The sequence below is a fragment of the Streptomyces sp. NPDC096013 genome (assembly GCF_044763565.1).
Lineage (GTDB): Bacteria > Actinomycetota > Actinomycetes > Streptomycetales > Streptomycetaceae > Streptomyces.
Map to the genome: position 1 here is coordinate 226,712 of NZ_JBIWGK010000006.1, position 57,671 is coordinate 284,382.

Consider the following 57,671-nt stretch of genomic DNA (forward strand, 5'->3'; position numbering starts at 1 on the left):
GCGACGCCCTCGGGCGGGGGCGGCCCCCCCCCCGCCCCCCCCGCCCCGGGGCCCCCCCCCCCCGGCCCGCCCCCCCCGGGGGGGCCGGGCCCCCCCCCCCCCCCCCCCCCCACGGCGATGTTTCACGTGGAACGGCCTCGGTGTTTCACGTGGAACAACCGCCGACGACCGCCAACTCCCTTGATTTACACAGGTTGTCCGCTGATTTACGCAGGCTGTCCGCGATGACGTTTGCAACGGCCCAGGTGTACAAGCGCCGCACAGGCTCCCTTAACGGACCGCACATCCCCGATTACACGTCCGCATTCGCACCAGCTCACACACCTCCCGCACACGCGGGCACATCGTCCCCACACTGCGGAGATCACCGGTCGACGCCGCGCGCATCCCGTCCGGCACGGAATTTGCGCAAACAACTGCAACGAAGATCCACCCTTTAAGTGACGCACGTCACCTGCCGGCGGCACAGAAAAACCGGCCGGGCGCCACTGAGGGCGACCGGCCGGTGCGGAATGTGGAGCCTAGGGGAGTCGAACCCCTGACATCTGCCATGCAAAGACAGCGCTCTACCAACTGAGCTAAGGCCCCGCTAGAGAAGCGTCCGACGGCAGAACCACACACCGGCGGGCTTCGGGGACAAGCGTACCGGGTCATCCCGGGGATCTCGCAAAAAGTTGGGGCTCCCGGTGAACGACCACTCTCCGTAAGATGCTCGTCGTGGTTCGCTAGAGCGAACCGCGGTTTTGGGGAAGCGATGGGGAGACGCAATGGACGCCGCACAGCAGGAAGCCACCGCCAGAGCGCGGGAGCTGCAGCGGAATTGGTACGGGGAGCCTTTGGGGGCGCTCTTCCGTAAGCTCATCGACGATCTTGGGCTCAACCAGGCTCGTCTCGCGGGGGTGTTGGGACTGTCCGCGCCGATGTTGTCCCAGCTGATGAGCGGTCAGCGGGCGAAAATCGGCAATCCCGCGGTGGTGCAGCGGGTGCAGTTGTTGCAGGACCTGGCGGGACAGGTCGCGGACGGCAGCGTGAGCGCGGCCGAGGCCACCGAGCGCATGGACGAGATCAAGAAGTCCCAGGGGGGCTCGGTGCTCAGCAACACCACGACCACGACCAGCAGTTCGGGGGCGCCCACGGTCAAGCGGGTGGTCCGGGAGATCCAGTCGCTGTTGCGCTCGGTGGCCGCCGCGGGCGACATCATCGACGCGGCCGACACCCTCGCCCCGACCCACCCCGAACTGGCAGAGTTCCTCCGGGTCTACGGCGCGGGCCGCACCTCGGACGCGGTCGCGCACTACCAGTCCCACCAGAGCTGAGCCCCACCGCCCGGCAGCCGATCGGGGGTTCGGCAGCCGGGCACGCGGTCGGAGCGCGACACGAGGGGGTCGTGTCGCTCACCGGCAGCACGTGCGGAACCGCCGCGAGGGAGTGCGATGAGGAACTGCCGTCAGGGGGAGTCGTATCGCTCGTCTCGGGGGAAGCAACGGGGGTAGCCGAAGGGGGAGGAGCGACGCACAGCCATGGGTGAGGTCTTCGCCGGCCGGTACGAACTGGTCGACCCGATCGGACGCGGCGGTGTCGGCGCGGTCTGGCGCGCCTGGGACCACCGGCGGCGCCGCTATGTGGCCGCGAAGGTCCTCCAGCAGAGCGACGCCCACTCGCTGCTGCGCTTCGTACGGGAACAGGCCCTGCGGATCGACCACCCCCATGTACTGGCCCCGGCCAGCTGGGCCGCCGACGACGACAAGGTCCTGTTCACCATGGATCTGGTGGCCGGAGGCTCGCTCGTCCATCTCATCGGGGACTACGGTCCACTGCCCCCCGCCTTCGTCTGCACGCTTCTCGACCAACTCCTCTCCGGTCTCGCCGCTGTGCACGCGGAAGGTGTCGTGCACCGGGACATCAAGCCCGCGAACCTGCTCCTCGAAGCCACCGGCACCGGCCGCCCACGTCTGCGTCTCTCCGACTTCGGCATCGCGATGCGGCTGGGCGAGGCACGCCTGACGGAGACCAACCTCGTGGTGGGCACGCCGGGTTATCTCGCGCCCGAGCAGATGATGGGCGCCGAACCGGACTTCCCCGCCGACCTGTTCGCCGTAGGACTCGTGGCCCTGTATCTGCTGGAGGGGGCCAAGCCGGACTCCAAGGCGCTGGTGCAGTACTTCGCGGAGCACGGGACCCCGGGGGCGCCCAAGGGCATACCCGAGGCGCTGTGGCAGGTCGTGGCGATGCTGCTGCAGCCCGACCCGCAGGCCCGCTTCCGCACCGCCACGGGCGCACGCAAGGCGCTTGCCGCGGCCGCGGAGCTGCTGCCTGAGCCGGGCCCCGACGACGAGTTGATCGAGATCTTCGACCAAATCGGTCCGCTTCCCTCGGGGTTCGCGCCCGAGGGTCCGCTGAAACGGGCGTCGGGGGTGGACACGGGGGCGACGACGGCTGCGGTGCCGGCGGCGTCCGAGGGCGGGGATGGCGGGGATGAGCCGGGCGACAGGGCTGATGTCGGCGTCAGCGGCGTCAGCGGGGAGTCGGCGTGGCCAGGCACGGACTCCGTACCCGTGGACCCCAGGCAGGGCATCACCTCCCAGCCGACCCCGATCCCAATCCCAGCCCCAACCCACGCCCCTATAGCGGCTCCGCCCCCGCCGCCCTCCCCGATGTCGGACACCGGCAGCTTCCATCTACCGCCGCCGCGGGCCTCGTACGGGCAACAGGTCGACCAGGAAAGGCAGTTGGAGCAGCGGGGGCAGGCACATCAGGACGGCCAGTACAAGGCCGGCCAGAGCCCGTACCAAGTCGGCCAGGACCAGTACCAGCCCGCGCACTCCTCCCCGTACTCCTCCCCATACCCCTCTCCCCATGGCCTGGCCTCCCCCCAGCCGCGCGCTGAGCCCTCCACTGCGTCCTACACCGCTGAGGTCCCGCAGGCTCCACCGTCCGCGCCGCCGGTTCCGCAGCACCGCGGCAGGCGGGCACGGCGGCGACCCAGACCGCCCGCGAAGGTGGCGATCCCGGTCCTGCTGCTCGCGCTGGCCTGCTATGCGGTGGGGTTCTGGGCACTGACCCGCATCTGAACGGGACCACAAAGCCGCCTGAACCGGACTACAAGGCCGCCGTCGAAGCCCGGTCCCGACCCCGGCCCCTATCCCTATCGCGGCCCCCGTCCCGCCGCCGGGCCGACACCGTCCACACGCCGAGGGTCGCCAGCAGCACGCTGCCCGCACCGATCCCGGCCACCGCGAGGACCTTCATCGAGCGGTCGCCACCTCCCCCGACGCCCCCCGTCGCAGCTGCCGCAGTCGCCGCGCGGTCCTGCGCGGTCACCTCGAAGATGTTCGCGGGCTCGGGCTTCGCCGCGTACCCCGGACCCGCGTGTGCCGACCCGCCGACCCGTACCCGCAGCGTCACCGGCAACGGTCCCTGGCCGAAGATGTCGGCCAGCTCCGTGGAGAGGTGCACGACGAGGTAGTACGACCCGGCGAAGCGCATCCCGTTCACGTGGTCGACGACGGAGTAGCGGTTGCGGTACTCGACGGGCGGCAACGGTTCCAGCGCCACCGACCGCTCGCTGCCCCGGTACCCGAGGCCCGCCTCGTCGACGGAGCCGCGCACGGGGTTGTAGAGCGCCAGGTCGAGCGCGCGGGTCACATAGCCGCTGCCGCCGTCCGAGCCGCCCAGTCCGGCGGTGACGGACAGCTGCTGGCCCCAGTCGACCGGCACCTTGTAGAAGACGGTCCCGCCGGGCCGGACGTCGTCCCGCCACACGCCCTGCCCGACGGCGGTCGCCCCGGCGAAGCCCGAGCCCCCCGCACGGCGCCGGGCCTCCCCCGTGACCGCCTCGGGCGACGCCGAGTCCCAGACCTGGGGAGCCTCGGTCGTACCGGCCTGGGCCGGCGGAGGTTCCGACACCGCGGTCAGTTCCAGCCCCCAGGTGTCCGACGACGAACCCGACGCGTCGACGCGCTCGACGACCACGTAGTACGTGCCGCCCCCCTTGCACAGCGCCTTCCCCGCCTCCCGCGCGGCCCAGGCGGCCACGGGGTGGGGGCTTCGGCTCGCCCCGAAGGTGGCGCTCCGGTGAGTGCAGGCGGTGCCCGACGCATTCTGCATCGACACCCTGATCCCGTCGGTGGCGGCGACCGTGGTGCCCGCCGGGGGCACGGCGGTCACGGACACATAGGCGTTCGACGTGGCGTCGAGATCGATGCCGTAGTAGACCTTGGCGCCCTTCGGAAGCGAACTCCGGTACGCCCCACCGGCTTTCAGCGCTACGGCGTCCCCGGTGCCGGTCGCTCCGTCGACGACCCGGTCGCCCTGGCCGTAGCCGTAGGCCCCCGGCGAGCCGGCCGCGATGGCGGGCCGCCCTGTGAGGGCGACCGTCGCGCACAGCGCCGCTGTGAGGACCACGACACGTCGTCGTACGACTCCGCCCACGGCGACGGGCCTACGGCCGCCCTGTGCCCGCGTCCACGTCCGCGTCCGCGTCCGCCACCACGCCGTACGCCGCCGCCCCATGACGCGCCACCCCTCACCGTTGCTCCGGACGTGGCCCATCCTGCCCCGCACGCGCGCGTGACATCCCGGCAATGCGTACGAGCGTCCGAAACAGCGGGGTCCTGGTGGCCGTAGCCGCAGCCGGGCGGGGGCGCAACACAAAGCCCCGACCGCTCGGGCGGCCGGGGCTTGCTCAGAACTGGATCTCTGTACTCACGAACCCGTGGGCACGGAGTCGGTCGCCTCCGTCCACAGATCCTGCTCGGCGCGATCCGCCTGGATCTGGCGGTACACGAGGAGCCCGCCGATGGCGGCCAGTGCGACCAGGAGAAGCTTCTTCACCGCGGACCTCGTCTTTCCTTGACGTTGGGGACCTCTGTCGCCCGACTATACACACCGAGCGATACCGATCGGTGACCTGCGTCCGGGGCCAACTCCCGCCCGGGAGAGCGCAGTAGAAGCGGACCGAGCCGCTCCGATCGGAGGGTGATCACACCCCCACGGAGGGTTACTTCGCCCTCATTTCGCGCAGATTCGACCCTATTCTTCCTCCTTGCGCCCATTCGAGTGGTGTTCATCAGAACATCGACGCGCCACGGGCGTCGGTCCACCACTTCGCGAGCCCCATACACATCATGAGGAAAGTACGCAAATCGCCCAACCTGAAAGTGAGGGGCCATGGCCCAGATCAAGGTCATGAAGTTGTGGAACGCCTTCGTCACCGGCTTCCTGGCACTGTGCACGGCGCTCGGACTCATCACGGTCACCGCGACGGCCGCCGCCGCGACGACGCGGGTCGAGGCCACGAGCACCAGCCCGGTCGCCGCGGCGACGACACCGGCGGTCTCCCCCTGGACCTTCACCAGGTCCCTGCCCCCCACGATGAAGCAGCGCATCCGCGCCGAGGCCCACGGCAAGTCCCCCAGCTGCCGCCACCGCCCGCCGACGGACACGGACGAGACGACGGAGCACGCGGACTCGCTGGAGCCGGCCCACACCGACCAGGCGGCACCGCTCCAGCGCTGACCCGGGCGCGGCCCCCTCGGCACAGCGCGACACGGCACGGCACGAAACATCCCGCCGGCCTTGACCGAACTGCTCGACTCGCTCGACCTGCTCAACCCGCTCGACTGCTCGACCTGCTGAATCCGCAGAATCTGCTCGACCCGCAGGACCTGCCCGCCCACCCGCCCTCTCTGACCCAGCGGCGAACTTGCGTACAACGCTCCAGAGACAACACAAAGGACCCCGAAAACCCCTGGCCACCACGGCCGGGGGTCTTCTGGCGTGCCTCGGAGATCTGCTGACGCGCATCGGGCATCTGCTGACGCGCCCCGAGGGCTCCTCGCGTGCCCATGCCTGACGGCCTCAACTGGACCAGAGGCACAGCCCGTTGGCCCGGACAACCGGCTCAGCCAACCGAACCTTCCGCGTCGCTCCGCGGATCTTCGCCGGGTTGTGGCTGTGATCGCCTGGCCGAGCGGAAGCCGATCACGTACCCGAGGACGTAGACGCAGAACATCAGCAGAACGACGAGCACCACCAACGCGACCTTGTCGCCTGCGCTGATCGCGGCACGCACCATCATGGCCATCAAAAAGATCAGTAGCCCTACCTGGAACCAATGCCGTGTGCGCAGGCCGTGTCGCTCCGTCATGACAACCCCCTCCCGCTCACAGCCTATGGCGCGGGCCCTCTTTCGGATCTCGGGCCGTTCTGAACGTGCGGTGCACGGTCACGTTTCGTGCTTCAGACACACGAACTCATGAGTGGGGATGACGGGCTCTCCGGGTGTGGGATCGACGGCGCCGATCCTGATGGCCACTGTCGCCACGGTGATGGGGGTGTTCGCTGCCTTCGGGTGCATCAAACGCCAACGGTGCCCGGGAGGGACCTTCTTCGCGGGCAACTCGAACGTGGCCAGCTCCACCCAACGGTCATAGTTCGTGGGGTAGCAACGCACCGGTGCATGGCACTGCCGGCAGGTGCGGGGCTCGATCCATGTCACGTCATCCGGGTCGAACTCGGGGTCCGGTGTCGCTGTGGCGCCCTCGCACACGGCAAGCTCGTTGGCGACCTTGTTCCAGCACCTGTCGCAGAGTTCGGCTGACAGGGGAATGATCCGTCCGCGCTCACGAACGTCGGGCCCGTTCGAGGTACATAACAGGCACTCAGGCTGGCTGACACCGTGATGAACCGCCATTTTCTGAGTGTGAGTGCCCGATGCACCATGCAAACAGGGCGTCTTTCGGCCTTATTCGCCAAAGTCGCACTTCAGCAGCCTGAGCAACGCACAGGCGGAACTACCGCCTCAAACCACGCCAGGGACTCGTCTGCTCGACTCTGCCCGGGATGATGGCATCAGGGATAGGACACACCACCACGCGTCCCCTGCGAGCCCGCACCCGGCGCCCCTGTCCCTCATCCCGGCGCCGGCCGATCCCCCGCCGAAAGCTTGCTGCGGCAGCGAGATCAAAATGACGCTCGCCATCTACACCCAGATCGTCGGGGACGCGGAGCGGGAGGCGACGGACATGCTCTCCGAGGTGCTGGAAGATCCAGTCGTCGGCTGACCGTGGCCGTTGGTGTCAACCGGTGGTGTCAAAAGACCCCCAGCCTGATCGGCTGGGGGTCTTCTGGCTGGTGGGGCTAACAGGATTTGAACCTGTGGCCTCATCCTTATCAGGGATGCGCTCTAACCAACTGAGCTATAGCCCCGCCGCGCTTTGCGGAGTGTGTCCCGCGCGCTGACTCCTGAAGATTAGCGCACGACATGGGCAGTCCCAAAATCGATAGTCACAGGACCGTCGAGAGGGGTTTCAACCCGCGTTCACTCGACTTCGCGCAGGTCTTCTCACTCGTCCTCGGCGAGCGTCAGCTCGATGCCGCCGACGAAGCCGGCGGAGAGGTTGTAGATGAAGGCGGCGAGCGTCGCGAGGGCCGTGGCCAGGACGATGTCGATGACCGCGATGATCCCCGAGAACGTCAGGACGTGCGGGAGGGACAGGAACGACTGGAGGTCGAAGCCGTTCGACTCGTTCGAGCCGGTCGCCTCCGAGATCGTGCCGCCGACCGTGGAGAAGACCCCCATCGCGTCCATGACCATCCACAGCACCGCGGACGCCACGACCGTGCAGATGCCCAGCGCGATGGAGAGCAGGAAGCTGACCTTCATCACCGACCACGGGTCGGCCTTGGCCACCCGCAGCCGCGCCTTACGGGTACGGGGCGCGGTGCGCGCACCCGTACGAGGACGCCGTACGGCACCGCTCTGGGCGGCGGCGGGCGACTGCGTGGGGTACGCCTGCGGCGGGTGGTACGGCCCCGCCGCCTGCTGCGGCTGACGCTCCCCCGGGAGGGGCGAACCCGGCAGCGGGGACCCCGCGGGCGCGGCCGGTGCGGCCTGCTGGGCCGCCGCGTGCGCCTGGCCCGGGGCCTGGGCGCCCGGCGCGGCCTGACCCGCCCCAGCCGACTGCTGCTGGGTCTGCGGACCTCGGGTGTCCGTCACAGTTCCCCCCTGGGATCCATGCGTGTCGGGCGAGTGCGCGTCGCTCTTCTTCACGTCGATCGCCCGCAGCTGGGTCGTGTGCGGATCTGTCGCGTTCGCGGCGGAGCCACGGCCGCCGCCGTCCGTGTCCGTACCGGTCGATCCGGCGCCCGTGGCTCCGCTCACGATGACTCTCTCCTCGTGCTACTCGTCCGAGGGTGCGTCACCCTCGTCCGTGCCGGTGGTCGCGGCACCCTCGGTGGTCTCGTCGTCGGCTTCGTCGCCGACGACCTCCTCCGCCTCGGGTCCCGCCTCGGCGTTACGAGCGATACCGACGACGGCATCGCGCTTGCCCAGGTTGATCAGTTGGACGCCCATGGTGTCACGGCCCGTCTCCCTGACCTCGTTGACTCGCGTACGAATCACACCGCCGGACAACGTGATGGCGAGGATCTCGTCGGTCTCCTCGACCACCAGCGCGCCGACGAGAGAACCGCGGTCCTCGACGATCTTGGCGGCCTTGATACCCAGGCCGCCGCGACCCTGGACGCGGTACTCGTCGACGGCGGTGCGCTTCGCGTACCCGCCGTCTGTGGCAGTGAACACGAACGTACCGGGTCGAACAACATTCATCGAGAGAAGCTGGTCGCCCTCGCGGAAACTCATGCCCTTGACACCGGAGGTCGCACGCCCCATGGGGCGCAGTGCGTCGTCCGTGGCGGTGAACCTGATCGACTGTGCCTTCTTGCTGATCAGCAGCAGATCGTCCTCGGACGAGACGAGTTCGGCGCCGATCAGTTCGTCGTCGGAACCGTCCTCCGTCTCACGGAGGTTGATCGCGATGACACCGCCGGAGCGGGGCGAATCGTAATCCTTAAGAGGCGTCTTCTTGACCAGACCGCCCTTGGTGGCGAGCACCAGGTAGGGCGCCGCCTCGTAGTCGCGGATCGCGAGGATCTCCGCGATGGCCTCGTCCGGCTGGAAGGCGAGCAGGTTCGCGACGTGCTGCCCGCGCGCGTCCCGGCCGGCGTCCGGGAGTTCGTAGGCCTTGGCGCGGTAGACGCGGCCCTTGTTGGTGAAGAACAGCAGCCAGTGGTGGGTCGTGGACACGAAGAAGTGGTCGACGATGTCGTCTTCCTTGAGCTTCGTGCCGCGGACGCCCTTGCCGCCGCGCTTCTGGGAGCGGTAGTCGTCCGCCTTGGTGCGCTTGACGTAGCCGCCGCGCGAGATGGTGACGACGATGTCCTCTTCGGCGATGAGGTCCTCGATGGACATGTCACCGTCGAAGGGCACCAGCATCGTCTTGCGGTCGTCGCCGTACTTCTCGACGATCGCGGCGAGTTCCTCGCTGACGATGCCGCGCTGGCGGACCGGGGAGGCCAGGATCGCGTTGTACTCGGTGATCTTCGCCTGGAGTTCGTCGTGCTCCTGGATGATCTTCTGGCGCTCCAGGGCGGCCAGCCGGCGGAGCTGCATCTCCAGGATGGCGTTCGCCTGGATCTCGTCGATCGTCAGGAGCTCCATCAGGCCGGTGCGCGCGATCTCGACGGTGTCGCTGCGCCGGATCAGCGCGATGACCTCGTCGATGGCGTCCAGGGCCTTCAGGAGGCCGCGCAGGATGTGCGCCCGCTCCTCGGCCTTGCGCAGCCGGAACTTCGTCCGGCGGACGATGACCTCGATCTGGTGCGCCACCCAGTGCCGGATGAACGCGTCCAGGGAGAGGGTCCTCGGCACACCGTCGACCAGGGCCAGCATGTTGGCGCTGAAGTTCGACTGCAAGTCGGTGTGCTTGTAGAGGTTGTTCAGTACGACCTTGGCGACCGCGTCCCTCTTGAGGACGATGACGAGGCGCTGGCCGGTACGGGACGACGTCTCGTCGCGGACGTCGGCGATGCCGCCGACCTTGCCGTCCTTCACCAGGTCGGCGATCTTCTGCGCGAGGTTGTCGGGGTTGGTCTGGTAGGGGAGTTCGGTGACCACCAGGCACTGGCGGTTCTGGATCTCCTCGACCTCGACGACCGCGCGCATGGTGATCGAGCCACGGCCCGTGCGGTACGCCTCCTCGATGCCCTTGCGGCCGACGACGAGCGCGCCGGTCGGGAAGTCGGGGCCCTTGATGCGCTCGATCAGCGCGTCCAGCAGCTCCTCGTGCGAGGCCTCGGGGTTCTCCAGGCACCACTGGGCGCCCGCCGCGACCTCGCGGAGGTTGTGCGGCGGGATGTTGGTGGCCATGCCGACCGCGATGCCCGCCGAGCCGTTGATCAGCAGGTTCGGGAAGCGGGCCGGCAGGACGGTCGGCTCCTGGGAGCGGCCGTCGTAGTTGTCCGTGAAGTCGACGGTCTCCTCGTCGATGTCACGGACCATCTCCATGGACAGCGGCGCCAGCTTGCACTCGGTGTAGCGCATGGCGGCGGCGGGGTCGTTGCCCGGGGAGCCGAAGTTGCCGTTCGAGTCCACCAGCGGCATCCGCATCGACCACGGCTGCGCGAGGCGGACCAGCGCGTCGTAGATCGAGGAGTCGCCGTGCGGGTGGTAGTTGCCCATGACGTCGCCGACGACACGGGCGCACTTGTAGAAGCCCTTCTCAGGCCGGTAGCCGCCGTCGTACATGGCGTACAGGACGCGGCGGTGGACGGGCTTGAGGCCGTCACGGACGTCGGGCAGGGCTCGCGACACGATGACGGACATCGCGTAGTCGAGGTACGAGCGCTGCATCTCCGTCTCGAGCCCGACGGGCTCGACGCGCTGGGCGATGATGGCGCCCTCTTCAGGCGCAGTGGGGGTGTTCTCGTCGGCCATTGCTGGTGGGGATCCTTCCTGGTGCGGTCAGCTGAGACCGACTCAGATGTCGAGGAAGCGGACGTCCTTGGCGTTGCGCTGGATGAACTGGCGGCGCGCCTCGACGTCCTCGCCCATGAGGACCGAGAACAGGTCGTCGGCCTGCGCGGCGTCGTCCAGGGTGACCTGGCCGAGGACGCGGTGCTCCTGGTCCATCGTGGTGATGCGCAGCTCCTCGGCGTTCATCTCGCCGAGACCCTTGAAGCGCTGGATCGAGTCTTCCTTGATGCGCTTGCCGTTCTGCCGGCCCAGCTCGATCAGGGCGTCGCGCTCGCGGTCCGAGTACGCGTACTCGAAGTCGTCGCGGCCCCACTTGATCTTGTACAGCGGCGGGCGGGACAGGAACACGTGCCCGGCCTCGACCAGGGGCCGCATGAAGCGGAACAGGAAGGTCAGCAGCAGGGTGGAGATGTGCTGGCCGTCGACGTCGGCGTCCGCCATCAGGATGATCTTGTGATAGCGGAGCCTGGCGATGTCGAAGTCCTCGTGGACCCCGGTGCCGAAGGCGGAGATCAGTGCCTGGATCTCCTGGTTCTGGAGGATCTTGTCGATCCTGGCCTTCTCGACGTTGAGGATCTTTCCTCGGATCGGGAGGATCGCCTGGTACTGCGGGTTCCGGCCGGACTTGGCCGAGCCGCCGGCGGAGTCGCCCTCGACGATGAAGATCTCGCACTTGGTGGGGTCGTTCGACTGGCAGTCGGACAGCTTGCCCGGGAGGGACGCCGTCTCCAGGAGGCCCTTGCGACGGGTGAGGTCGCGGGCCTTGCGGGCCGCCACGCGCGCGGTGGCCGCCTGGATGCCCTTCCGGATGATGTCCGACGCCTCGTTCGGGTTGCGGTCGAGCCAGTCGTTCAGGTGCTCGTAGACCGCCTTCTGTACGAAGGTCTTCGCCTCGGTGTTGCCGAGCTTGGTCTTCGTCTGGCCCTCGAACTGCGGCTCGGCCAGCTTCACCGAGATGATCGCTGTCAGACCCTCGCGGATGTCGTCGCCCGTGAGGTTGTCGTCCTTCTCACGGAGCAGCTTCTTGTCGCGCGCGTACTTGTTGATCAGCGACGTCAGCGCGGCCCGGAAGCCCTCTTCGTGCGTGCCGCCCTCATGCGTGTGGATGATGTTGGCGAAGGAGTAGACGCCCTCGCTGTAACCGCTGTTCCACTGCATCGCGACCTCGAGGGACAGGCTCTTGTCCTTGTCCTCCGCCTCCAGGTCGATGACGGTCGGGTGCACCACGTCTCCCTTGCGGGAGTTGAGGTACGTCACGTAGTCGACGATGCCGCCCTCGTAGTGGTACGTGACGGACTTGACCTCGTCCTTCTCGTCCGCACCCGCCTCGTCGGCACCGGCCGTGGCCTTGGCCAGCTCGCGCTCGTCAGTGAGTTTGATCGTCAAACCCTTGTTGAGGAACGCCATCTCCTGGAAGCGCCGCGACAGCGTCTCGAAGGAGTACTCGGTCGTCTCGAAGACATCCGGGTCGGCCCAGAAGGTGACCGACGTGCCGGTCTCGTCCGTGGCCTCGTGCCGTGCGAGCGGGGCGGTCGGCACGCCCAGCTTGTAGTCCTGCGTCCAGCGGTAGCCGTCGGTCCTGACCTCGACGGCGACCTTGCTGGACAGCGCGTTCACCACGGACACGCCCACGCCGTGCAGACCGCCGGAGACCGCGTAACCGCCGCCCCCGAACTTGCCGCCCGCGTGTAGCACCGTCAGCACGACCTCGACGGCGGGCTTGCCCTCGGAGGGGACGATGCCCACCGGGATGCCTCGGCCGTTGTCGATGACCCGTACGCCGCCGTCGGGCAGGATCGTGACGTCGATCGTGTCCGCGTGACCGGCCAGCGCCTCGTCGACGGAGTTGTCGACGACCTCCTGCACGAGGTGGTGCAGGCCGCGCTCGCCGGTCGAGCCGATGTACATACCGGGTCGCTTGCGGACCGCGTCCAGACCCTCGAGGACGGTGATGGCGCTGGCGTCGTACGAGGCGGTGACCTCGCCGTTCGAGGCGTGGGCCTCGCCGGTGGCGCCGGCGTCGGTGGACGGGATGTTCTCGTTGGGGTTGCCGGAATCGGCCACGAAGCGCCCTTTCTGGCACAGCACAAGCCAGGCACCCGGCTGATGGCCGGAGCGGCTGCGGCGTGTTGCGTTGGTAAGCCTTAGTCAGCGTTGCTCGGTGTGTGTCCCACAAGTGGGGCGGGATTGCTTCCAGTCTACCGGTAGCGCCGACATGGATGGGGGTTTGCCGGTACCTGAGTCCTCATGTGCCGCCCTCAACCGGTCTCTCCCGACTCCCCATATGCGGAACAGGGCTCAAAGAGGCTCACGGCGGCACTCAGCGCTTCCGGGTGTCAACCCTTTGCTACTCAAGGGTCAGGTCTGTATTCGCAACCGCGTCGGGTCACCCGCCGGAGCCCTCGCTGTGATGTCAGTCACCCATAGGTGTCGCCGGGACCCGTGCTGCCGGGAGCGCGCAGGGGACCGTAGCGACGGGGCGGCCCACCGGGGCCGTTGACCTTGAGGAAGCGGACCGTGCCGTGCCCCAGGTCCTCGTTCAGCCGGGCCACCAGTTGCGGGGCGAGCAGCCTCAGGTTCGTCGCCCAGGCCGTGGAGTCGCAGCGCACGATCAGGACCCGCTCGTCCTCGTCGTACTTCTCCGGGACGCAGTGGTTGGCCAGGTCCTCGCCGACGATCTGCGGCCAGCGGCCCATCACACCGCCCACCGCGGCGGGCGTCTCCCAGCCGCGCTCGGTCAGCAGCCGGTTGATCGCGGCGCCGAGCGCCATGGGGTCACGGCCGTCGGCGCGCGCGCCCGAGCGCAGGCCGCCGCGCCGCGCCTGCTTCTTCTGCTGCGCCGCGTCCCCACGCGCGCGTGCCTGTTCCTTCGCGGCGCGCAACGCCACGCGCGCGAGGTCGACGCCGGAGGGCTCGGCGCCCTTCTTGGCCGCGGGCTCCTCGGGGCGCTCGGCGGCCTCGTCGGCGCTCATACGCGCTCCACCGCCCCCTCCGCCACGCTGTACCGCGTCCCCGCCAGCACATGCGGTACGTCGTCGTCGACCGCGGCCGTCACCAGCACCTGCTCGCCGGGCGCCACCAGCTCGGCCAGCCGCTCCCGGCGTCGCGTGTCCAGCTCCGCGAACACGTCGTCGAGCACCAGCACCGGCTCGTTCCCCTCGGCCCTGAGCAGGTCGTACGACGCGAGCCGCAACGCCAGCGCGTACGACCAGGACTCGCCGTGCGACGCGTACCCCTTGGCAGGCAGCTGACCGAGTTTGAGAATCACATCGTCCCGATGCGGCCCTACGAGGGTGACGCCCCGCTCGATCTCCTGCTTGCGCGCCTCCGCGATCGCCGCCATCAGCTGCTCGTAGAGACCTTCACGCGTGTGTGCCTCACCGGGCGCCGACGGCTTGTACTCCAGGGCCACCGGGCCGCCGCCGGGCGCCAGTTGCTCGTACGCCTTGTCGGCGAGGGGCTGCACCGCGGCGATCAGATCGAGGCGCTGCGCCAGCAACTCGGCACCCACGCGCGCGAGATGCTGGTCCCACACGTCGAGCGTGGACAGGTCCATCGACCGCCCGCCGTGCCGCCGCGCCAACGCGGCCGACTTCAGCAGGGTGTTGCGCTGCTTGAGAACCCGCTCGTAGTCGGACCGGACCCCGGCCATGCGCGGCGACCGCGCGGTGATCAGCTCGTCCAGGAACCGCCGCCGCTCCCCGGGGTCCCCCTTCACCAGCGCGAGATCCTCGGGCGCGAACAGCACGGTCCGTACGATGCCCAGCACGTCACGGGGCCTGACCTGCGAGGACCGGTTGATGCGGGCGCGGTTGGCGCGGCCGGGGTTCAGCTCGAGCTCGACCAGCTGCTGCCGGTCGCCCTGCCTGACCTGCGCGCGGATGATCGCGCGCTCGGCGCCCATCCGGACCAGGGGGGCGTCGGAGGAGACGCGGTGACTGCCCAGGGTGGCGAGATAGCCGATCGCCTCGACCAGGTTGGTCTTGCCCTGCCCGTTGGGCCCCACGAACGCGGTGACGCCGGGGTCGAGCGGGACGTCGACCCCGGCGTACGAGCGGAAGTCGGCCAGCGACAGATGCGTGACGTGCATGGTCGTTCGCCGACCTCCCCCAGGTTGTGGATCCACCGGCAGGGCCTGTGGATCGCGGATCTGTGGACTGCTTCGTCCTTGTGGACTACTTCGTCTCTACGGCGTGGCCGCCGAACTGGTTGCGCAGCGCGGCGACCATCTTCATCTGCGGCGAGTCGTCCTGGCGCGAGGCGAACCGCGCGAACAGGGAGGCCGTGATCGCGGGCAGCGGTACGGCGTTGTCGATGGCCGCCTCGACGGTCCAGCGGCCCTCGCCGGAGTCCTCCGCGTAGCCCTTGAGCTTGTCCAGGTGCTCGTCGCCGTCCAGGGCGTTGACCGCGAGGTCCAGCAGCCAGGAACGGATGACGGTGCCCTCCTGCCAGGAGCGGAAGACCTCACGGACGTCCGTGACGGAGTCGACCTTCTCCAGCAGCTCCCAGCCCTCGGCGTAGGCCTGCATCATGGCGTACTCGATGCCGTTGTGAACCATCTTCGAGAAGTGGCCCGCACCGACCTTGCCCGCGTGGACGAAGCCGAAGTCGCCCTCGGGCTTGAGGGCGTCGAAGACCGGCTGGACCTTCGCGATGTTCTCGGCGTCGCCGCCGACCATCAGCGCATAGCCGTTCTGAAGGCCCCACACACCGCCCGAGACGCCCGCGTCGACGAAGCCGATGCCCTTGGCGCCCAGCTCCTCCGCGTGCTTCTCGTCGTCCGTCCAGCGCGAGTTGCCGCCGTCCACGACGACGTCGCCGGGCTGGAGCAGCTCGCCCAGCTCGTCGACGGTGGCCTGGGTCGGGGCGCCGGCCGGGACCATCACCCACACCACGCGCGGGCCCTTGAGCTTGTCCACAAGCTCTCCCAGGCTGTGGACATCGGCGAGGTCCGGGTTGCGGTCGTATCCGATGACGGTGTGGCCTGCGCGGCGGATGCGCTCGCGCATGTTGCCGCCCATCTTGCCGAGGCCGACGAGACCGAGCTCCATCAGTTGTTCCTTAGGGTGCGACGTGGCATGAAGGCACTTGAGTACCTGTGTCCGAGCCTAGACCCGGACGGTCATGCACACCTGTGGGCATACGCGCTCAGAAGTACCGAGCCGTATGCCCCGACCTGCGGTGTTCTCGTCGACGCCGACCAGCCGCTCAGGCGGACCGGCATACTGCGATCTTGTGGGGGACGACCCCCACACCCCCAGCGGACCGATACGGCGAGCCGACTCAGCCGCTGAGGCGGACCGGCATGATCAGGTACTTGTAGGCCTCGTCCGCCTCAGCGTCCAGGGCCGGCTTGCCGCTGAGCAGCGCGGGCTTGGTGGAGGTCGTGAAGGAGAGCTGGGCCACCGGGGAGTCGATGGCGCTCAGGCCGTCCAGCAGGAACGTCGGGTTGAAGGCGATCGACACGTCGTCACCCTCGAGGTTCGCGTCGACGCGCTCCACAGCCTGTGCGTCGTCGCTGGAACCGGCCTCCAGGATCAGCACGCCCTGCTCGAAGCTCAGCCGCACCGGGGTGTTGCGCTCGGCGACCAGGGCGACGCGCTTGACGGCCTCCACGAAGGGGGCGGTCTCGATCACGGCGATGGAGTTGAACTCCGTCGGGAACAGCGAGCGGTACTTCGGGAGGTCACCCTCCAGGAGACGCGTCGTCGTACGGCGACCGGCGCCCTCGAAGCCGATGAGGCCTTCTCCCGCGCCCGAGCCGGACAGCGCCAGGATCACGCTGTCGCCGCTCGTGAGGGCCTTGGCGGTGTCCAGGAGCGTCTTGGCGGGCACCAGGGCGACCGCGGACGCCTCCGGGTTCTCCGGCTTCCACAGGAACTCGCGGACCGCGAAGCGGTAGCGGTCGGTGGACGCCAGCGTCACCGTGTCGCCCTCGATCTCGATGCGCACACCGGTGAGGACGGGCAGCGTGTCGTCACGGCCGGCGGCGATGGCCACCTGGGCGGCCGCCGAGGCGAACACCTCACCGGGGACGGTGCCGGTCGCGGTGGGCATCTGCGGCAGCGCCGGGTACTCCTCCACAGGCAGGGTGTGCAGGGTGAAGCGGGAGGAGCCGCAGACAACGGTCGCCCGTACACCGTCTGTGGAAATCTCCACCGGGCGGTTGGGAAGAGCGCGGCAGATGTCGGCGAGCAGCCGGCCGGAGACGAGGACCGTGCCCTCCTCCTCGACCTCCGCGTCGACCGACACGCGCGCGGAGACCTCGTAGTCGAAGCTGGACAGGCTCAGCTGTCCCTCCTCGGACTTCAGCAGGAGGCCGGCGAGGACCGGCGCCGGCGGACGGGCCGGGAGGCTGCGTGCCGCCCAGGCCACTGCCTCCGCGAGTACGTCGCGTTCCACCCGGATCTTCACTCTTGCCGCCTCCTGCTGTTGCCGGCGCTTCTCGGCCTGCCTGGCTTCGTCGTCTGTCTCGGTGTCGTCGGTCCCTGTGAGGGGAAGGACATCCGGGGAACAGTCTGACGCACAGCACTGACAGTAGGTGCCCGTCGGGGTCAAGTCGTGACGAGCGGCTGCCGGACGACGAAGAGCAAGTTGTGCACAGGCCCCGCTTCGAAACGGATTCCTAGCTCTCTCTAGTTGCTAGTAGTAGTAGGGGCTGTGGATACCGTGGATAACCGCGTTTTCGCAGCTCAGGGCAGGAATTTTGTCCACCGACCCTGTGGGCGACGCCCGTGGACAACCTAGGGTTTCTGTGGAGAACGGAAAGTTCTGCACACCCCATGCACAGCCGAGGGCCACTTCTCCCCAGCGCCGTCCCCAGCTTTACCCGCCTTTCCCACAGCCCAACCCGGCACCTTCGTGTGACGCCTTTCACTCGACACGGTGAGGTGGCGCGTTGCGTTGCCGAACAGTGGACAGCGGTGTGGAGAAGCTGGAGATCGCTGGGGACAACCGGCCCCAGCCTGTGGGTTGTCGGTGGACAAGTTCGTCCCCAGCCTGTGGATCACGGATTCGTCCCCAGCCTGTGGATATCTTTCGTCCACGAATCCACAACCACCTGACCTGGTCCGATGATCTCGCAGCCACGGCGCCTGTGGACACAGTCTGGACAACTTCGCGGTCCCCAGGATGTGGACGGAAGAAAGTCCCCAAATCTGTGGAGGGCGGCCGTAACCCCGGCGGTATTCGAACAGCGGGGGTTGGGTTCGGGGGTTTGAAACGGTGGCCGCCGCCTGCCGGATCGGCTCGGGAAGGGCTCCCGAGGGGCTCAGGAGGGCGTGCGGAGGGGCTTCAGAGCGGGTCCAGGACGGCTTGGAAGCGGGTCGAGGAGCGGCTGCGGATCGTCTCGCGACGCCTGCCGAGGGGGCTTCCGCCATCCCCAGGCGCCCTCCCGACCGCCTTCGGCACGACGAAGGGCGCCCCGGAGAGATCCCGGGGCGCCCTCGGTGCCGTAGCGCTGGTGTTTTGGCGCTGGTGTCGTAGCCCTGCGGCCGTCAGCCGTTCTTGATGCGGTTGGTCAGTTCGGTGACCTGGTTGTAGATCGAGCGGCGCTCGGCCATCAGGGCGCGGATCTTGCGGTCGGCGTGCATGACCGTGGTGTGGTCGCGGCCGCCGAACTGCGCGCCGATCTTCGGCAGGGAGAGGTCGGTCAGTTCGCGGCACACGTACATGGCGATCTGGCGGGCCGTCACCAGCTGGCGGCCGCGTGAACTGCCGCACAGGTCCTCGACGGTGATGCCGAAGTAGTCGGCGGTCGCTCCCATGATCGCCGTCGCGGTGATCTCCGGTGTGGAGTCCTCTCCGCCGGGGATGAGGTCCTTGAGGACGATCTCGGTGAGACCGAGGTCGACCGGCTGCCGGTTGAGCGACGCGAACGCCGTCACCCGGATCAGCGCCCCCTCCAGCTCGCGGATGTTGCGCGAGATGCGGGAGGCGATGAACTCCAGGACCTCCGGCGGGGCGTTGAGCTGCTCCTGCACGGCCTTCTTGCGAAGGATGGCGATACGGGTCTCCAGCTCGGGCGGCTGGACGTCGGTGATCAGTCCCCACTCGAAACGGTTCCGCAGCCGGTCCTCCAGCGTGACCAGCTGTTTGGGCGGCCGGTCGCTGGAGAGCACGATCTGCTTGTTCGCGTTGTGGAGCGTGTTGAAGGTGTGGAAGAACTCCTCCTGCGTCGACTCCTTGTCCGCGAGGAACTGGATGTCGTCGACAAGAAGGATGTCCATCTCGCGGTACCGCTTGCGGAAGCTGTCGCCCTTGCCGTCGCGGATCGAGTTGATGAACTCGTTGGTGAACTCCTCGGAGCTGACGTACCGCACGCGCGTGCCGGGGTACAGGCTCCGCGCGTAGTGCCCGATCGCGTGCAGCAGGTGCGTCTTGCCAAGCCCCGACTCCCCATAGATGAAAAGGGGGTTGTACGCCTTCGCGGGCGCCTCGGCGACGGCGACCGCCGCCGCGTGCGCGAAGCGGTTCGAGGCACCGATGACGAACGTGTCGAAGAGGTACTTGGGGTTCAGGCGCGCGGTCGGCTCCCCCGGACCGGCCGCGGGTGCCGGCTTCGAGCCCAGCGGTCCCGGCGAACCCGGACCGCCGCGGTGCACATGCCCGGAGCCGGAGGGCGCGTGCGAGTCCGACAGGTCGCGGCGCGCGTCGCGCTGGTTGTACTCCGCGCGGGACTGCTCGTACTCGGCCCGCGACTGCTCGTACTCCGCGCGCTGCTGCTCGTACGACGGACGCTCCATCGACTGCGGGCGGTACTCCTGCCCGGGCGGCGCGTACTGGTCCTGCTGCGGCTGGTACGAGTCCTGGGGCGGGCCGTACTTGTCCTTCGCCTGCGACCCGTACTGGTCCTTCGGCGGTGCCCCGTACTGGTCACGGTCACGGTCGCGGTCCCGGTCCTGGGACGGCGAGCCGTACTGGTCCCGGTCCTGGGGCCCGTACTGGTCCTGCGGCGGCGACGCGTACGGGTCCCGCTCGGGGAAGCCGAGGCGCTGCTGCTGCCAGCCGTAGTCGTCCTGCGTCGGCCGCGGCCAGGCGCCCGGCTCGGGGCGCTGGTACTCCGACGGGTAGGCGGGACGCGCGGTGGGCAGCTGGTCGCCCGGGCCGCCCGGGAGCGGGTCGGCGCGGTGGCGGCCGTAGCCCTCATAGGGGTCGCGGCTCTGTTCGGGCTCTTCGTAGCGCCGCTGGGGCGGCGCGGGGGGTGCCGACGGGCCGGAGGGTTCGCCGGCGGAGTCGTCGACGGTGATCGCGATCCGGATCGGCCGGCCGCACTCGCGGCTCAGCGTCTCGCTGACGATCGGGGCGAGGCGGCCCTCGAGCACGCCTTTCGCAAACTCGTTCGGTACGGCGAGCAAGGCTGTGTCGGCGACGAGTGCCAGGGGCTGGCAGCGCCGGATCCAGTGCTCGTCCTTGGTCTCGACACCCTGCCCACGCCCCTCACCGAGAAGTTGCTCCAGCACTCGTGGCCACACTGCGGCAAGATCGGCAGGTACGTCAGCCACAGGGCACGCTCTCTCACAGGTCCCACGAACGTGTGGTTCGCGGACGGGACGGGATGTAAATCGGGTGGGACGCTGGGGAAAAAGGTGTCGGGGCGGGGGACAAAGGAACGAATCGGAGTCCAGCCACGGTAGTCAGGGCGACGGGTGCGGTTCAAGTTGTTGTCCCCAGCCTGTGGATAGTGTCTCCTCGCGGCCGCTGGTTTGACCGGATGGCGTAGCCCCGCGTACCGTGACCAGGTCGAGTTGTCGATGGCTGCTGCCGCCTGCCTCCGATGGGCACAGATCGCATGTGGGTGATCGGTCAGCGGTGCACTCGGGCGTAACTGCGAGCTTTCGTGGGCGCACGGTGACAGCCAGGACGGCACCCGCAACCACCGATTTATTTCTGGAGCCCCCTCGTGAGCAAGCGCACCTTCCAGCCGAACAACCGTCGTCGGGCCAAGACCCACGGCTTCCGCCTGCGGATGCGTACCCGTGCCGGTCGCGCGATTCTCGCGAACCGTCGTGGCAAGGGTCGCGCAAGCCTGTCCGCCTGATCCCGATCAGGTCATGACGTCGTGCTGCCTACCGAGCATCGGCTGAGGCGGCGCGAAGACTTCGCGACCGCGGTACGACGGGGTCGCCGGGCCGGCCGCCCGCTTCTCGTCGTCCACTTTCGTAGCGGTGCCACGGACCCGCACGCGCCAGGGGAGAGCGCTCCCCCGACGCGTGCGGGTTTCGTCGTCAGCAAGGCGGTGGGCGGCGCCGTGGTACGCAACAAGGTGAAGCGCAGACTTCGCCATCTGATGCGCGAGCGAGTCGCCCTGTTTCCCCCCGGTAGCCTGGTAGTCGTACGAGCGCTGCCCGGAGCGGGCGACGCCGACCATGCACAGCTGGCCCGAGACCTGGATGCCGCCGTTCAGCGGCTGCTGGGAGGGGGCGCGCGATGAAGTACCCGCTACTGGCACTGATCAAGCTCTACCAGTGGACGATCAGTCCACTGCTGGGGCCGGTGTGCAAGTACTACCCGTCGTGCTCCCACTACGGCTACACGGCCATAGACCGGCACGGCGCGATCAAGGGCACCGCGCTCACGGCCTGGCGCATCCTGCGGTGCAATCCGTGGTCGCTCGGCGGTGTGGACCATGTCCCACCGCGCAAGCGTCCCCGGTGGCACGAGATGCTGCGCGGCGCACGGCGCGCAGACAAGGGCGGGACCTCCGCCGCCGAAACGGCCACTGAAGGGCTGAGTCCTTCGAGCCCGGCCGCAGAGACACCGTCCCATGCCCAAGGAGCATGATTAGTGGACACGATTGCCAGTCTTTTCAGCTTCATCACGACACCCGTTTCTTGGGTCATCGTCCAGTTCCACTCGGTGTACGGGAAGGTTTTCGGTCCCGACACGGGCTGGGCCTGGGGCCTGTCCATCGTGTCCCTGGTGATCCTGATCCGCATCTGTCTGATCCCGCTCTTCGTGAAGCAGATCAAGGCGACCCGGGCCATGCAGACCCTGCAGCCCGAGATGAAGAAGATCCAGGAACGCTACAAGAACGACAAGCAGCGTCAGTCCGAAGAGATGATGAAGCTGTACAAGGAGTCGGGTACCAACCCGCTCTCCTCGTGCCTTCCCATCCTGGCGCAGTCCCCGTTCTTCTTCGCCCTGTACCACGTGCTCAACGGCATCGCGACGGGCTCGACGATCGGCGTCATCAACGACTCGCTGCTCGCCAGCGCGCGTAAGGCGCACATCTTCGGCGCTCCGCTCGCCGCGAAGTTCACGGACGGCAGCAGCAAGGTCGAGGCGCTCGGCGCCACGCTGACCGACGTCCGGGTCGTCACCGCGATCATGATCGTGATGATGTCGGCGTCGCAGTTCTACACGCAGCGCCAGCTGATGACGAAGAACGTCGACACCACGGTGAAGACCCCGTTCATGCAGCAGCAGAAGATGCTGATGTACGTCTTCCCGGTCATGTTCGCCATCTTCGGCATCAACTTCCCCGTCGGTGTCCTCGTCTACTGGCTGACCACCAACGTGTGGACCATGGGCCAGCAGATGTACGTCATCCGCAACAACCCGACCCCGGGTTCCAAGGCTCAGGCCGCCTACCTGGAGCGCCTCACCAAGCACGTCACGCACCACGAGAAGACCCGCAGCCGTGGCGAGCGTGCCATCGTCAAGGCGATCGTCGCCAAGGGCCGTGACCGCAACGAGTTCGAGCGCAAGTTCATCAACAGCCTGACCAAGGCGGGCCTGGTCGCCCAGGCCGACGGCAACGTGGCGAAGGGCGAGGCCACGGCGGTGGAGACCGAGGACGGTACGCCGACCACGGCCACCCCCAGGCGCCAGCAGCCCAAGCGGCAGACCAAGGCCCAGCGCCAGTCCGCCGCCGCGAAGGCCGCCGACGACAGTGCTGAGAACGCGGCCGACGACGCCGACGAGCCGAAGACCTCGCTGAGCAAGTCGGACGAGCCCGAGGACGCCAAGCCCGCCACCGCTGCGAAGAAGCCCACGCCGAAGCCGGCCGGCGGTACCCGCAGCAAGGCCCAGTCCGGACAGCGCAAGGGTCCGCAGCGGCCCAAGTCCCCGTCCAAGAAGTAAGAAGGAGTCCATCCCGTGACGGAAGGCACCACCTCCGCCGCTGCCGAGGGTGCAGACACCCTGTCCCGCCTGGAGCAGGAGGGCGAGATCGCGGCGGACTACCTCGAGGGTCTGCTGGATATCGCCGATCTCGACGGCGATATCGACATGGACGTCGAGGCCGACCGCGCCGCTGTCTCGATCATCAGCGACAGCGGCGGCCGAGACCTGCAGAAGCTCGTCGGCCGTGACGGTGAGGTGCTGGAGGCACTTCAGGAGCTCACCCGCCTGGCCGTGCACCGGGAGACCGGGGACCGCAGCCGCCTGATGCTGGACATCGCGGGCTACCGCGCCAAGAAGCGCACCGAGCTCTCCGAGCTGGGCGCCAAGGCCGCGGCCGACGTGAAGAACAGCGGCGAGCCGGTGAAGCTGAACCCGATGACCCCGTTCGAGCGCAAGGTCGTGCACGACGCGGTCAAGGCCGCGGGACTGCGCAGTGAGTCGGAGGGCGAGGAGCCGCAGCGCTTCGTCGTCGTGCTTCCCGCCTGATCGGTCCCCGCGTAGTACCGGCCCCGTCTGTTGAGCAGACGGGGCCGAACTTTGTCAGCCTGATAGTCCTGTAGTTCTGGTGGTCCTGATGGTCAGCGCCCAATGCGCTTTTGCGGTACGGAAGGAAGGTCCCCCGTGACGGAGGCAGCGGAGCTTCCCCCCGCGCCCGAGCAGGCGCGTGAGGTGTTCGGCGATCGCTTCGAGGATGCGGTCCGGTACGCCGAGTTGCTCGCCGACGCGGGTGTGCAGCGCGGCCTGATCGGCCCACGTGAGGTGCCCCGCCTGTGGGAACGGCACCTGCTGAACTGCGCGGTCCTCTCGGAGGTCGTGCCCGACGGAGTGACGGTCTGCGACGTCGGCTCCGGCGCCGGCCTTCCGGGCATTCCCCTGGCCTTGGTCCGCGAGGACATCAAGATCACCCTGCTCGAACCGCTGCTCCGCCGCACGAACTTCCTCACCGAGGTCGTCGAACTCCTCGGCCTCGACCACGTCACCGTCGTGCGTGGCCGTGCCGAGGAGGTCATGGGCAAGCTGCACCCGGTCCACGTGGTGACGGCCCGGGCCGTGGCTCCCCTGGAGCGACTGGCCACGTGGGGCATCCCCTTGCTGCGTCCCTACGGCGAGATGCTCGCCCTCAAAGGGGACACGGCCGAGGAGGAGCTCAAGAGCGCGGCGACCGTGCTCAGCAAGCTCGGCGCCGTGGAGACGTCCATCCTGCAGGTCGGCGAGGGCATCGTCGATCCGCTGTCCACGGTGGTCCGTGTCGAGGTCGGGGAGAGCCCCGGAGGAGTGCGTTTCGCGGCCAAGCGGGCCAAGGCTGCTCGCACGGGGCGTACGCGTCGGCGTCGTTGAGGATGTCTCAGCGCCTGGGGCGGGTCGGTCTCAGAGCTTGCGGCATGTGGGTCTCAGCGTTTGGGGCGGGTCGGTCTCAGCGCTGAGGCATCTCGCCGATCCGTCCTGACGACGAGACTTACTCCACACAAGCTGCCAAAACTACGCATGCCGGAGTGTCGCGACAGTTCGGCCTCGGTGGCTGTGCATCGTGTTTCACGTGAAACGTCGCTCACTGCTGCACGGCATCATCGGTCGCACCCGTGCTGCGGCCGAACCCCGCGACCGGAAGCCTCTCGGATCACTCGGAGAGGGCACGGAGTTGTCCACAGAGGTGGAATTCTCCACAGAACCCCAGGCCTCACTGGTTCACGACCCTGAAGACATGGGAGGCTCTGTTCATTGCGAGCCTGAAGTCGAGGAGAGTGAATCCTTGCGGTCCGACGCCAACATCGCGGGACCGATGACCGATCCGGTCCCCGGTCCCCGTACCGAGTCGATGGGGGAGGATGTTTCACGTGAAACACCGCCCCCTATGGACGACACTCCCATCGGTCGTGCTGCCCAACTGGCGGTGGAAGCCCTAGGTCGTGCCGGCGAGGGCCTGCCACGTCCTGAGCAGACCCGCATCATGGTCGTCGCCAACCAGAAGGGCGGGGTGGGCAAGACGACGACGACCGTCAATCTTGCTGCTTCGCTGGCACTCCACGGCGCCCGTGTTCTGGTGGTCGACCTCGACCCTCAGGGCAATGCGTCCACGGCACTGGGGATCGACCACCACGCGGAAGTCCCTTCCATCTATGACGTGTTGGTCGACAGCAGACCTCTCTCCGAGGTTGTGCAGCCGGTCCCCGATGTCGAGGGTCTCTTCTGTGCCCCCGCCACGATCGATCTCGCCGGTGCGGAGATCGAGCTGGTGTCTCTGGTGGCCCGGGAGAGCAGACTCCAGCGGGCAATTCAGGCCTACGAACAGCCGCTGGACTACATCCTCATCGACTGTCCGCCCTCGCTCGGCCTGCTGACGGTCAATGCGTTGGTCGCCGGCGCGGAAGTTCTCATCCCGATCCAGTGCGAGTACTACGCGCTGGAAGGCCTCGGACAGTTGCTCCGCAACGTCGACCTGGTCCGGGGGCACCTCAACCCCAACCTGCATGTGTCGACCATCCTGCTCACCATGTACGACGGCCGGACGCGTCTGGCGTCCCAGGTCGCGGACGAGGTGCGCAGTCACTTCGGCGACGAGGTGCTGCGGACGAGCATTCCCCGCTCGGTCCGTATCTCCGAGGCGCCGAGTTATGGGCAGACGGTACTGACCTACGATCCCGGATCGAGCGGTGCCCTCTCCTACTTTGAGGCAGCAAGGGAAATCGCACTGAAGGGTGTGGGCGTCAGCTACGACGCGACACACGCGCACATCGGCGCTCAGAGCGACCAGAGCATGGTGGAGGGCATCCAGTGAGCGAGCGACGGAGGGGTTTGGGCCGTGGGCTCGGCGCACTGATCCCCGCAGCCCCGACCGGGGAGAAGACGGTGGCTCCGGCTGCCATGGGTTCCGCGTCCCCGACGGCGGTTCCGGTCATCACCGGCGACCGAGGGGTGGCCGCAGCGAAGGTCACCACGCTGCCGCCGGTTTCCTACGACATGGAGGAGCCGTCGACGAACGGCGCCGTGGAGACGTTCTCGCCTCCCATCGGTGCCCACTTCGCCGAGCTGCCCCTCGACTCCATCACACCGAACTCACGCCAGCCGCGTGAGGTCTTCGACGAGGACGCGCTCCAGGAGCTCGTCACCTCCATCAAGGAGGTCGGCCTTCTCCAGCCCGTCGTCGTGCGGCAGATCGGCCCGGCCAGCTACGAGCTCATCATGGGCGAGCGGCGTTGGCGGGCGTGCCGTGAGGCGGGCCTGGAGGCGATCCCTGCGATCGTGCGGGCCACGGACGACGAGAAGCTTCTCCTGGACGCCCTCCTGGAGAACCTCCACCGCGCCCAGCTGAACCCGCTCGAAGAGGCGGCTGCCTACGACCAGTTGCTGAAGGACTTCAACTGCACGCACGACCAGTTGGCGGACCGCATCGGTCGTTCCCGCCCGCAGGTCTCCAACACCCTGCGTCTGCTGAAGCTCTCGCCGGCGGTCCAGCGCCGTGTCGCCGCCGGAGTCCTCTCCGCCGGCCACGCCCGGGCCCTGCTCTCCGTCGACGACTCCGAGGAGCAGGACCGGCTGGCTCACCGGATCGTGGCCGAGGGGCTGTCGGTGCGTGCCGTCGAGGAGATCGTGACCCTCATGGGTTCGCGGCCCCAGACGGCTCAGCGTTCCAAGGGACCGCGGGCCGGTGCCCTGGTCTCCCCGGCGCTGTCAGATCTCGCCACGCGCCTCTCCGATCGCTTCGAGACCCGGGTGAAGGTGGACCTGGGCCAGAAGAAGGGCAAGATCACTGTCGAGTTCGCCTCGATGGAGGACCTGGAACGCATCCTCGGTTCATTGGCTCCGGGCGAGGGGCCGGTCCTCCAGCGGAGCCTGCTGGACGACGAGACGGAGGACGAGGCCTGAGCCCTCTTGCCTACGGCAGGGGTTCTGTCCGTCCGAGCAGAAGAGCGGGCCGTGTCCGGTGTGTACCGGAACGCGGCCCGCTCTTTGCTTTCTGTCGGTATCGATGGAATCGCATCATGGATACGATGCGATTCGGGTATGGCGCATCCACCTGGCAGCACCTTTTAGGGGAGGCGGGGGCCATGCGAACGGTGAGCCGCACCGGACTGGTGAGCGCGGGTCTGGGCCTGGGGGCGGTCGGCGGGTTCGTCGGCAGTCTGCTCAGGCAACGTAGCGCTATGACAGCCGCCCGCGACGCTGCGGGCGAAGGAAGCGAGGATCAGCCTTCATGGGGCGTCGGCTCGTACCGCTCACGCTGGACAACCTCCCGGACATTCCCAACCGTTGTCGGTCGTGTGTCTTCTGGGAGCTGGACCCCGTCCGCGGCCAAGCCGCGGTAAAGGCAGACACGGCAGCGCTGGAGAAGGAAGGCTGGATCTCCGCGGTCCTCCTGGACTGGGGCTCCTGCGGTCGGATCGTCTACGTCGACGACGTACCGGTGGGCTTCGTTCTCTACGCGCCCCCCGCCTACGTCCCCCGCTCGACGGCGTTTCCCACGAGCCCCGTGTCACCGGACGCCGTGCAGCTGATGACGTCGTTCATCATGCCGGGATACCAGGGGCAGGGACTGGGACGGGTCATGGTCCAGACGGTCGCCAAGGATCTGCTGCGGCGGGGCTTCAAGGCGATAGAGGCCTTCGGGGATGCCCACGGGAAAGAGACCGCCTGCGTACTGCCGGCCGACCATCTGCTCGCCGTGGGCTTCAAGACGGTTCGCCAGCACCCCGCCTACCCACGGCTGCGGCTGGAGCTGCGTACGACGCTCTCCTGGAAGGAAGACGTGGAGCTGGCGCTCGACCGGCTGCTGGGGGCCGTACAGAAGGAACCAGCGCTTCGACCGCTCTAAAGCAAATGGGCCGACTCAGGGGAGTCGGCCCATTTATGTTTCACGTGAAACACGGACACGGTTTCACGTGAAACATCACTCGGAGATGAAGTCCTCAAGGTCACGAACGATCGCGGCCTTCGGCTTGGCGCCGACGATGGTCTTGGCGACCTCGCCACCCTGGTAGACGTTCAGCGTCGGGATGGACATGACGCCGTACCGGGCAGCCGTTTCCGGGTTCTCGTCGATGTTGAGCTTGACGATCTCGATCTTGTCGCCATGCTCGGCGGCGATGGCTTCGAGGGACGGAGCGATCTGGCGGCACGGACCGCACCAGGAAGCCCAGAAGTCCACCAGGACGGGCTTGTCGCTCTTGAGGACGTCCTCGTCGAAGGAAGCGTCGGTCACATTCTTCAGAGTGCCGGCCACGGCGGGCTCCTTAACTTGATCGTGCGGTGGGGAGGATGGGGGTCAGACGGGGGTCAGACGGTGGTCTTCGCGGGCTCTGCATTCGCCTCGTCCGCGAGGGCGGCGAGGAAACGCTCGGCGTCCAGAGCGGCGGAGCAGCCCGTGCCGGCAGCGGTGATCGCCTGGCGGTAGGTGTGGTCGACGACGTCACCGGCGCCGAAGACACCGGTCAGGTTGGTGCGGGTCGAGGGTGCCTCGACCTTGAGGTAGCCCTCTCCGTCCAACTCCAGCTGGCCCTTGAAGAGTTCCGTGCGGGGGTCGTGGCCGATCGCGATGAACAGGCCTGTCACCGCCAGGTCGGAGATTTCCCCGGTCTTCAGGTTGCGCAGCTTGAGGCCGGCGAGCTTCGGGTCGCCCTCGATCTCGGCGACTTCGCTGTCCCAGACGAACTTGATCTTCGGGTCGGCGAAGGCGCGTTCCTGCATCGCCTTGGAGGCGCGCAGGCTGTCCCGGCGGTGGACGATCGTCACGGACTTGGCGAAGCGGGAGAGGAAGGTCGCCTCCTCCATGGCCGTGTCACCGCCACCGATGACGGCGATGTCCTGGTCCTTGAAGAAGAACCCGTCACAGGTCGCACACCAGGACACACCCCGGCCGGAGAGCGCGTCCTCGTTCGGCAGGCCCAGCTTGCGGTGCTGGGAGCCGGTGGTGACGATGACCGCCTTCGCCTGGTGCACGGTGCCCGAGGTGTCCGTGACGGTCTTGATCTCACCGGTCAGGTCGACGGAGACCACGTCGTCCGGGATCAGCTCGGCGCCGAAGCGCTCGGCCTGGGCGCGCATGTTGTCCATGAGCTCGGGGCCCATGATGCCGTCCTGGAAGCCCGGGAAGTTCTCGACCTCGGTGGTGTTGATCAGCGCGCCACCAGCGGTGACGGCACCTTCGAACACCAGCGGCTTCAGCGACGCGCGCGCGGTGTAGAGCGCCGCCGTGTAGCCGGCGGGCCCGGAGCCGATGATGATCACGTTTCGGACGTCGCTCACGGCTTGGTTCCTCGTCTCTGGACTGCGTCAGTACGACCGGTGGGAGCCCCTCTCAGAGCCTCCACCCCACCCAACGGATCCTACGGGGCCCGCATTCCCGCTGTGTCCGGGCACACGGAGAGGGCACATGGAGAGGACGTACGCCAAGGAGGTACCACGCAGGCCGGAGACGAGACGTCCGGAATCAGGAACGTGGGTACGACTGCGTCAGAAGGACCTTGCCAGGAGTCGACGTGTGGTGGCTCACGCAGGTCGCGTCCACGACGTATGCCGTGACCCGGTTGCTGTCAGAGGCGTCGGGCAGCACCGCGAGGTAGGCGGCGAAGCCGTTGTAGGTGCCTTCCTTGAAGCCGAGGACATCTGCGTTGCCACGATTGATGCCTTGCCGGATGCAGTCCGGGACGGAGGTGGAGGGCTCGATCAGGGTTTTGGGAGTCTTGCTGGACGGCTCCGTGTTGGTCCCCGGGTCGGACGCGGCGTTCCAGGGCTTCATGCTGCCCGTGCTTCCGGTGCCCTGGTTCGTGGCTGCCTTGGTGGCGAGGAGATCCGATACCACCGTCTCCAGCTTCCCCTTGGAGAAGGTGTCCGCGGAACTGGTCGCGTTCCCCTGAGCCGTGTCCGATGACTTGTGGTCACCCAGGGACTGGATGAAGAGAGAGCCGGCTCCCAGAACGGCCGCGGTGAACACGGCTCCCAGAACGATTCGCCCACGACGTCCACTGCGGCTCCGGTCCTTGCGGTCCTTCCGCTCCTTGCGTCCGGGGCCGGTCGTCGCGCGTGAGTGTCCGGACGGACGGGCGGCCGCCGTCGTAGGCGATGTTTCACGTGAAACATGCGTCTCGGTGTGCTCGCCGTCCCCGCCGATCTCGTCCGACGTGTCTTGAGACCCGCCCACCAACGTCGGAGTGGCAAGGGACTCGGGGGCGGTGGCACCCAGCAGTGCCTCGGCGGCGAGGGCCGCGTCGATACGACCCGCGATCTCGACGGGCATACGCGGTGGGCCGGGCAGACTGCCCAGCAGACCCCGGATCTCCTCCAGTGAGTCGTGGACGTCCGCGCAGAGTTCGCACGCATCCAGGTGCCGTCGTACCTCTGCCGTCCTGGACGGGGAGAGAAGGCCTTCGGTGAGGTCGGAGATCTCTGTGACATCCGGGTGCTCGGTCGTGTCTGTCGTGGATGTCACGCTCGCCCACCTCCGCCCTTCACAGCAGCTGAATCGCTCGGCCCTGCATCCTTGGCACCCGCTTCTCGGGGTCCCGCTGCCGGTGGGACGGATGTCCCCTGCGCCCGGTTCCGTCCCGCGCCCGGTTCCTTGCCGTCACCGGCTCTTTCCGGCCGGAGATGGGTGAGGAGGGGCAGCAGTCTGGCTCTTCCGCGTGCGCAGCGGCTCTTCACCGTGCCGGTCGGCACGTCGAGGATGCGGGCGGCTTCCGCGACGGGGTAGCCCTGCATGTCCACGAGGACGAGTGCGGCGCGCTGGTCGGGCGGGAGAGTGCCCAGAGCTTCCAGCAATTGGCGGTGCAGGTCGTTGCGTTCCGCGGGAGCCGACGCCGACTCGTGCGGTTCCAGGAGCTGTTCCAGGCGTTCGGTGTCGTCGACCGGGGAGGTCTTCCTGGAGGCGGCCTTGCGGGCGCGGTCCAGGCATGCGTTCACCGTGATCCGGTGCAACCACGTTGTGACGGCCGACTGGCCGCGGAAGGTGTGGGCGGCCCGGTAGGCGGAGACGAGGGCGTCCTGGACGGCGTCAGCGGCCTCCTCGCGGTCCCCCAGGGTGCGCAGGGCCACGGCCCAGAGCCGGTCCCGGTGTCGCCGGACGATCTCACCGAAGGCGTCGGGGTCGCCTTCGACATGGCGGGCGAGCAGATCCTGATCGCTCGTCCCGTCGTACCCGGCGCCCTCCGCCATCGGACCCCCTCCCCCTCCGGTGAGCGTCAGCCCGTGAACTTCACGTCGGTGATGGCCTGCTTGTAGCCGGCGTCGCTGTACTGGTCGCTCGCCGCGTGCGGCAGAGCGGTGAGCCAGACGAGAACGTACCGGCTCTTCACCTGCTTGGTGACCTTCACCGAGGCGCTGGTCCCGGTCGTCGTGGCGCTGCCGATTTGCGTCATGGAGTCCAGCGAGGAGGGCGACAGCGAGTCGGCCGCGTAGAGATTCACCGTGGTGTGATCGCCGCTGTAGTAGAGCCCTATGGTCGCCGCGGAGACGGTCTGGGACGAACCGAGGTCATAGACGATGCCCACGCCCGGCTTGTACGGCGCGAGCACCGGGCCTCCTATGAAGCTGGAGGTCCGCCAGTACGTCGACGTGTTGCCGTCGTAGGTCTTGTCGACGTCGTTCGGGTGCTGGGCGCCGCCCTTGGCCACGAACTCCTGGGCGCCCTGGATCGCGAGTGTCCTGACCGGCTTGGTCTTGTCGCCGGTCTTGTCGTTCCCGTCCGTCGTCTGGGTCTGCTTCGTGTCCTCGGACTTGTTGCCCTGGTCCATGAGCGCGTCGGCGAGCTGCCAACTGCCCAGGCCCAGTGCGGCGATCAGCAGCGCGGACACGGCCCACTTGAGGGCCTTGCCGGTGCGGCTCTGCAACGGGGGCGGCGGGGACGGCACGGGCTGGGCGGCACCGGGATGCGTTGACGGGCGCCCGTACGCGCCCTGCTGGTACGTCGTGCGCTGGTAGTCGGGCGGTGCGGCGAACGTGGGCTCCGGCGGGCGGATGCGGGGCATCTCGCCGATCGCCTTCACCAGTTCCTCCGGCGTGGTGCACGCCGCCTCGTGCCGGGAGGCCGTGGCGCCGTCGTTGGCGAGCGCGCGCATGGCGAGCTCCGACAGACCGCGGTGGACACCCGCACGCACCTGGTCGGGGGCGATCAGACCGACACCCTTGGGCAGCCCGGAGAGGCCGTAGGCGTCGCTCTCGTACGGCCAGCGCTGGGTGAGCGCGGCGTACAGCAGGGCGCCGATCGCCTCGGTGTCGGTGCGCTGCGGGGTGTCCGAACTGATGCCTCGCAGCGCGGCGTTGACGGCCAGTCCGCGAATGCGCCACTGGCCGGACGAGGTGCGCAGCACGGCGTTCGGGTTCAGCCGGAGATGGGCGAGGCCCTCGCGGTGCGCGGCGGCCATGGCCGAGGCGATCTGGCTGACCATCTGGTAGGCGTCATGCACCTCCAGCGGGCCCGGCGCCAGAAGCGTCGTCAGTTCCGTGGCGTCGGGCAGCCATTCGTGGACGACGTAGACGAGATCGTTCTCCTCCACCGCGTCCAGGACCTGGACGAAGCGGGGGTCGCCCAGCAGCGCCGAGGAACGGGCCGCGGCCAGCACGGAACGGGCTCGCGCGTGGTCCGCGGGCAGGATGTGGACGCCGACGGCACGGCGGAGTTTTTCGTCCACCGCGCGCCAACTGCTGAAGCCGTCCAGACGGGTGACGCACTCTTCGAGGCGATAGCGTCTGGCGAGCTTGTGACCGCTGTGCAATTCGGGAGGCGAGGCCTTCACGGTTTCCTCGATCCCGCCGCTCCCCTGTGCCTGATCGCTTTCCGTGTCCCGCTCCGGGTTCTGGGCCACCCCGTCGGCCGTGGACTGGTCCGCCTTGGCGGTCAGCGGCTTGTCGCCGCTGTTGTCTGCCACGTCGACGGCAGCCGTGCTCCGTTCCGCCACCGTCGCTCCTGCCTCCCCATCCGTTGCACGCTGTTCGACGCCGAAACCAATTGTGCCCACAGTCTGCCGCTATGCACGACACGCAGCGACAGACGATGGTTGTGCGAGTGCCCCCGCCTCAACGTCCCAAGCGCCCGCGCACCATGCCGACGAGGGAGTTGAGTTCCTCGATGCGCATGCGGCGGGCCGCGACGTAGAAGATTCCGAGCAGTACGGCCCCACCCACCACGAGCGACGCGAACGAGCCGACGACGCCTTGGCCGAGCGTATGGCCGATTCCGTAGCAGGCCGCACCACTGAGCAGTGCGGCCGGCACGGAGGCGATGCTGAGCCGTGCGTACGTCCGCAGCACCCGAGCGCCGTCCAGGTCGCCGTTCAGCCGCTTGCGCAGCCGGTTCCAGGCGACACCGACACCGATCGCGTACGCGAGGCCGTACGAGGCGGCCATGCCCACCACGGCCCAGCGGGCCGGGAGGACGAAGTAACAGACCGCAGAGGCGCCCGCGTTGACCCCGGCCACGATGACGGTGTTGTAGAAGGGCGTCCGGGTGTCCTCGTAGGCGTAGAAGGCACGCAGGACGACGTACTGCACGGAGTACGGGATCAGGCCGAGGGCGAAGGCCATCAGCATGAAGCCCATGTTGGTCGCCGAACTCGTACCCGAGGAGCCGAAGATCAGGGTGCACATCGGGATGCCGAGGGCGAGCAGGCCGAAGGCGATCGGCACGATCGCCACGGCGGTCGTGCGCAGTCCCTGGGAGATGTCGTCGCGGACGGCGCCTCCGTCGTTCTCCGCCGCCGAGCGCGAGATGCGCGGCAGCAGGGCGGCCATCAGGGAGACGGTGATGATCGCCTGCGGGAGGCCCCAGATGAGCTGCGCGTTGGCGTAGGCGGCGAAGCCGGTGCCGTCGACGGGCGAGGCCTTGCCCGCGGCGGTGGAGAGTTGGGACACGACGATCGCGCCGGCCTGGTTGGCGAGGACGAAGAGGACGGTCCACTTGGCGAGTGTCGCGGCCTTGCCGAGGCCATGGCCGCGCCAGTCGAAGCGCAGCCGCAGCCGGAACCCGGTCTCCCGCAGATACGGGATCATCGCGAGCGCCTGGACGACGAGGCCGAGCAGCACACCGATGCCGAGCAGCCGCTGACCCTCCGGCGGGATGTTCGTGACCTTCATCCCGGAGTTCGCGGAGGTGCCGTACACCCAGATGAACATGCCGAGCGTCACGATGATGACGATGTTGTTGAGGACCGGGGTCCACATCATCGCGCCGAACTTGCCGCGGGCGTTCAGGATCTGGCCCATCACGACGTGGACGCCCATGAAGAAGATCGAGGGCAGGAAGTAGCGGACGAAGGTGACGGCCACCTCGTTGGCCGCCGGGTCGCTGGCCACCGAGTCGGACAGCAGCCGGATCAGGAAGGGTGCCGCGAAGACCGCGAGCGCGGTGAGCGCGCCCAACGAGACCATGACGAGGGTCAGCAGCCGGTTGGCGAACGCCTCACCGCCGTCGTCGTCCTCCTTCATGGCGCGCACGAGCTGCGGCACGAAGACGGAGTTCAGACCGCCGCCCACGGTCAGGATGTAGATCATCGTCGGCAGCTGATAGGCGACCTGGAAGGTGTCGCCGAGCATGCCGACACCCAGCGCCGAGACGATCAGCGCGGAGCGGACGAAGCCGGTCAGGCGGGAGACCATCGTGCCCGCCGCCATCACGGCGCTCGACTTCAGCAGGCCGGTGGCCTTCCCGCCCTTGGTGGGAGCGGCCGCGGGCGCCGGCGCCGTAGGGGTGAGCTGCATCGTGGCGTCGGACATCGCGGGCGGGGGCGTCTGGCCCGAGGGAGGTGCCGGGGACGGGCCGGGGACCCCCGGGGGGTCCATCTGCGGTCGTCCACCGCCCTGGCCCTGGTCCCGGAAGAGGTGAGCGAACGCGTCCGGCTCGTGGTACTCCTCGCTGGCTCCGGTCACCAGGTCGTCCACCCCCACGAACTGGGTCGTACGGGCGTCGTCGCCGTACGGCAGGTACTGGGTGGGGCCCTCCGGCTCGGGCGCCGGGGTCTGCGCCCACACGCGGGGGTCGGGAGCGTACGGGGACTGGGGCGGCTGGGCGTAGAGCGGGGGCTGCGGCTGGTAGGTGCCCGAAGGCGGCGGGGGGTGTGCGGCACGGTCGTAGAGCGCCTCGGCGACCGGGTCCTGGGCGGAGAGGTCCTGCGCCCGGTAGGGGTCCTGGTCGTAGGCATCCTGGAGGTACATGTCCGCGGGGGGCTGCGGCGGCACCTGGCCGTGTTCGGGGGGCGGACCCTCGGGGTAGCCCGAGCTGCCCGCGCCCTGACCGCGGTCACCGTCGTACGGCGCGTTCATGGTTACCCCACCTCATCGTCCCCGGGCCCACCGGCCACGACATCGCTCAACGGTCCACTCTCTCACCCGTGCCGGACGGGTCGGCGCTTTCCGGTGCGGTGTCCGGTGTCGGGTCACTCGGGTGCTCCGGGTCGTCTGCCCGGGACGGAGTGCCGGACTCCTCCTGGAGACGGTCCTGGGGGCCTTCGGGGTTCTCCGGGCCGTCGGGTTCCGGGTCCGTGCCGTCCTCGGGCCCGTCGGGGCCCTCCTGGTCGGCCTGGCGGGCCACGGCGCGCTTGCGGTGCGTGTACATCCGGAAGCCGGCGAGAACGAGGAGCAGGACGCCGCCGCCGATGACCAGCATGACGGTGGCCGTGACCTCGGTGACCTTCACGTCGAACCTGACGGCCTGTCCGTACTCCTGGCCGTCCTCCGTGTACAGCTGGGCGATCACCTCCACCTTGCCGTTGGCGTTGGCCGACGTGGTGAACTTCACCGACTGGCTGTGCCCGCCGTTGACCGTGACCCGCTGCTCCGTGTACGCCTTGCCGCCGATGTTCAGGCGCGTGGGGCTCGTCGAGGTGAGCCGCAGGACCAGGTGGTCGACGCCCTGCACCAGGTTGTTCTGCACGGTCACGGGGATCGTGGCGCTACGGCCCGAGAGCTTGGTCTCGGACTTGTCGATCAGTTTCACCTGATCGGTGAGGTCGTCGAGATAGCCCAGCACGCCCTGGCGGAAGTTCGACGCCTCGCCCGCCTGACCACGCCACGACGTGGACATCTCACGGTTCATGGCCCGCCCGAAGGGGGTCACCACCCGCGACTCGTCGGTGAGGATCACCCGGAAGTTGTCGAGCTTGTCCTGGGTGGTCGCGATCTCCTCGAACGCCGACTTCGGCAGCTCCTGCCGGCGCAGCGAGGAGGGGTACGAGGAGGACGAGGGGATTCTCGTGGTGGCGCTCGGGTCGGGCTTGGCCTTGGCCGTCGCGGCGAGGTCCTGCGACTCGCTCCAGTTGCTGCTCTGGAGGGTCGTCAGCGCCTCGGCCATCGTCTGGGCCTGGCTCGCGGTCGGCATGCGCTGCGGGGCGACGACGATGCTGCGCTGCTTGTCCGTCTGGAGGTCGAGGGCCAGGCTCTGGGCGAGGAACTGCTGCTCGGCGAGCGTGGCGGCTCCGGCCTTCGTCAGGTCGCCCTCGAAGGCCGTCGAGAGCCGGGCATCGGCGACCACCGCCGTCGTACCGCCGCCGACGGGGCGGGGGGCCGAGGGCGTGTACGACAGGCCGCCGGTCTCCTGGAGGCTGTCGCTGCGGGCGATCACCTTGTCGGCGCCCGCCGAGGTGGCGACCTTGATGATCGACGGGTCAACGGCTCCGCTCACCGGCCATGCGAAGTCCGTGTTCGGCGTCACGTGCAGCACCGTCTCCACGGTGCTCGCGGCGACGTCGGTGGCGTCCTTGAGGTGGCTCAGCGAGCCGGTGACGCTCGTGCCGTTGTGGGCGAGGGAGGCCAGGTCCGGGTCGGCGAAGGGGAGGGCGACGACCTCCTTGTCCGCCACGGCCGACTGCAACTCGGCGAGCCACGTCTTGGCGGCCGCCTGGTGCGTGCCCGTCGTGGTGGTGCCGCCGTCTCCCTGGATCTTGTAGCTGTGAGTCATCGCGTCGACCGAGGCCAGCAGGTCCGGGTCGATCACCCAGGTGACGTCGAGATCCTTGCCGAGCGACAGCATCTGGTCGAGGCGTCCGCCCGGGGAGATCTCCTTGGCGAGGTCGCCGTTGAGGAAGACCGGCGTCTGCTGCTCGTTGGAACCCGTCTGCGCCGTCATGTGGACACCGGAGATGAGCGGCCACAGATAGGTCGTCTTCGTCTTCGTGCCGGCGTCGTCGGGCTGCCACGGCAGGAACGTGCGCTGGATGCCCAGCACCTGCTCCCAGGGCTGCGCGGAGGTCTGGCCGGAGAGCGCGACACCGAGCGGGTAGACGCCGTCGTCACCGAGATCCAGCTTGTCGACCGGCACGGAGAGGGTGAAGGGTTCGGCGACGCCCGGAGTGAGCTTGGAGAACTTCTCGCTGTACTTGTCGTCGATCTCCGAGCCGTCGATGCCCTGGATGTAGTCGGTGCGCTTGGCGACGGTGTCGATCGCCGAGCGGGTGCTCAGCGCCTGTCCGAGGCGCAGGCCCACATGGGCGTCGGTGACCGTCTGCTTGCTGTTGTTGGTCACCGTCCCGGAGACGGTCAGCGTGTCCCCGTCCGTGGGGACGCTGGGGCTGAGCGTGTCCAGGGAGACGGACACCGACTGCGAGCCGGAGGCCGCTTGCGCGGACGTCTGCTCGGCCGCGCCGGCGGGCGCGACGGCGGACAGCTGAAGGAGGCCGGCCAGCAGAGGCGCCCCGGCGAGCAGTGTGCCGGTGCGCCGCAACCACCGGCGGGCAGGTGAGGGAATCGTCCCCTGGAAGTCTGCCGCCTCGGCCACGCGCTCGCCCGTCCCTCGTCATCGTCAGTGGTCGTCGCAATGTGCGTCCACGCATGGTAACGATGCCCGCTGAGGGGAAGTGCCGCGGACTGGTCCACAAGATCGGAGAACGGCGGCAGACCGTCCCGTATGTGCCCGTATAAAGGGAGCAATCTCGTACGTCGCAAGGGCAGCGCTTGTGCGGGTATCAGGGGACGTGTCCGTGCCCGCTTGATGGAGCCGTGGATGGTGCCCGGGTTAATGGAGACGCCCGCGGTGGCCGGGGCCACGTAACCTTTTCTGTTGTGCCGAACGCCAACGAAGACAACCCCAGTGCCCTGAGCCAGGTGCAGCACCGCGCGGTGAGCGAGCTGCTGCGGGTGGCTCCCGTCGCCGACGACCTCGCCCGCCGCTTCCAGGAGGCCGGGTTCTCTCTCGCCCTGGTCGGCGGCTCGGTCCGGGACGCGCTGCTCGAGCGGCTCGGCAACGACCTGGACTTCACGACGGACGCACGTCCCGAGGACGTACTGAAGATCGTCCGGCCGTGGGCGGACGCCGTGTGGGAGGTCGGGATCGCCTTCGGCACCGTCGGGGTGCAGAAGGACGGCTTCCAGATCGAGGTCACCACCTACCGGTCCGAGGCGTACGACCGGACCTCGCGCAAGCCCGAGGTGTCGTACGGCGACTCCATCGAGCAGGACCTCGTCCGGCGGGACTTCACGGTGAACGCGATGGCCGTCGCACTCCCGGAGAAGGTGTTCATCGATCCGCACGGCGGCCTCGACGACCTTGCCGCCCGGGTACTGCGGACCCCGGGCACCCCCGAGGCGTCCTTCTCCGACGACCCTCTGCGGATGATGCGGGCGGCACGCTTCGCCGCGCAGCTCGACTTCGAGGTCGCGCCCGAGGTCGTCGCAGCGATGACGGAGATGTCCGGGCGGATCGAGATCGTCTCGGCCGAGCGGGTGCGGGACGAGCTGAACAAGCTGATCCTCTCCGCGAACCCCCGCAAGGGCCTGACCCTGCTCGTCGACACCGGACTCGCCGACCACGTCCTGCCCGAGCTTCCGGCCCTCCGCCTGGAGAGCGACGAGCACCACCGGCACAAGGACGTCTACGAACACACGCTGATCGTTCTGGAGCAGGCGATCGAACTGGAGGAGAACGGTCCCGACCTGACCCTTCGCCTGGCCGCCCTGCTGCACGACATCGGCAAGCCGCGCACCCGACGCTTCGAGAACGACGGCCGGGTCTCGTTCCACCACCACGAGGTGGTCGGCGCGAAGATGACCAAGAAGCGGATGCTGGCGCTGAAGTACTCGAACGAGCTGGTGAAGGACGTCTCACGTCTCGTCGAACTCCACCTGCGGTTCCACGGCTACGGCACCGGCGAGTGGACCGACTCGGCCGTCCGCCGCTACGTCCGTGACGCCGGCCCGCTCCTCGACCGCCTCCACAAGCTGACCCGCTCGGACTGCACCACACGGAACAAACGCAGGGCCGCCGCGCTGTCCCGTGCGTACGACGGCCTGGAGGAGCGCATCGCCCAGTTGCAGGAGCAGGAGGAGCTGGACTCGATCCGTCCCGACCTCGACGGCAACCAGATCATGGAGATCCTGGGCGTCACACCCGGGCCGGTCATCGGCCGTGCGTACAAGTTCCTGCTGGAACTGCGGCTGGAGAATGGGCCGATGGAGCATGAGGCTGCGGTGGCCGCGCTCAAGGAGTGGTGGGCCGCAGAGGGCTGAGGCTGCGAAACGGGGTCATGTTTCACGTGAAACATGACCCCGGGCAGCATCAGGGGCGGTGTTTCACGTGAAACACCGCCCTCGTCGCGTCATCTCTACTTCGAGTAGTCCGTCAGGCAGAGCAGGAAGTCACTGCCGTCGCCGCTCTCGGTGTACGAGTACTTGAAGTCCTTCGCGGCCGCCGTGCACTTGGCATTGGCCTCGGTCTCGGAGTACTTGCCGTTGATCTTGGCCAGCACCGTGTACTGGGCCTTCGCGTCGCTGCACTTCACGACCTCAAGGTCCGGGTTGGTGTCGCTGGAACTGCCGCGGTGCATGCAGTCGCCGACCTTTGCCGTGTTGGCGTCGTCCTGGCTCGATATGTAGCTGAAGACGGCCACGCCGATCCCGATCACGATGATGACGGCGAGCCGAATCATCTTGAAGCTGAATCGGCGTCTCGGCTGCGGCGGGATCGGAGCGTACGGGCCTGCTCCCTGCGGTGGGAAGCCGGGCTGGCCGGGCTGCTGCGGGTAGCCACCCTGGGGCGGGTACGGGGCCTGCGCCTGCGGCGGGTACGGAGCGGCAGTCTGAGCGTGCGGCGGGTACGGCGCCGGCGTCTGCGGCTGGCCGTAGGGCTGCTGGCCCTGGGCGTATGGGTTCGGGCTCTGAGGCGGCGGAGTCGTCACTTGGGTTCCCCCCTGGAACGTGGATGCAGGCACGGCATGACCCATGGTCTGGCGTGCGGCATGAGGTGAAATAAGACGCCCGTAAGTTACCTGCCGCCACTGACACCGCTGAGATCCCATTGGACTCCGTGTCAGTGATGTGACACTTCTCGGCGCTCAAACTGGGCCATAGTCACAGCAACCGCGCCGTAGACGACGGCCACGGTGATCACCAGCACCGCTGAGCGGCCGTCAGGGGGAAGCATCAGCGCGGCCATCGCGGCGGCGCCGACGAAGGCGATGTTGAACAGCACGTCGTAGACGGAGAAGATCCGGCCGCGGAAGGCGTCGTCGACGGAGAACTGCACGATCGTGTCCGTGGCGATCTTCGCGCCCTGTGTGGTCAGACCCAGGACGAAGGCCGCCGCCAGCATGGGGGCGGTGGTGAACGGGAGGCCGAGGGCCGGTTCCAGGAGCGCGGCGCCCGCGGCGCACACGGCGATCCAGCGGCCGGGGCCGAGCCGCCCCGCGGCCCAGGGCGTCACCACGGCCGCCACGAAGAAGCCGGCGCCGGACACCCCCAACGCCAGCCCCAGCAGGCGCAGTCCGTCGTCCGGGGTCGAGGAGAGGGCGTAGCGGCAGAGCATCAGCAGCAGGACGGTGAGGGCGCCGTAGCAGAAGCGCATCAGCGTCATCGCGGCCAGAGCCCAGAGCGCCTCTCTGCGTTGCGGCGCGGCGAGGTGTCGTACCGCCGCTGTCAGGTCCCGGGCGGTGCCGGCGAGTGCTGTGGCGAGGCGGGGGTGGGTCAGGGCGCGGTCGGGGCCGAGGAGTTCGGGGGCCATGCGCAGGGACGTGAGGGCCGCGCACAGGTACAGGGCTGCTCCCAGCAGGACGACCGCGGCGGCGGTGTCCGCGACCACCAGCCGTACGAGGAAGGCGAGGCCGCCGCCGAGCGTCGCGGCCAGCGTTCCGGCCGTGGGGGAAAGGGAGTTGGCGACGACCAGGCGTTCGTCGTCGACCACGCGGGGGAGGGCGGCGGAGAGGCCGGCGAGGACGAAGCGGTTGACGGCGGTGACGCACAGCGCGGAGACGTAGAAGAGCCAGTCCGGGACGTGGCTCAGCATCAGGACGGCGGTGGCCGCGGCCAGCAGGGCGCGCAGCAGGTTGCCGTAGAGGAAGACCTGGCGGCGGCGCCAGCGGTCCAGGAGGACGCCGGCGAAGGGGCCGATGAGGGAGTATGGGAGGAGCAGGACCGCCATCGCGGAGGCGATCGCGCCGGCCGAGGTCTGCTTTTCCGGGGAGAAGACGACGTAGGCGGCGAGTGCGACCTGGTAGACGCCGTCCGCGCCCTGGGAGAGCAGGCGTACGGCGAGCAGGCGCCGGAAACCCTGGAGGCGCAGGAGGATGCGCAGGTCACGGACGACGGCCATGGGCACAGCCTCACATACGAGGAGGGTCCCCGGGCAACAAGCCCGGGGACCCTCGACGAACGGACCGGTGGCGCGTCTTAGCGCTCGACCTCGCCCTTGATGAACTTCTCGACGTTCGCGTACGCCTCGTCGTCGAAGTACTGGACCGGCGGGGACTTCATGAAGTAGCTCGACGCGGAGAGGATCGGGCCGCCGATGCCGCGGTCCTTGGCGATCTTCGCGGCGCGCAGGGCGTCGATGATGACACCCGCGGAGTTCGGGGAGTCCCAGACCTCGAGCTTGTACTCGAGGTTCAGCGGGACGTCACCGAAGGCGCGGCCCTCGAGGCGGACGTAGGCCCACTTGCGGTCGTCGAGCCACTGGACGTAGTCCGACGGGCCGATGTGGACGTTCTTCTCGCCCAGGTCGCGGTCCGGGATCTGCGAGGTTACGGCCTGCGTCTTCGAGATCTTCTTGGACTCGAGGCGGTCGCGCTCCAGCATGTTCTTGAAGTCCATGTTGCCGCCGACGTTGAGCTGCATGGTGCGCTCAAGACGGACACCGCGGTCCTCGAACAGCTTCGCCATCACACGGTGCGTGATGGTTGCGCCGACCTGCGACTTGATGTCGTCGCCGACGATCGGGACACCGGCCTCGGTGAACTTGTCCGCCCACTCCTTGGTGCCGGCGATGAAGACCGGGAGGGCGTTGACGAAGGCGACCTTGGCGTCGATGGCGCACTGGGCGTAGAACTTCGCCGCGTCCTCGGAGCCGACGGGCAGGTAGCAGATCAGGACGTCGACCTGCTTGTCCTTGAGGACCTGGACGACGTCGACCGGGGTCTCGTCGGACTCCTCGATCGTCATGCGGTAGTACTTGCCCAGGCCGTCGAGGGTGTGACCGCGCTGGACCGTGACGCCCTTGTTCGGGACGTCGCAGATCTTGATGGTGTTGTTCTCACTGGCACCGATGGCGTCCGAGAGGTCGAGGCCGACCTTCTTCGCGTCGACGTCGAACGCGGCGACGAACTCGACGTCACCGACGTGGTAGTCGCCGAACTGGACGTGCATCAGGCCGGGCACCTTGGTCGCCGGATCGGCGTCCTTGTAGTACTCGACGCCCTGAACCAGTGACGCGGCGCAGTTGCCCACGCCGACGATGGCTACGCGAACCGAACCCATTCCGGTTGCTCCCTGTGTGTGCGAGGTGAGGCCCTGACTGGACCTCATGTGGTGGTTTCGTCGGACGGATCCGGCCCGGGGGTGGCGCCCCCGAGCCGGGGCAGGCCGCCCGACTCCCCAGATGTGCTGTCCTGCTGAGCGGAGCCTCCGGAGGCGGGACCCTTCAGGTCCCGTCCGGCTCGCTCGCTCTCGATGAGCTCGTTCAGCCAGCGCACTTCGCGCTCCACGGACTCCATTCCGTGGCGCTGCAGCTCAAGCGTGTAGTCGTCGAGGCGCTCCCGGGTCCGCGCCAGAGAGGCACGCATCTTCTCCAGACGCTCCTCCAGCCGGCTGCGGCGACCCTCCAGTACCCGCATCCGTACGTCGCGTGACGTCTGCCCGAAGAAGGCGAAACGAGCGGCGAAATGTTCGTCCTCGTACGCGTCGGGCCCCGTCTGCGAGAGAAGCTCCTCGAAGTGCTCCTTACCGTCCGCCGTCAGCCTGTAGACGATCTTGGCGCGACGTCCGGCGAGGGTGGCGGTGAGGGCGTCCTCGGGAGTGCTCCCCGTCTCCTCGATCAACCAGCCGTTGGCGACCAGCGTCTTGAGGCAGGGGTAGAGCGTCCCGTAGCTGAACGCACGGAACACTCCCAGTGACGTGTTGAGTCGTTTGCGCAGCTCATAGCCGTGCATCGGGGATTCGCGGAGCAGGCCGAGGATGGCGAACTCGAGGATGCCGGAGCGTCGGCTCAACGTCGCCTCCTTCCTGTCCGTGGTCCTGTCGTGACGGCCTTTATGCCGAGCTGATGTATCGACTCGATACATCCAGACGATAGAACGGCCTTCCGGATGCGACAAGTGGGGAGATGGTGAGCGGCGTCACATCACCGATTCGTTGGAATCAAGTTGCCTGATTTGGGGTGAACTTCGGGGCTAAGCAGGTTTTGACGGTGCGTAGTCTGTGCGGCATGCACACCACCGGGAACCAAGTGACGCGTGGGGGCGTCGTCGTCCCCGGTGCAGTACGGGTGAATGCAGGACCGACCACATCCGTACTTCGGGGGGACCGGAAACCAGCCGCCGTTTCCAGGCGCGCACGGATGCGCCTGCCCGAGGAGTAATCGTTCGATGAGCGAGCACCGTCGCAAACCGCCGCAGCCGCAGGGAGGCGGACGTGCCGCGGCCCGACGCGGCCAGTCCGGACCGACCTCCGGCCGCCGCGCGGCACCGCGAGGCGCCACCACCGGGTCTCCCTCCGACTCCTATGGGTCGAACCCCGCAGAGCCGGGGGGTGAGGAGCGCCAGTACGGCAGCCGCGCCGAAGCACGTCGTGCTGCCCAGAGAGGCGGCGGCCGTCGCAGAGAGCCCGCCGGTCAAGGTCCCGGCGGCCCGAACGGGCCCGGCCGGGGCAGAGGGCGCGCGCCCGCGCCCGGCAAGAAGCGGTTCATCGACTATCCGCGCTTCGACAAGTACGGATGGCGCCGCTGGATGCCCTCCTGGAAGCTTGTCTCCGGCCTGTGCCTGTTCTTCTTCGGCAGCATCGTGGCCGCGGTCGGCGTCGGCTACGCGATGGTCGGCATCCCCAGCGAGAACACCGCGGCCAAGTCGCAGAACAACGTCTACTACTGGTCCGACGGAACCCAGATGGTCGCCACGGGCACCGGCGCGAACCGTCAGAACGTCACCATCGACCAGATCCCCAAGGCCATGCAGTGGTCGGTGATCTCGGCCGAGAACAAGAGCTTCTACACGGACTCGGGTGTCGACCCCATGGGCATCGCCCGGGCCCTGGCCAACATGGCGCGGGGCGGGCAGACGCAGGGTGGTTCGACGATCACCCAGCAGTTCGTCAAGAACACCTACCTGAGCCAGGAACAGACGGTCACCCGTAAGTTCAAGGAGATGTTCATCTCCATAAAGGTGGGCACGCAGCTCAGCAAGCAGCAGGTCCTCCAGGGCTACCTGAACACCTCGTACTACGGCCGCGGCGCCTACGGCATCCAGGCCGCCGCGCAGACCTACTACGGCGTGGACGCGGTCAAGCTGACGCCGAGCCAGTGCGCCTTCCTGGCAGCGCTGCTGAAGGGTCCGACGTACTACGACCCGATCGGCGCCACGAACATCGACCCCGCGGCGGACGCCAAGTCCAACACCGCGCGCTCCAAGGCGCGTTGGAGCTGGATCCTCGAGCAGATGCACAACGACAAGCGCATCACGGACGCCGAGTACCAGACGGCCATCAAGAAGTACCCCATGCCCCAGGGGCTCAAGGCGACCAAGGGCATGACCGGCCAGATCAGCTATCTGGTGGACACCGCCAAGAAGTACGTCCTGAACCACTCGAACATCTCGCAGACCGAGTTCGACCAGGGCGGCTACCAGATCTACACGACCTTCCAGAAGGACAAGGTCAACGAGCTGACCGCCGCCGTGAAGAAGGTCCAGAAGGAGCGCCTCGACCCGAAGAAGCGCGACTTGGACAAGTACGTCCAGTTCGGCGCGGCGTCGGTGGTGCCCAAGGACGGAGCGATCGTCGCCCTCTACGGAGGCGACGGTTACGAGAACGGCCACTTCACCAACAACGCCGACACCTCGGGTGTCCCGGTGGGTTCGACCTGGAAGCCGTTCGTGCTCGCCGCCGCCATGCAGTACGGCACGTACAAGACCGACGGCGTCGGGATCTCGCCGCTGAGCAAGTACAACGGCGACGACCATCTCAAGGTCAGGAACCAGGACGGCTCGTACGTCCTGAACAAGGACAACTCGATCTTCTACCAGAACAACGAGAGCAACTACCCCTGGGGATACATCTCCCTGCGCAAGGCGATGGAGCAGTCCATCAACACGCCGTTCGTGCAACTGGGCATGGATGTGGGGAACTCCAAGGTGCGGGACGTGGCCAAGGCCTCCGGGATACTGGACGACAGTTTCGCCACGCTGAACCCGTCCTTCGCCATCGGTACCTCGACGCCCAGCGCGATCCGCATGGCCGACGCGTACGCGACGTTCGCCGCCTCGGGCAAGCAGGCGGACCCGTACTCGGTGACCGCCGTCAAGCACGACGGGCAGGCGGTGGCCGGCTTCACCAAGCCGGCCGTGAAGCAGGCGATGCCCGAGAACGTGGCGAACAACGTCACGAACACCCTGGAGAACGTCATCCAGAACGGTACGGCGAAGAGCGCGAAGGCTCTGGGCCGTGATGCGGCCGGCAAGACGGGTACCACCGACAGCAACAAGTCGGCCTGGTTCGTCGGCTACACCCAGCAGCTCTCGACGTCGATCGCGATGTTCAGGGAGAACCCCAAGGACGCCGAACTGCTCTCCATGAACGGCACGGCGGGCGTGGCGTCCATCCACGGTGGTGACATCCCGACGGCGGTGTGGACCGCGTACATGGAGGCCGCGCTGAAGGGCAAGTCGGACCCCGGCTTCCCGGACGCGACCAAGATCGACAAGGTGTCGAACGAGGACGGTGCACCGACTCCCACGCCGACGCCGGTGATAACGCCGAGCGAGACGCCCAGCGAGACACCGAGCGAGACGCCCAGCGAGACGCCGAGTTCGACACCTTCGGCCACCGAGTCCTGCCGGTTCAGCTGGCAGTGCAACAACAACGGTGGCACCGACGGAGGGGTGACATCGACGCCGACGGACACGGCTACCGCCACGGCGACAAGCGGCACTGACAGAGGCAATCAGAACGGGGGCCTCTTCGGAGGCTCGACCGGTTAACCGCATATCGCTCGTGAAGGGTGTTTCACGTGAAACACCCTTCACGGGGTGTTTCACGTGAAACATGGGCCGTCGCACCTACGAGGTGCGGCGGCCCTCGGCGTACTCCTAGGTGTGTACGGCAGGATGTCCCCCATGCCCAGTGCAGAACTGACGCCCACGAGCGTGCACGAGCCGGATCCGGTACGGCCGACCAGGGACGACGAGGTCGCCGCCGCCGGTAGTGAACTGATCGGTGGCCCCATCGGCCGGCGCGCTCTTCTCGGGACGTCCTGGTGGACTCCTGTACGGGTCGTCGCACTGGTGGCGATCGGCATGTTCGCCCTCGGCCTCGTCCAGAAGGCGCCCTGCTACACCAGTGGTTGGTTCTTCGGCGCCAGCTCGCAGTACACGCACGCGTGCTACTCGGACATCCCGCACCTCTACCAGGGGCGCGGTTTCGCCGACGGGCTCGTGCCGTACTTCGACAAGCTGCCCGGCGATATGCAGTACCTCGAATACCCGGTGCTGACCGGTGTGTTCATGGAAGTGGCCGCCTGGCTCACACCGGGCAGCGGCACCATCCAGCACCAGGAACAGTGGTACTGGATGGTCAACGCCGGGATGCTGATGGTGTGCGCGGCCGTCATCGTCGTCTGCGTCAGCCGTACGCACGCCCGCCGCCCCTGGGACGGCCTGCTGGTCGCCCTGGCGCCCGCCTTCGCGCTGACCGCCACCATCAACTGGGACCTCCTGGCGGTCGCTCTGACGGCCGCGGCGATGCTGATGTGGTCCAGGGGCCGTGCGCTCGCGTTCGGCGTCCTGTTGGGCCTTGCAACGGCCGCCAAGCTGTATCCCGTCTTCCTGCTCGGCCCCTTGTTCCTGCTGTGCTGGCGCGCGGGCAAGTGGCGGGACTTCGGGAAGGCGTTCGGCGGCGCCGCCGTGGCCTGGCTGGTGGTGAACCTGCCGGTGATGCTCTTCGCCTTCGACGGCTGGTCGAAGTTCTACACGTTCAGCCAGGAACGAGGCGTGGACTTCGGATCGTTCTGGCTGATCCTGGCCCAGAACTCGTCCGACCCGCTCAGCACCGACACCGTCAACACCTTCGCCACCCTGCTGGTGCTGCTGTGCTGCGCGGGCATCGCGGTCCTCACACTGACCGCCCCGCGCCGGCCGCGCTTCGCCCAACTGGCCTTCCTGATCGTCGCGGCGTTCATCCTGACCAACAAGGTCTACTCGCCGCAGTACGTGCTGTGGCTGGTCCCCCTGGCGGTGCTGGCCCGGCCGAAGTGGCGGGACTTCCTGATCTGGCAGGCGTGCGAGGTGGCGTACTTCCTGGGGATCTGGATGTACCTCGCGTACACGACCAGCGGAGACGCCCACAAGGGACTGCCGACCGACGGCTACCACTGGGCCATCGGCCTGCACCTGCTCGGCACTCTCTACCTGTGCGCCGTGATCGTGCGCGACATCCTCTTGCCGGAGCGGGACGTGGTGCGCCTGGCGGGCGACGACGACCCGTCGGGCGGGGTGCTCGACAGGGCGGAGGACGTGTTCGTGTTCGGCGCGGCGGCCCACCGGGGACGGCACGCGGCCCCCTTCGACGGACCGCAGGTGGACTGGGGCAGCGAGGACCCGGCCGAGCGTTCGCTCTGAGCGAACAGGCGCCCGGCGGATACCAACGGGACGCCGACGGACCGCTGACAGGCCGCAGAGAGACAAAGCGAAAGGCCGTACACGGGAAGGTTCCGTGTACGGCCTTTCGGCTGTTCCAGTGAGGCTCAGCGGTCCACGATGCGGTCGAACTGCGTGGTGGTGTGCCGCAGATGGGCCACCAGTTCCTCGCCGACCTTCGGCTCCGCGGCCTCCACTGGCACGAACAGGATCGAGACCTGCATGTGCGGCGGCTCGGCGAACCAGCGCTGCTTGCCGTCCCAGACGAACGGGGAGAGGTTCCGGTTCACCGTGGCGAGACCGGCGCGGGCGACGCCCTTGGCGCGCGGCATGACGCCGTGCAGGGCCTTGGGGGCCTCCAGGCCCACCCCGTGCGACGTACCGCCCGCCACGACCACCAGATAGCCGTCCGAGGCCGCCTTCTGCTGCCGGTAGCCGAAGCGGTCGCCCTTGGAGACGCGGGTGACGTCCAGGACCGCCCCGCGGTACTCGGTGGCCTCGTGGTCCCCCAGCCACAGCCGGGTGCCGATCCGGGCCCGGAAGCGGGTCTGCGGGAACTGCTGCTGGAGCCGGGCGAGTTCCTCGGCCTTGAGGTGGCTGACGAACATCGTGTGCAGCGGCAGCCGCGCGGCGCGCAGCCGGTCCATCCAGCCGATGACCTCCTCGACGGCGTCCGAGCCGTCGGTGCGGTCCAGCGGGAGGTGGATGGCGAAGCCCTCCAGGCGCACGTTCTCTATGGCCGAGTGCAGCTGCGGGAGTTCCTGCTCGCTGACACCATGGCGCTTCATCGAGGACATCACCTCGATGACCACACGGGCGCCCACGAGGCCGTACACGCCGTCGATGGACGACACCGAGCGGATGACCCGGTCCGGCAGCGGAACGGGCTCCTCGCCGCGGCGGTACGGCGTCAGCACCAGCAGGTCACCGCCGAACCAGTCCTTGATCCGGGCGGCCTCGTACGTCGTGCCGACGGCGAGGACGTCCGCGCCCAGCCGCGTCGCCTCCTCCGCCAGCCGCTCGTGCCCGAAGCCGTAGCCGTTGCCCTTGCAGACCGGGACGAGCCCGGGGAACTGCTGGGCTACGCGCATGTGATGCGCCCGCCAGCGCGCGGTGTCGACGGAGAGCGTGAGCGCCATGGCCGGACCTGGAACCTTTCGGGTGGCTGGGGTGTACCAGAAGTATGAGAGCTGTCGACGTTATCGAAGCGGGGACCGTGAGGTCAGCGACGCGACATGTAGATGTCGAGCGCCTTGTGGAGCAGCTTGTTGAGCGGGAAGTCCCACTCGCCGAGGTACTCGGCGGCCTGCCCGCCGGTGCCCACCTTGAACTGGATCAGGCCGAAGAGGTGGTCTGTCTCGTCCAGCGAGTCGGAGATGCCGCGCAGGTCGTAGACGGTGGCGCCGAGCGCGTAGGCGTCGCGCAGCATCCGCCACTGCATCGCGTTCGAGGGCCGGACCTCACGCCCGATGTTGTCGGAGGCGCCGTAGGAGTACCAGACGTGTCCGCCGACCACCAGCATCGTCGCCGCCGACAGGTTCACCCCGTTGTGCCGGGCGAAGTACAGCCGCATCCGGTTGGGGTCCTCGGTGTTGAGGGCCGTCCACATGCGCTGGAAGTACGACAGCGGGCGGGGCCGGAAGTGGTCGCGCACGGCCGTGATCTCGTACAGCCGCTGCCATTCCTCAAGGTCGTGGTAGCCGCCCTGGACGACTTCGACACCGGCCTTCTCGGCCTTCTTGATGTTGCGGCGCCACAGCTGGTTGAAGTTCTTGTGGACCTCTTCGAGCGAGCGGTTGGCCAGCGGCACCTGGTAGACGTAGCGCGGCTGGACGTCGCCGAAGCCGGCGCCGCCGTCCTCACCCTGCTGCCAGCCCATGCGGCGCAGCTTGTCGGCCACCTCGAAGGCGCGCGGTTCGATGAAGTCGGCCTCGATGTCGCGCAGTCGCTTCACGTCCGGGTTCTGGATGCCGGCCTTGATGGAAGTGGCCTCCCAGCGCCGGATGATGACCGGCGGGCCCATCTTCACCGAGAAGGCGCCCTGGTGCTTGAGGTGGGCCAGCATCGGCTGGAGCCAGTCGTCGAGGTTCGGCGCGAACCAGTTGATGACCGGGCCCTCGGGCAGATACGCCAAGTAGCGCTTGATCTTGGGGAGTTGCCGGTACAGGACCAGGCCCGCACCGACCAGCTGGCCGGTCTTCTCGTCGATCCAGCCGAGGCTCTCGGAGCGCCACTCCGCCTTCACGTCAGCCCATGCGGGGACCTGCATGTGGCTCGCCGAGGGCAGGCTCTGGATGAATGCCAGATGCTGCTCACGGCTGATGGTCCTCAGGGTCAGACTCATTCGGGGCGCTCCTCGGGCTGGGGTGTCCCCATGGGTACAGGGGCTCCGGCTCTCGCGCCGAAGCCTACTGCGCCTCGCGAGCGCCCCGACTGGGCGTATGCAACCTTCGCCTCGGCCTGTGGGCCGCCGGGGCGATCCGTGGTGTTTTACGCGGTGTTGGGGCTACGGCGTCCGGGCCGTCAGCTGATGACACCGCCGAACAGTCCGCCATGGGCCATGCCGAGGAAGAATCCGACACCCGCGGCACCGAGACCCAGGATCAGACCGAAGCGCTCCCTCGTCGTCTCGGAGATCCACTGGCCGTAGGCGCCGACGAGGATGCCCACCAGCCCGGTCCAGGAGCTGAGCAGATGCAGGCTGTGGAAGAACCCCGTGATGAACGCGGTCAGGCCGAGCACCAGGGTCACCGCGAGCAGCGTGTCCTGGAGCGGATGGGGCTTGCCGTCAGTGGCGAAGAGAGAGCCGGCGGTGTTGGGTCGCAATGCCTGTGCCATGTGGCACCTCCTGCGGAAGGCGGCGCGTCGTCGCGCCGGACACACCCGATGTGTACAGATTGACGCTCTCCGCCACCGGATTTCAACCGGAAGCGGGTGGGCGGGTACTCTGTACCCTCTGCACTGGTGTCTGCCCATGTCACGACTCGGAATCCCCGCGAGGGGCGCCCGATGTCAGTGGCGGCTGTTTTACTGGCACACACTGTTGCTTACGCATCACAACCCTCCTGCCACGGATCGACCGTGGCCGCTGAGTCCAAAGGAGGTGGGTTCCACATGCGTCACTACGAGGTGATGGTCATCCTCGACCCCGATCTGGAGGAGCGCGCTGTCTCCCCCCTGATCGAGAACTTCCTCTCCGTCGTCCGTGAGGGCAACGGAAAGGTCGAGAAGGTCGACACCTGGGGCCGTCGTCGTCTCTCGTACGAGATCAAGAAGAAGCCCGAGGGCATCTACTCGGTCATCGACCTGCAGGCCGAGCCTGCGGTCGTCAAGGAGCTCGACCGCCAGATGAACCTGAACGAGTCGGTCCTCCGGACCAAGGTCCTCCGCCCCGAGACCCACTGAGCATTCCTGCTCAGCTGATCTCGGGATCCGAGTAGCAGCACCAAGCAGCCAGCAGCAAACCCGCCGAGAGGTTCCCCCATGGCAGGCGAGACCGTCATCACGGTCGTCGGCAATCTTGTCGACGACCCCGAGCTGCGCTTCACCCCGTCCGGTGCGGCGGTCGCGAAGTTCCGTGTCGCGTCCACTCCCCGCACCTTCGACCGCCAGACGAACGAGTGGAAGGACGGCGAAAGCCTCTTCCTCACCTGCTCGGTCTGGCGTCAGGCGGCGGAGAACGTCGCGGAATCGCTTCAGCGAGGCATGCGCGTCATCGTGCAGGGCCGACTGAAGCAGCGGTCCTACGAGGACCGTGAGGGCGTCAAGCGCACGGTCTACGAACTGGACGTCGAGGAAGTCGGCGCCAGCCTGCGCAGTGCCACGGCCAAGGTCACCAAGACCGCCGGTGGCGCTCGCGGTGGCCAGGGTGGTGGCTTCGGCGGCGGCGGTGGTGGCGGCCAGGGTGGCGGCGGCTGGGGTGGAAACTCCGGCGGCGGTCAGCCGGCCGGCGGCGCTCCTGCCGACGACCCGTGGGCCACCGGCGCTCCCGCCGGCGGCAACCAGGGCGGCGGCGGTGGCGGCGGCTGGGGTGGAAACTCCGGCGGCGGTGCCGGCGGTGGCGGCGGCTACTCGGACGAGCCCCCCTTCTAGGCCCTTGGGCCGAGGGTGGGCCGTACCCACACTTCTTGATCACACAGGAGATACACCATGGCGAAGCCGCCTGTGCGCAAGCCGAAGAAGAAGGTCTGCGCATTCTGCAAGGACAAGGTCCAGTACGTGGACTACAAGGACACGAACATGCTGCGGAAGTTCATTTCCGACCGTGGCAAGATCCGTGCCCGCCGCGTGACCGGCAACTGCACGCAGCATCAGCGTGACGTCGCCACGGCTGTGAAGAACAGCCGTGAGATGGCGCTGCTGCCCTACACCTCCACCGCGCGATAAGGGAAGGGTGACCGACTAATGAAGATCATCCTGACCCACGAGGTCTCCGGCCTCGGTGCCGCGGGCGACGTCGTCGACGTCAAGGACGGTTACGCTCGCAACTACCTGATCCCGCGGAAGTTCGCTATCCGCTGGACCAAGGGTGGCGAGAAGGACGTCGAGCAGATCCGTCGTGCTCGGAAGATCCACGAGATCCAGACCATCGAGCAGGCCAACTCCGTGAAGGCCCAGCTCGAGGGTGTCAAGGTTCGTCTGGCCGTTCGCTCCGGCGACGCCGGTCGTCTCTTCGGTTCCGTCACCCCGGCCGACATCGCTTCGGCGATCAAGGCTTCCGGTGGCCCCGAGGTCGACAAGCGTCGTATCGAGCTGACGTCCCCGATCAAGACCCTGGGCGCCCACGAGACGTCAGTGCGTCTGCACCCCGAGGTTGCCGCCAAGGTCAACATCGAGGTCATCGCAGCCTGATCGCTGCGCTCGGCATAGCTGAGAGAGGGGCCGCACCCGTTGGGGTGCGGCCCCTCTGCTGTGTCCGGAGGGTGAGGAATGGCCGGTGTTGGCGCGTTCGGGATGGTGAGACACCGGCCGCGTTGCATCGTCCGGAACGCTGAGACGCGGGTCGTAGGTTGCGGTCAGGGCGGCGAGACGCGATCCAGGTGATGCGGGCGCGGAAGCCGCGCAGGCCCGGACTGTGCCTTCGGGCGGCGCCGAGGTGCTCATGTTTCACGTGAAACATGGCAGTGCGCGGTGTTTCACGTGAAACGGTCAGCGGGTCGCGCCCGTGACGACCCAGCGGCCTGAGCGGGCGCGCAGTAGGAGCGTCAGCATGCGCACCGCCATCATCAGCGTCATCGCTCCCCAGACCGCGGTCAGTCCGCCGCCGAAGGTCGGTACGAGCAGGGCCGCCGGGACGAAGACCGCGAGAGTTACCAACATCGCGCCGGCGAGATACGGTCCGTCTCCCGCACCCATCAGCACCCCGTCCAGGACGTAGACGACACCGCAGATCGGCTGGGAGAGCGCCACCATGATCAGGGCGGGCAGGGCGGTCTCCTTGACGGTGGGGTCGCTGGTGAACAGGGGGAGGAAGAGTGGGCGGGAGAGGATCACCAGGAGACCGAGCAGCACTCCGACGGCGATGCCCCACTGCACCATGCGACGGCAGGCGGCCCGGGCGCCCTGGGGGTCGTCCGCACCGAGGTAGCGGCCGATGATGGCCTGGCCCGCGATAGCGATGGCGTCGAGTGCGAAGGCCAGCAGAGACCACAGGGACAGGATGATCTGGTGCGCGGCGATGTCGGCGTCGCCGAGGCGGGCCGCGACGGCGGTGGCGATCAGGAGGATCGCTCTCAGGGAGAGCGTGCGCACGAGAAGCGGTGCGCCGGCCTGAGCCGAGGCTCTGATCCCTGCGGCGTCCGGAGCGAGGGAGGCGCCGTGTCGGCGGGCGCCGCGGACGACCACGACGAGGTACACGGCGGCCATGCCCCACTGGGCGATGACAGTGCCCCAGGCGGAACCGGCGATACCGAGGTCGGCGCCGTAGACCAGGCCGACGTTGAGGACGCCGTTGGCGACGAAGCCAGAGATGGCGACGTAGAGCGGTGTCTTGGTGTTCTGGAGGCCGCGGAGGACGCCGGTGGCGGCGAGGACGATCAGCATGGCCGGGATGCCGAGGGACGAGATGCGGAGATAGGTCGTCGCGTAGGGAGCCGCCGTGTCCGAGGCGCCGAAGAGGTTGATGAGGGAGGGCGCCGAAGGGAGGACGACGGCTATGACGGTGGCGCCGATCAGCAGGGCGAGCCAGATGCCGTCCATGCCCTGGCGGATGGCGGCCTGGAGGTCACCCGCTCCGACGCGTCGGGCGACGGCCGCGGTGGTGGCGTAGGCGAGGAAGACGAAGATGCTCACGGCGGTCGTCAGGAGGGCGGATGCCACGCCGAGTCCGGCGAGTTGGGCGGTGCCGAGATGGCCGACGATCGCGCTGTCGGCCATGACGAAGAGGGGCTCGGCGACGAGTGCGCCGAAGGCCGGGACGGCCAGCGTGACGATCTCTCGGTCGTGCTGGCGTCGGGTGGCCCTGGTGGCCGCGGGAGCCTGTGTCATGAGCACTAATCTAATCGTCCACAGGTAAGAGATGCAATTGCTCGGTGACCCTTACCTCTGATCTCACCTCGTGTCGTCTCGCGCACTGTTCGAAGCGATCTTGGCCCGATGTGGAAAGTTTTTCTTCTGCACAGCCGGTGGACGGGAAATGGGCAGGTCAGATGGGTTGCGGTCGAAGTGGCGCGGTCTTGTTCACAGGGCTGTCCACCGGGTCGTGCACAGGTTTTGGCGGGTTCTCCACAGCATCGGGGCCGTCGTCCACATGGCCTGTGGATAACCAGATTGGCTGACGGTGCCCGCGGGCCTACGGTGGACCGGCGCCCGCTCCGTCCGTCGGCCTGAGAACCATCACAAAACCGACGCGCCCGTACCGGAGTTGGGCGCTTCATTTGTCAGTGCCGTGCCGTAGAAATGAGGGGCACGGCGAGGTCCGCTCGGCGGACGGGAGGAGGTGGCTCGATTGAGTATTTCCGAGCCCTTGGACGACCCGTGGGCCGAGAGCGGTCCAAGTGATCGTCTGCCCGCTTCCCGACGCCGAGGTGACGGAGGCCGCGGCCGGGACGAACAGCACGACCGCGGTCGGGAAGGCGGCGCGTGGGAGGGCGCGGGATCGGCCTTCGAGCGGGTGCCTCCGCAGGACCTCGATGCCGAGCAGTCCGTCCTCGGCGGCATGCTCCTGTCCAAGGACGCCATCGCGGACGTCGTCGAGGTCCTCAAGGGCCACGACTTCTACAAGCCCGCGCACGAGACGATCTACCAGGCCATCCTCGATGTCTACGCCAAGGGCGAGCCGGCCGACCCGATCACCATCGCCGCCGAGCTCACCAAGCGCGGTGAGATCAACAAGGTCGGCGGCGCATCGTATCTGCACACGCTCGTCCAGACCGTGCCCACGGCGGCGAACGCGGAGTACTACGCGGAGATCGTCCACGAGCGAGCCGTCCTGCGGCGCCTGGTCGAGGCCGGCACCCGCATCACCCAGATGGGATACGCGGCCGACGACGACGTCGACGAGATCGTCAACCGGGCGCAGGCGGAGATCTACGCGGTCACCGAGCAGCGGACCAGCGAGGACTACCTCCCGCTCGGCGACATCATGGAGGGCGCGCTCGACGAGATCGAGGCGATCGGCTCGCGCAGCGGCGAGATGACGGGTGTGCCCACCGGGTTCACCGACCTCGACTCGCTCACCAACGGGCTGCACCCGGGCCAGATGATCGTCATCGCGGCCCGTCCCGCCATGGGTAAGTCCACACTCGCGCTGGACTTCGCTCGCGCCGCGTCGATCAAGAACAACCTGCCGAGCGTCATCTTCTCCCTCGAAATGGGGCGCAACGAGATCGCGATGCGTCTGCTGTCCGCCGAGGCCCGGGTCGCCCTGCACCACATGCGCTCCGGGACGATGACCGACGAGGACTGGACGCGGCTGGCGCGCCGGATGCCCGAGGTGTCGTCCGCACCGCTCTACATCGACGACTCCCCGAACCTGTCGATGATGGAGATCCGCGCGAAGTGCCGTCGGCTCAAGCAGCGCAGCGACATCAAGCTGGTGATCATCGACTATCTGCAACTGATGCAGGCCGGTGGCTCCAAGCGGCAGGAGAGCCGTCAGCAGGAGGTCTCGGACATGTCCCGAAATCTCAAGCTGCTGGCCAAGGAGCTGGAGGTCCCGGTGATCGCGCTCTCGCAGCTGAACCGTGGTCCCGAGCAGCGCACGGACAAGAAGCCGATGGTGTCCGACCTGCGTGAGTCCGGATCCATCGAGCAGGACGCCGACATGGTCATCCTGCTGCACCGCGAGGACGCGTACGAGAAGGAGTCGCCGCGCGCGGGCGAGGCGGACATCATCGTGGGCAAGCACCGTAACGGCCCGACGGCGACGATCACCGTCGCCTTCCAGGGGCACTACTCGCGTTTCGTGGACATGGCGCAGACGTGATCTGAGGCTGTGGCCCGGCGGGCAGGGTGTGCCGGACGTCAGTCGAGCAGGCCCGCCTCCTGCGCCAGCACCGCCGCCTGGACCCGGTTGGTGCAATCGGTGCGGGTGAGGATGCTGCTGATGTGCGCCTTGACCGTGCCGGTGCTGAGGTGGAGTTGTGCCGCGATCTCGGCGTTGGAGAGGCCGGTGCCCAGCAGTCGGAGGATGTTCCGTTCAGCCGGTGTCAGGTCCGCCATCCGACGTGCCGCGACATCGCTGCCGTGGCCCGACCGGGTCCGGAAGTCCACGAGTTGGCGGGTGACCTGCGGGGCGAGGACGGGTTCCCCGGCCGCGGCGCGGCGTACGGCGTCGATGAGTTCCCGGGGGCTGGTGTCCTTGAGGAGGTAGCCGTGGGCTCCGGCGCGCAGGGCTTTGGTGACCGTCGCTTCCTCGCCGAAAGCCGTCAGCATCACCGCTCGGGTGCGGGGCGAGTGCCGGGCGATCTCGGCTACGGCGGTGATGCCGTCCCCGGGCATGCGGATGTCGAGGAGGGCCACGTCGACGGAGTGGGCACGGCAGGCTTCGACGGCCTCGTGAGCGTTCCCCGCCTCGGCGACGATGCGGACCTCGTCGGCGTTCTCCAGGATCAGGCGTATCCCGGTGCGCATCAGCGCCTCGTCGTCGGCGATGAGGACTCGGATCATCGGTTCAGTGTAGAAGCGCCATGATCAGGAGGGCGATGGTGCCGCCGACGGTCGGCAGCATCACCAGCAGAGCCGCGCAGCCGCCGCCCAGGAGGCGGGGCCACGTGAGGACCTCCGTGGACAACGGGGGCCGGGAGCCCGCACCGGCGGACACGGGCCCGACGGACACCGGCCCGGGCGAAGTGGCGTGCACGGGGGGCACGTCAGGCCGGACGGGTATGCGGGCGGAGAGGACGAAGCCGCCCTCCGGGCACGGTCCGGCGTGGAGGGTGCCTCCGAGCAGGCTGATCCTTTCCTGGAGGCCGACGAGTCCACTGCGGTTCCCGGCCCCGGGCGAACAGCGCACCGGCGGGGCGTCGTTGACGACGGCGACCACCACCGTGTCCCCTTCGTCCTGAAACGTCACTCGGACCGGTGCGCCTGGCGCGTGCTTCAGCGCGTTGGTGAGTCCTTCGCGGGTCACACGGTGGACGGCCTGCCGGGTGCGGGGGTCCGCGTCCGTCGGCTCGGACGCGGTCCAGTGGAGTTCGGCGTCGGCCCCCGCGTTGCGGGAATCCGCGACCAGAGCCGAGAGATCCTCGTGGGTCCCCCGCTCGCCG

Annotated in this window: 49 protein-coding genes and 2 tRNA genes (1 of these 51 cut by a window edge); 20 read left to right on the forward strand and 31 right to left on the reverse strand. The window is 68.2% G+C overall.

The genetic code is table 11. From position 1 onward, the window contains the following. Positions 1–515 precede the first annotated feature (515 nt). Positions 516–588 (reverse strand) — tRNA-Ala (locus ACIRB1_RS21865). A 179-nt stretch (positions 589–767) separates the two neighbouring features. On the opposite strand from ACIRB1_RS21865, the gene ACIRB1_RS21870 reads away from it, so the two are divergent. Next, entirely contained in the window at positions 768–1,316 is a 549-nt protein-coding gene (locus ACIRB1_RS21870; RefSeq protein ID WP_019055167.1) for a DNA-binding protein, read from the forward strand. Positions 1,317–1,520: 204 nt separating this feature from the next. Then, positions 1,521–3,071 (forward strand): serine/threonine-protein kinase, encoded by a 1,551-nt coding sequence (locus tag ACIRB1_RS21875; RefSeq protein ID WP_352179863.1) that lies wholly within the window; start codon positions 1,521–1,523, stop codon positions 3,069–3,071. Positions 3,072–3,099: 28 nt separating this feature from the next. On the opposite strand, the gene ACIRB1_RS21880 is transcribed toward ACIRB1_RS21875, so the two are convergent. Continuing rightward, positions 3,100–4,551 carry a hypothetical protein gene (locus ACIRB1_RS21880; protein WP_403466833.1) on the reverse strand — a complete coding sequence of 484 codons (1,452 nt, stop codon included), beginning with the start codon at positions 4,549–4,551 and terminating at the stop codon, positions 3,100–3,102. 153 nt (positions 4,552–4,704) lie between these two features. After that, positions 4,705–4,833 (reverse strand): DLW-39 family protein, encoded by a 129-nt coding sequence (locus tag ACIRB1_RS21885; RefSeq protein ID WP_003999697.1) that lies wholly within the window; start codon positions 4,831–4,833, stop codon positions 4,705–4,707. 336 nt (positions 4,834–5,169) lie between these two features. On the opposite strand from ACIRB1_RS21885, the gene ACIRB1_RS21890 reads away from it, so the two are divergent. Continuing rightward, entirely contained in the window at positions 5,170–5,517 is a 348-nt protein-coding gene (locus tag ACIRB1_RS21890; RefSeq protein WP_403466641.1) for a DUF6344 domain-containing protein, read from the forward strand. Between the two features lie 385 nt (positions 5,518–5,902). On the opposite strand, the gene ACIRB1_RS21895 is transcribed toward ACIRB1_RS21890, so the two are convergent. The 11 genes from ACIRB1_RS21895 to dnaA form a co-directional block, all read right to left on the reverse strand. Beyond that, positions 5,903–6,148, reverse strand: a complete 246-nt coding sequence (locus ACIRB1_RS21895) for a hypothetical protein (protein ID WP_403466642.1) — start codon at positions 6,146–6,148, stop codon at positions 5,903–5,905. Positions 6,149–6,226: 78 nt separating this feature from the next. Continuing rightward, entirely contained in the window at positions 6,227–6,694 is a 468-nt protein-coding gene (locus ACIRB1_RS21900; protein ID WP_403466644.1) for a DUF6083 domain-containing protein, read from the reverse strand. 438 nt (positions 6,695–7,132) lie between these two features. Beyond that, a tRNA-Ile gene (locus ACIRB1_RS21905) sits at positions 7,133–7,209 on the reverse strand. A gap of 136 nt (positions 7,210–7,345) precedes the next feature. After that, positions 7,346–8,164 (reverse strand): DUF3566 domain-containing protein, encoded by an 819-nt coding sequence (locus ACIRB1_RS21910; RefSeq protein ID WP_403466645.1) that lies wholly within the window; start codon positions 8,162–8,164, stop codon positions 7,346–7,348. Positions 8,165–8,182: 18 nt separating this feature from the next. Then, the gene (gene gyrA, locus ACIRB1_RS21915) at positions 8,183–10,777 is read right to left on the reverse strand and encodes a DNA gyrase subunit A (RefSeq protein ID WP_403466646.1); all 2,595 of its coding nucleotides are present in this window, start codon (positions 10,775–10,777) and stop codon (positions 8,183–8,185) included. A gap of 42 nt (positions 10,778–10,819) precedes the next feature. Then, positions 10,820–12,880: a DNA topoisomerase (ATP-hydrolyzing) subunit B gene (gyrB, locus tag ACIRB1_RS21920; RefSeq protein ID WP_352179858.1), complete on the reverse strand. Its 2,061-nt coding sequence runs from the start codon at positions 12,878–12,880 to the stop codon at positions 10,820–10,822. A 353-nt stretch (positions 12,881–13,233) separates the two neighbouring features. Continuing rightward, on the reverse strand, positions 13,234–13,788 hold the full coding sequence (locus tag ACIRB1_RS21925) for a DUF721 domain-containing protein (protein WP_403466647.1): 555 nt from the start codon (positions 13,786–13,788) through the stop codon (positions 13,234–13,236). Further along, positions 13,785–14,906, reverse strand: coding sequence for a DNA replication/repair protein RecF (recF, locus tag ACIRB1_RS21930; RefSeq protein WP_352179856.1), 1,122 nt, complete (start codon positions 14,904–14,906; stop codon positions 13,785–13,787). Before recF ends, ACIRB1_RS21925 begins: the two co-directional genes overlap by 4 nt. 85 nt (positions 14,907–14,991) lie before the next feature. Continuing rightward, on the reverse strand, positions 14,992–15,867 hold the full coding sequence (gene gnd / locus ACIRB1_RS21935; RefSeq protein ID WP_403466648.1) for a phosphogluconate dehydrogenase (NAD(+)-dependent, decarboxylating): 876 nt from the start codon (positions 15,865–15,867) through the stop codon (positions 14,992–14,994). Between the two features lie 232 nt (positions 15,868–16,099). Further along, complete coding sequence (gene dnaN, locus ACIRB1_RS21940) at positions 16,100–17,230, reverse strand: DNA polymerase III subunit beta (protein ID WP_266770422.1); 1,131 nt, start codon at positions 17,228–17,230, stop codon at positions 16,100–16,102. A 1,082-nt stretch (positions 17,231–18,312) separates the two neighbouring features. Next, positions 18,313–20,319, reverse strand: a complete 2,007-nt coding sequence (gene dnaA / locus ACIRB1_RS21945) for a chromosomal replication initiator protein DnaA (RefSeq protein WP_403466649.1) — start codon at positions 20,317–20,319, stop codon at positions 18,313–18,315. A gap of 398 nt (positions 20,320–20,717) precedes the next feature. On the opposite strand from dnaA, the gene rpmH reads away from it, so the two are divergent. The 9 genes from rpmH (at position 20,718) to ACIRB1_RS21990 (ending at position 27,752) form a co-directional block, all read left to right on the forward strand. Next, the gene (gene rpmH, locus ACIRB1_RS21950; RefSeq protein ID WP_006381191.1) at positions 20,718–20,855 is read left to right on the forward strand and encodes a 50S ribosomal protein L34; all 138 of its coding nucleotides are present in this window, start codon (positions 20,718–20,720) and stop codon (positions 20,853–20,855) included. Between the two features lie 21 nt (positions 20,856–20,876). Then, positions 20,877–21,248 carry a ribonuclease P protein component gene (gene rnpA, locus ACIRB1_RS21955; RefSeq protein ID WP_266770423.1) on the forward strand — a complete coding sequence of 124 codons (372 nt, stop codon included), beginning with the start codon at positions 20,877–20,879 and terminating at the stop codon, positions 21,246–21,248. Further along, positions 21,245–21,598: a membrane protein insertion efficiency factor YidD gene (yidD, locus tag ACIRB1_RS21960; protein WP_019073355.1), complete on the forward strand. Its 354-nt coding sequence runs from the start codon at positions 21,245–21,247 to the stop codon at positions 21,596–21,598. The genes rnpA and yidD overlap by 4 nt, the downstream gene beginning before the upstream one ends. 3 nt (positions 21,599–21,601) lie before the next feature. Beyond that, positions 21,602–22,900: a membrane protein insertase YidC gene (yidC, locus tag ACIRB1_RS21965; RefSeq protein WP_403466650.1), complete on the forward strand. Its 1,299-nt coding sequence runs from the start codon at positions 21,602–21,604 to the stop codon at positions 22,898–22,900. Positions 22,901–22,915: 15 nt separating this feature from the next. Next, on the forward strand, positions 22,916–23,428 hold the full coding sequence (locus ACIRB1_RS21970) for a R3H domain-containing nucleic acid-binding protein (protein ID WP_352179852.1): 513 nt from the start codon (positions 22,916–22,918) through the stop codon (positions 23,426–23,428). 135 nt (positions 23,429–23,563) lie between these two features. Beyond that, complete coding sequence (gene rsmG, locus ACIRB1_RS21975) at positions 23,564–24,280, forward strand: 16S rRNA (guanine(527)-N(7))-methyltransferase RsmG (RefSeq protein WP_403466652.1); 717 nt, start codon at positions 23,564–23,566, stop codon at positions 24,278–24,280. A gap of 364 nt (positions 24,281–24,644) precedes the next feature. Beyond that, positions 24,645–25,718, forward strand: coding sequence for a ParA family protein (locus tag ACIRB1_RS21980; protein WP_266776587.1), 1,074 nt, complete (start codon positions 24,645–24,647; stop codon positions 25,716–25,718). Continuing rightward, the gene (locus tag ACIRB1_RS21985; RefSeq protein WP_352179850.1) at positions 25,715–26,806 is read left to right on the forward strand and encodes a ParB/RepB/Spo0J family partition protein; all 1,092 of its coding nucleotides are present in this window, start codon (positions 25,715–25,717) and stop codon (positions 26,804–26,806) included. The genes ACIRB1_RS21980 and ACIRB1_RS21985 overlap by 4 nt, the downstream gene beginning before the upstream one ends. 328 nt (positions 26,807–27,134) lie before the next feature. Then, positions 27,135–27,752, forward strand: a complete 618-nt coding sequence (locus tag ACIRB1_RS21990) for a GNAT family N-acetyltransferase (RefSeq protein WP_352179849.1) — start codon at positions 27,135–27,137, stop codon at positions 27,750–27,752. Between the two features lie 75 nt (positions 27,753–27,827). Here the strand turns inward: ACIRB1_RS21990 and trxA are convergent, their stop codons facing one another. From trxA to ACIRB1_RS22025, 7 genes are all read right to left on the reverse strand, one after another. Next, entirely contained in the window at positions 27,828–28,160 is a 333-nt protein-coding gene (trxA, locus tag ACIRB1_RS21995) for a thioredoxin (RefSeq protein WP_352179848.1), read from the reverse strand. A 53-nt stretch (positions 28,161–28,213) separates the two neighbouring features. Then, positions 28,214–29,182 carry a thioredoxin-disulfide reductase gene (trxB, locus tag ACIRB1_RS22000; protein ID WP_403466653.1) on the reverse strand — a complete coding sequence of 323 codons (969 nt, stop codon included), beginning with the start codon at positions 29,180–29,182 and terminating at the stop codon, positions 28,214–28,216. 184 nt (positions 29,183–29,366) lie between these two features. Then, on the reverse strand, positions 29,367–30,365 hold the full coding sequence (locus ACIRB1_RS22005; protein WP_403466654.1) for an anti-sigma factor family protein: 999 nt from the start codon (positions 30,363–30,365) through the stop codon (positions 29,367–29,369). Next, positions 30,362–31,087: an RNA polymerase sigma factor SigM gene (gene sigM, locus ACIRB1_RS22010; protein WP_352179845.1), complete on the reverse strand. Its 726-nt coding sequence runs from the start codon at positions 31,085–31,087 to the stop codon at positions 30,362–30,364. The genes ACIRB1_RS22005 and sigM overlap by 4 nt, the downstream gene beginning before the upstream one ends. A 26-nt stretch (positions 31,088–31,113) precedes the next feature. Further along, a complete protein-coding gene (locus tag ACIRB1_RS22015; protein WP_403466655.1) occupies positions 31,114–32,829 on the reverse strand; it encodes a protein kinase family protein in 1,716 nt (571 codons plus the stop codon). Between the two features lie 118 nt (positions 32,830–32,947). Further along, positions 32,948–35,188, reverse strand: coding sequence for a murein biosynthesis integral membrane protein MurJ (gene murJ / locus ACIRB1_RS22020; RefSeq protein ID WP_403466656.1), 2,241 nt, complete (start codon positions 35,186–35,188; stop codon positions 32,948–32,950). 46 nt (positions 35,189–35,234) lie between these two features. Next, on the reverse strand, positions 35,235–37,637 hold the full coding sequence (locus ACIRB1_RS22025; RefSeq protein WP_403466657.1) for a DUF6049 family protein: 2,403 nt from the start codon (positions 37,635–37,637) through the stop codon (positions 35,235–35,237). A 284-nt stretch (positions 37,638–37,921) separates the two neighbouring features. Between ACIRB1_RS22025 and ACIRB1_RS22030 the strand changes: the two genes are divergently transcribed. Further along, positions 37,922–39,364 (forward strand): CCA tRNA nucleotidyltransferase, encoded by a 1,443-nt coding sequence (locus ACIRB1_RS22030; RefSeq protein ID WP_403466658.1) that lies wholly within the window; start codon positions 37,922–37,924, stop codon positions 39,362–39,364. Positions 39,365–39,459: 95 nt separating this feature from the next. Here the strand turns inward: ACIRB1_RS22030 and ACIRB1_RS22035 are convergent, their stop codons facing one another. The 4 genes from ACIRB1_RS22035 to ACIRB1_RS22050 all read right to left on the reverse strand — a co-directional run bounded on the left by ACIRB1_RS22035 (position 39,460) and on the right by ACIRB1_RS22050 (position 43,332). Beyond that, positions 39,460–40,032: a hypothetical protein gene (locus ACIRB1_RS22035; protein ID WP_352179840.1), complete on the reverse strand. Its 573-nt coding sequence runs from the start codon at positions 40,030–40,032 to the stop codon at positions 39,460–39,462. 131 nt (positions 40,033–40,163) lie between these two features. Continuing rightward, on the reverse strand, positions 40,164–41,441 hold the full coding sequence (locus tag ACIRB1_RS22040) for an MFS transporter (protein ID WP_403466659.1): 1,278 nt from the start codon (positions 41,439–41,441) through the stop codon (positions 40,164–40,166). Between the two features lie 77 nt (positions 41,442–41,518). After that, complete coding sequence (locus ACIRB1_RS22045) at positions 41,519–42,601, reverse strand: inositol-3-phosphate synthase (protein ID WP_403466660.1); 1,083 nt, start codon at positions 42,599–42,601, stop codon at positions 41,519–41,521. A 44-nt stretch (positions 42,602–42,645) separates the two neighbouring features. Beyond that, a complete protein-coding gene (locus ACIRB1_RS22050) occupies positions 42,646–43,332 on the reverse strand; it encodes a PadR family transcriptional regulator (RefSeq protein WP_266770447.1) in 687 nt (228 codons plus the stop codon). Between the two features lie 735 nt (positions 43,333–44,067). Here ACIRB1_RS22050 and ACIRB1_RS22055 point away from each other — a divergent pair. Continuing rightward, positions 44,068–46,311, forward strand: coding sequence for a transglycosylase domain-containing protein (locus ACIRB1_RS22055; RefSeq protein WP_352180095.1), 2,244 nt, complete (start codon positions 44,068–44,070; stop codon positions 46,309–46,311). Positions 46,312–46,446: 135 nt separating this feature from the next. After that, positions 46,447–47,946, forward strand: a complete 1,500-nt coding sequence (locus ACIRB1_RS22060; protein ID WP_403466661.1) for a glycosyltransferase family 87 protein — start codon at positions 46,447–46,449, stop codon at positions 47,944–47,946. Between the two features lie 125 nt (positions 47,947–48,071). Here the strand turns inward: ACIRB1_RS22060 and ACIRB1_RS22065 are convergent, their stop codons facing one another. The 3 genes from ACIRB1_RS22065 to ACIRB1_RS22075 form a co-directional block, all read right to left on the reverse strand. Then, positions 48,072–49,103: an alanine racemase gene (locus ACIRB1_RS22065; protein ID WP_352179836.1), complete on the reverse strand. Its 1,032-nt coding sequence runs from the start codon at positions 49,101–49,103 to the stop codon at positions 48,072–48,074. A gap of 83 nt (positions 49,104–49,186) precedes the next feature. Continuing rightward, the gene (gene femX / locus ACIRB1_RS22070) at positions 49,187–50,308 is read right to left on the reverse strand and encodes a peptidoglycan bridge formation glycyltransferase FemX (RefSeq protein ID WP_266770452.1); all 1,122 of its coding nucleotides are present in this window, start codon (positions 50,306–50,308) and stop codon (positions 49,187–49,189) included. A 179-nt stretch (positions 50,309–50,487) separates the two neighbouring features. Continuing rightward, positions 50,488–50,802, reverse strand: a complete 315-nt coding sequence (locus ACIRB1_RS22075) for a hypothetical protein (protein ID WP_352179835.1) — start codon at positions 50,800–50,802, stop codon at positions 50,488–50,490. A gap of 276 nt (positions 50,803–51,078) precedes the next feature. Here ACIRB1_RS22075 and rpsF point away from each other — a divergent pair, with 276 nt between their 5' ends. The 4 genes from rpsF (at position 51,079) to rplI (ending at position 52,815) form a co-directional block, all read left to right on the forward strand. Further along, complete coding sequence (rpsF, locus tag ACIRB1_RS22080; protein ID WP_006604399.1) at positions 51,079–51,369, forward strand: 30S ribosomal protein S6; 291 nt, start codon at positions 51,079–51,081, stop codon at positions 51,367–51,369. Between the two features lie 78 nt (positions 51,370–51,447). Further along, positions 51,448–52,056 carry a single-stranded DNA-binding protein gene (locus ACIRB1_RS22085; RefSeq protein WP_328933316.1) on the forward strand — a complete coding sequence of 203 codons (609 nt, stop codon included), beginning with the start codon at positions 51,448–51,450 and terminating at the stop codon, positions 52,054–52,056. 57 nt (positions 52,057–52,113) lie between these two features. Next, positions 52,114–52,350 carry a 30S ribosomal protein S18 gene (gene rpsR / locus ACIRB1_RS22090; protein ID WP_006381652.1) on the forward strand — a complete coding sequence of 79 codons (237 nt, stop codon included), beginning with the start codon at positions 52,114–52,116 and terminating at the stop codon, positions 52,348–52,350. Positions 52,351–52,368: 18 nt separating this feature from the next. Then, positions 52,369–52,815, forward strand: coding sequence for a 50S ribosomal protein L9 (gene rplI / locus ACIRB1_RS22095; RefSeq protein WP_019055128.1), 447 nt, complete (start codon positions 52,369–52,371; stop codon positions 52,813–52,815). A gap of 297 nt (positions 52,816–53,112) precedes the next feature. Here the strand turns inward: rplI and ACIRB1_RS22100 are convergent, their stop codons facing one another. Further along, on the reverse strand, positions 53,113–54,450 hold the full coding sequence (locus tag ACIRB1_RS22100; protein WP_352179834.1) for an MATE family efflux transporter: 1,338 nt from the start codon (positions 54,448–54,450) through the stop codon (positions 53,113–53,115). A gap of 460 nt (positions 54,451–54,910) precedes the next feature. Between ACIRB1_RS22100 and dnaB the strand changes: the two genes are divergently transcribed. Next, positions 54,911–56,389 (forward strand): replicative DNA helicase, encoded by a 1,479-nt coding sequence (gene dnaB / locus ACIRB1_RS22105; protein WP_352179833.1) that lies wholly within the window; start codon positions 54,911–54,913, stop codon positions 56,387–56,389. Positions 56,390–56,427: 38 nt separating this feature from the next. On the opposite strand, the gene ACIRB1_RS22110 is transcribed toward dnaB, so the two are convergent. Both ACIRB1_RS22110 and ACIRB1_RS22115 read right to left on the reverse strand, forming a co-directional pair. Beyond that, the gene (locus tag ACIRB1_RS22110; RefSeq protein ID WP_352179832.1) at positions 56,428–57,072 is read right to left on the reverse strand and encodes a response regulator transcription factor; all 645 of its coding nucleotides are present in this window, start codon (positions 57,070–57,072) and stop codon (positions 56,428–56,430) included. 4 nt (positions 57,073–57,076) lie between these two features. Continuing rightward, on the reverse strand, positions 57,077–57,671 hold the 3' portion of the coding sequence (locus tag ACIRB1_RS22115) for a sensor histidine kinase (protein ID WP_403466662.1). The gene runs 806 nt beyond the window's last position; 595 of the gene's 1,401 nt are visible here — the last part of the coding sequence; its start codon lies beyond the right edge, outside the window; it ends in the stop codon at positions 57,077–57,079.

Bases quoted from the DNA above. Each gene is read 5' to 3' on its own strand.
- ACIRB1_RS21870 (WP_019055167.1), top strand. From the start codon at position 768: ATGGACGCCGCACAGCAGGAAGCCACCGCCAGAGCGCGGGAGCTGCAG.
- ACIRB1_RS21875 (WP_352179863.1), top strand. From the start codon at position 1,521: ATGGGTGAGGTCTTCGCCGGCCGGTACGAACTGGTCGACCCGATCGGA.
- ACIRB1_RS21880 (WP_403466833.1), bottom strand. From the start codon at position 4,551: ATGGGCCACGTCCGGAGCAACGGTGAGGGGTGGCGCGTCATGGGGCGG.
- ACIRB1_RS21890 (WP_403466641.1), top strand. From the start codon at position 5,170: ATGGCCCAGATCAAGGTCATGAAGTTGTGGAACGCCTTCGTCACCGGC.
- ACIRB1_RS21895 (WP_403466642.1), bottom strand. From the start codon at position 6,148: ATGACGGAGCGACACGGCCTGCGCACACGGCATTGGTTCCAGGTAGGG.
- ACIRB1_RS21900 (WP_403466644.1), bottom strand. From the start codon at position 6,694: ATGGCGGTTCATCACGGTGTCAGCCAGCCTGAGTGCCTGTTATGTACC.
- gyrA (WP_403466646.1), bottom strand. From the start codon at position 10,777: ATGGCCGACGAGAACACCCCCACTGCGCCTGAAGAGGGCGCCATCATC.
- ACIRB1_RS21925 (WP_403466647.1), bottom strand. From the start codon at position 13,788: ATGAGCGCCGACGAGGCCGCCGAGCGCCCCGAGGAGCCCGCGGCCAAG.
- recF (WP_352179856.1), bottom strand. From the start codon at position 14,906: ATGCACGTCACGCATCTGTCGCTGGCCGACTTCCGCTCGTACGCCGGG.
- gnd (WP_403466648.1), bottom strand. From the start codon at position 15,867: ATGGAGCTCGGTCTCGTCGGCCTCGGCAAGATGGGCGGCAACATGCGC.
- yidD (WP_019073355.1), top strand. From the start codon at position 21,245: ATGAAGTACCCGCTACTGGCACTGATCAAGCTCTACCAGTGGACGATC.
- ACIRB1_RS21980 (WP_266776587.1), top strand. From the start codon at position 24,645: ATGGGAGGCTCTGTTCATTGCGAGCCTGAAGTCGAGGAGAGTGAATCC.
- ACIRB1_RS21990 (WP_352179849.1), top strand. From the start codon at position 27,135: ATGGGGCGTCGGCTCGTACCGCTCACGCTGGACAACCTCCCGGACATT.
- sigM (WP_352179845.1), bottom strand. From the start codon at position 31,087: ATGGCGGAGGGCGCCGGGTACGACGGGACGAGCGATCAGGATCTGCTC.
- murJ (WP_403466656.1), bottom strand. From the start codon at position 35,188: ATGAACGCGCCGTACGACGGTGACCGCGGTCAGGGCGCGGGCAGCTCG.
- ACIRB1_RS22040 (WP_403466659.1), bottom strand. From the start codon at position 41,441: ATGGCCGTCGTCCGTGACCTGCGCATCCTCCTGCGCCTCCAGGGTTTC.
- ACIRB1_RS22045 (WP_403466660.1), bottom strand. From the start codon at position 42,601: ATGGGTTCGGTTCGCGTAGCCATCGTCGGCGTGGGCAACTGCGCCGCG.
- ACIRB1_RS22055 (WP_352180095.1), top strand. From the start codon at position 44,068: ATGCCCTCCTGGAAGCTTGTCTCCGGCCTGTGCCTGTTCTTCTTCGGC.
- ACIRB1_RS22060 (WP_403466661.1), top strand. From the start codon at position 46,447: ATGCCCAGTGCAGAACTGACGCCCACGAGCGTGCACGAGCCGGATCCG.
- ACIRB1_RS22065 (WP_352179836.1), bottom strand. From the start codon at position 49,103: ATGGCGCTCACGCTCTCCGTCGACACCGCGCGCTGGCGGGCGCATCAC.
- femX (WP_266770452.1), bottom strand. From the start codon at position 50,308: ATGAGTCTGACCCTGAGGACCATCAGCCGTGAGCAGCATCTGGCATTC.
- ACIRB1_RS22075 (WP_352179835.1), bottom strand. From the start codon at position 50,802: ATGGCACAGGCATTGCGACCCAACACCGCCGGCTCTCTCTTCGCCACT.
- rpsF (WP_006604399.1), top strand. From the start codon at position 51,079: ATGCGTCACTACGAGGTGATGGTCATCCTCGACCCCGATCTGGAGGAG.
- ACIRB1_RS22085 (WP_328933316.1), top strand. From the start codon at position 51,448: ATGGCAGGCGAGACCGTCATCACGGTCGTCGGCAATCTTGTCGACGAC.
- rpsR (WP_006381652.1), top strand. From the start codon at position 52,114: ATGGCGAAGCCGCCTGTGCGCAAGCCGAAGAAGAAGGTCTGCGCATTC.
- rplI (WP_019055128.1), top strand. From the start codon at position 52,369: ATGAAGATCATCCTGACCCACGAGGTCTCCGGCCTCGGTGCCGCGGGC.
- ACIRB1_RS22100 (WP_352179834.1), bottom strand. From the start codon at position 54,450: ATGACACAGGCTCCCGCGGCCACCAGGGCCACCCGACGCCAGCACGAC.
- ACIRB1_RS22110 (WP_352179832.1), bottom strand. From the start codon at position 57,072: ATGATCCGAGTCCTCATCGCCGACGACGAGGCGCTGATGCGCACCGGG.